At 37.9% G+C, this 56055-nt stretch carries 48 protein-coding genes; 43 read left to right on the top strand and 5 right to left on the bottom strand.

Annotated features, from left to right (window positions below; translation table 11 throughout):
• The gene (locus tag AB3H93_RS12885) at positions 1 to 873 is read right to left on the bottom strand and encodes a GIY-YIG nuclease family protein (protein ID WP_088766128.1); all 873 of its coding nucleotides are present in this window, start codon (positions 871 to 873) and stop codon (positions 1 to 3) included.
• Positions 874 to 1218: 345 nt separating this feature from the next.
• Between AB3H93_RS12885 and AB3H93_RS12880 the strand changes: the two genes are divergently transcribed.
• The 27 genes from AB3H93_RS12880 to AB3H93_RS12750 all read left to right on the top strand — a co-directional run bounded on the left by AB3H93_RS12880 (position 1219) and on the right by AB3H93_RS12750 (position 26156).
• Positions 1219 to 1659, top strand: coding sequence for a MarR family winged helix-turn-helix transcriptional regulator (locus tag AB3H93_RS12880; protein ID WP_010719678.1), 441 nt, complete (start codon positions 1219 to 1221; stop codon positions 1657 to 1659).
• 9 nt (positions 1660 to 1668) lie between these two features.
• Positions 1669 to 2631 (top strand): beta-ketoacyl-ACP synthase III, encoded by a 963-nt coding sequence (locus AB3H93_RS12875; protein ID WP_010738138.1) that lies wholly within the window; start codon positions 1669 to 1671, stop codon positions 2629 to 2631.
• Positions 2632 to 2677: 46 nt separating this feature from the next.
• Entirely contained in the window at positions 2678 to 2902 is a 225-nt protein-coding gene (locus tag AB3H93_RS12870) for an acyl carrier protein (RefSeq protein ID WP_005876288.1), read from the top strand.
• Positions 2903 to 3012: 110 nt separating this feature from the next.
• Positions 3013 to 3948, top strand: coding sequence for an ACP S-malonyltransferase (gene fabD / locus AB3H93_RS12865; protein ID WP_368020665.1), 936 nt, complete (start codon positions 3013 to 3015; stop codon positions 3946 to 3948).
• A complete protein-coding gene (gene fabG, locus AB3H93_RS12860; RefSeq protein ID WP_368020664.1) occupies positions 3939 to 4676 on the top strand; it encodes a 3-oxoacyl-[acyl-carrier-protein] reductase in 738 nt (245 codons plus the stop codon). Before fabD ends, fabG begins: the two co-directional genes overlap by 10 nt.
• A gap of 17 nt (positions 4677 to 4693) precedes the next feature.
• Positions 4694 to 5929, top strand: a complete 1236-nt coding sequence (gene fabF / locus AB3H93_RS12855; protein ID WP_010719674.1) for a beta-ketoacyl-ACP synthase II — start codon at positions 4694 to 4696, stop codon at positions 5927 to 5929.
• Positions 5930 to 5931: 2 nt separating this feature from the next.
• Positions 5932 to 6426: an acetyl-CoA carboxylase biotin carboxyl carrier protein gene (gene accB / locus AB3H93_RS12850; protein WP_010738136.1), complete on the top strand. Its 495-nt coding sequence runs from the start codon at positions 5932 to 5934 to the stop codon at positions 6424 to 6426.
• Positions 6427 to 6449: 23 nt separating this feature from the next.
• A complete protein-coding gene (gene fabZ / locus AB3H93_RS12845; protein ID WP_010719672.1) occupies positions 6450 to 6869 on the top strand; it encodes a 3-hydroxyacyl-ACP dehydratase FabZ in 420 nt (139 codons plus the stop codon).
• Positions 6870 to 6876: 7 nt separating this feature from the next.
• Positions 6877 to 8256, top strand: a complete 1380-nt coding sequence (locus AB3H93_RS12840) for an acetyl-CoA carboxylase biotin carboxylase subunit (protein ID WP_010738135.1) — start codon at positions 6877 to 6879, stop codon at positions 8254 to 8256.
• Entirely contained in the window at positions 8257 to 9126 is an 870-nt protein-coding gene (gene accD / locus AB3H93_RS12835; protein WP_368020663.1) for an acetyl-CoA carboxylase, carboxyltransferase subunit beta, read from the top strand.
• Positions 9119 to 9904, top strand: a complete 786-nt coding sequence (locus AB3H93_RS12830; protein ID WP_010738133.1) for an acetyl-CoA carboxylase carboxyl transferase subunit alpha — start codon at positions 9119 to 9121, stop codon at positions 9902 to 9904. The genes accD and AB3H93_RS12830 overlap by 8 nt, the downstream gene beginning before the upstream one ends.
• A gap of 752 nt (positions 9905 to 10656) precedes the next feature.
• Positions 10657 to 10854: a hypothetical protein gene (locus tag AB3H93_RS12825; protein ID WP_014834757.1), complete on the top strand. Its 198-nt coding sequence runs from the start codon at positions 10657 to 10659 to the stop codon at positions 10852 to 10854.
• Positions 10855 to 10936: 82 nt separating this feature from the next.
• Positions 10937 to 11911 carry a BspA family leucine-rich repeat surface protein gene (locus AB3H93_RS12820; protein WP_368020662.1) on the top strand — a complete coding sequence of 325 codons (975 nt, stop codon included), beginning with the start codon at positions 10937 to 10939 and terminating at the stop codon, positions 11909 to 11911.
• 40 nt (positions 11912 to 11951) lie between these two features.
• The gene (locus AB3H93_RS12815; protein WP_368020661.1) at positions 11952 to 14837 is read left to right on the top strand and encodes an immunoglobulin-like domain-containing protein; all 2886 of its coding nucleotides are present in this window, start codon (positions 11952 to 11954) and stop codon (positions 14835 to 14837) included.
• A 980-nt stretch (positions 14838 to 15817) separates the two neighbouring features.
• A complete protein-coding gene (locus AB3H93_RS12810) occupies positions 15818 to 16645 on the top strand; it encodes a transporter substrate-binding domain-containing protein (RefSeq protein ID WP_368020660.1) in 828 nt (275 codons plus the stop codon).
• A 12-nt stretch (positions 16646 to 16657) separates the two neighbouring features.
• Positions 16658 to 17347 carry an amino acid ABC transporter permease gene (locus AB3H93_RS12805; RefSeq protein WP_094940885.1) on the top strand — a complete coding sequence of 230 codons (690 nt, stop codon included), beginning with the start codon at positions 16658 to 16660 and terminating at the stop codon, positions 17345 to 17347.
• A 13-nt stretch (positions 17348 to 17360) separates the two neighbouring features.
• Complete coding sequence (locus AB3H93_RS12800) at positions 17361 to 18095, top strand: amino acid ABC transporter ATP-binding protein (RefSeq protein WP_368020659.1); 735 nt, start codon at positions 17361 to 17363, stop codon at positions 18093 to 18095.
• A gap of 276 nt (positions 18096 to 18371) precedes the next feature.
• The gene (locus tag AB3H93_RS12795; protein ID WP_010719662.1) at positions 18372 to 18899 is read left to right on the top strand and encodes a YqeG family HAD IIIA-type phosphatase; all 528 of its coding nucleotides are present in this window, start codon (positions 18372 to 18374) and stop codon (positions 18897 to 18899) included.
• Positions 18896 to 20005: a ribosome biogenesis GTPase YqeH gene (yqeH, locus tag AB3H93_RS12790; protein ID WP_010738128.1), complete on the top strand. Its 1110-nt coding sequence runs from the start codon at positions 18896 to 18898 to the stop codon at positions 20003 to 20005. The genes AB3H93_RS12795 and yqeH overlap by 4 nt, the downstream gene beginning before the upstream one ends.
• Before the next feature lie 15 nt (positions 20006 to 20020).
• Positions 20021 to 20332: a ribosome assembly RNA-binding protein YhbY gene (yhbY, locus tag AB3H93_RS12785; RefSeq protein WP_010719660.1), complete on the top strand. Its 312-nt coding sequence runs from the start codon at positions 20021 to 20023 to the stop codon at positions 20330 to 20332.
• A 12-nt stretch (positions 20333 to 20344) separates the two neighbouring features.
• Positions 20345 to 20992: a nicotinate-nucleotide adenylyltransferase gene (locus AB3H93_RS12780; RefSeq protein ID WP_053765624.1), complete on the top strand. Its 648-nt coding sequence runs from the start codon at positions 20345 to 20347 to the stop codon at positions 20990 to 20992.
• The gene (gene yqeK / locus AB3H93_RS12775) at positions 20982 to 21569 is read left to right on the top strand and encodes a bis(5'-nucleosyl)-tetraphosphatase (symmetrical) YqeK (RefSeq protein WP_096709466.1); all 588 of its coding nucleotides are present in this window, start codon (positions 20982 to 20984) and stop codon (positions 21567 to 21569) included. Before AB3H93_RS12780 ends, yqeK begins: the two co-directional genes overlap by 11 nt.
• 56 nt (positions 21570 to 21625) lie before the next feature.
• Positions 21626 to 21949 (top strand): ribosome silencing factor, encoded by a 324-nt coding sequence (gene rsfS, locus AB3H93_RS12770; RefSeq protein WP_010719657.1) that lies wholly within the window; start codon positions 21626 to 21628, stop codon positions 21947 to 21949.
• A gap of 1 nt (position 21950) precedes the next feature.
• Positions 21951 to 22691 carry a class I SAM-dependent methyltransferase gene (locus AB3H93_RS12765; RefSeq protein ID WP_368020658.1) on the top strand — a complete coding sequence of 247 codons (741 nt, stop codon included), beginning with the start codon at positions 21951 to 21953 and terminating at the stop codon, positions 22689 to 22691.
• 374 nt (positions 22692 to 23065) lie between these two features.
• A complete protein-coding gene (locus AB3H93_RS12760) occupies positions 23066 to 24220 on the top strand; it encodes a nucleotidyltransferase (protein ID WP_342082141.1) in 1155 nt (384 codons plus the stop codon).
• 282 nt (positions 24221 to 24502) lie between these two features.
• Positions 24503 to 25222, top strand: a complete 720-nt coding sequence (locus AB3H93_RS12755) for a YebC/PmpR family DNA-binding transcriptional regulator (protein ID WP_010719654.1) — start codon at positions 24503 to 24505, stop codon at positions 25220 to 25222.
• Positions 25223 to 25517: 295 nt separating this feature from the next.
• Positions 25518 to 26156: a hypothetical protein gene (locus tag AB3H93_RS12750; RefSeq protein ID WP_010719653.1), complete on the top strand. Its 639-nt coding sequence runs from the start codon at positions 25518 to 25520 to the stop codon at positions 26154 to 26156.
• A gap of 111 nt (positions 26157 to 26267) precedes the next feature.
• On the opposite strand, the gene helD is transcribed toward AB3H93_RS12750, so the two are convergent.
• Complete coding sequence (gene helD / locus AB3H93_RS12745) at positions 26268 to 28547, bottom strand: RNA polymerase recycling motor HelD (protein WP_368020657.1); 2280 nt, start codon at positions 28545 to 28547, stop codon at positions 26268 to 26270.
• Between the two features lie 198 nt (positions 28548 to 28745).
• Between helD and AB3H93_RS12740 the strand changes: the two genes are divergently transcribed.
• The 6 genes from AB3H93_RS12740 (at position 28746) to AB3H93_RS12715 (ending at position 37851) form a co-directional block, all read left to right on the top strand.
• Entirely contained in the window at positions 28746 to 30539 is a 1794-nt protein-coding gene (locus tag AB3H93_RS12740; protein WP_228197609.1) for a heavy metal translocating P-type ATPase, read from the top strand.
• Positions 30540 to 30652: 113 nt separating this feature from the next.
• Entirely contained in the window at positions 30653 to 30832 is a 180-nt protein-coding gene (locus tag AB3H93_RS12735; protein WP_002287649.1) for a 2-hydroxymuconate tautomerase, read from the top strand.
• Positions 30833 to 31158: 326 nt separating this feature from the next.
• Complete coding sequence (gene thrS, locus AB3H93_RS12730) at positions 31159 to 33099, top strand: threonine--tRNA ligase (RefSeq protein ID WP_368020656.1); 1941 nt, start codon at positions 31159 to 31161, stop codon at positions 33097 to 33099.
• A 274-nt stretch (positions 33100 to 33373) separates the two neighbouring features.
• A complete protein-coding gene (locus AB3H93_RS12725) occupies positions 33374 to 34228 on the top strand; it encodes a hypothetical protein (RefSeq protein ID WP_368020655.1) in 855 nt (284 codons plus the stop codon).
• Positions 34229 to 34589: 361 nt separating this feature from the next.
• Positions 34590 to 35438: a MurR/RpiR family transcriptional regulator gene (locus AB3H93_RS12720; RefSeq protein ID WP_034700537.1), complete on the top strand. Its 849-nt coding sequence runs from the start codon at positions 34590 to 34592 to the stop codon at positions 35436 to 35438.
• A 259-nt stretch (positions 35439 to 35697) separates the two neighbouring features.
• Entirely contained in the window at positions 35698 to 37851 is a 2154-nt protein-coding gene (locus tag AB3H93_RS12715) for a penicillin-binding protein 2 (protein ID WP_010738122.1), read from the top strand.
• 71 nt (positions 37852 to 37922) lie between these two features.
• Here AB3H93_RS12715 and AB3H93_RS12710 read toward each other — a convergent pair whose 3' ends face one another.
• Entirely contained in the window at positions 37923 to 38732 is an 810-nt protein-coding gene (locus AB3H93_RS12710) for a Cof-type HAD-IIB family hydrolase (RefSeq protein WP_301554821.1), read from the bottom strand.
• A 305-nt stretch (positions 38733 to 39037) separates the two neighbouring features.
• Here AB3H93_RS12710 and AB3H93_RS12705 point away from each other — a divergent pair, with 305 nt between their 5' ends.
• The gene (locus AB3H93_RS12705) at positions 39038 to 40474 is read left to right on the top strand and encodes an NCS2 family permease (RefSeq protein ID WP_368020654.1); all 1437 of its coding nucleotides are present in this window, start codon (positions 39038 to 39040) and stop codon (positions 40472 to 40474) included.
• 352 nt (positions 40475 to 40826) lie between these two features.
• Positions 40827 to 42023 carry a multidrug efflux MFS transporter gene (locus tag AB3H93_RS12700; protein WP_010738119.1) on the top strand — a complete coding sequence of 399 codons (1197 nt, stop codon included), beginning with the start codon at positions 40827 to 40829 and terminating at the stop codon, positions 42021 to 42023.
• Positions 42024 to 42295: 272 nt separating this feature from the next.
• On the opposite strand, the gene AB3H93_RS12695 is transcribed toward AB3H93_RS12700, so the two are convergent.
• Entirely contained in the window at positions 42296 to 42484 is a 189-nt protein-coding gene (locus AB3H93_RS12695) for a YjzD family protein (protein ID WP_010719643.1), read from the bottom strand.
• 224 nt (positions 42485 to 42708) lie between these two features.
• Between AB3H93_RS12695 and dnaE the strand changes: the two genes are divergently transcribed.
• The 3 genes from dnaE (at position 42709) to pyk (ending at position 49058) form a co-directional block, all read left to right on the top strand.
• Positions 42709 to 46023: a DNA polymerase III subunit alpha gene (dnaE, locus tag AB3H93_RS12690; RefSeq protein ID WP_368020653.1), complete on the top strand. Its 3315-nt coding sequence runs from the start codon at positions 42709 to 42711 to the stop codon at positions 46021 to 46023.
• Positions 46024 to 46190: 167 nt separating this feature from the next.
• Complete coding sequence (pfkA, locus tag AB3H93_RS12685) at positions 46191 to 47153, top strand: 6-phosphofructokinase (protein WP_010719641.1); 963 nt, start codon at positions 46191 to 46193, stop codon at positions 47151 to 47153.
• A gap of 120 nt (positions 47154 to 47273) precedes the next feature.
• Positions 47274 to 49058, top strand: a complete 1785-nt coding sequence (gene pyk, locus AB3H93_RS12680) for a pyruvate kinase (protein ID WP_010719640.1) — start codon at positions 47274 to 47276, stop codon at positions 49056 to 49058.
• A 257-nt stretch (positions 49059 to 49315) separates the two neighbouring features.
• On the opposite strand, the gene AB3H93_RS12675 is transcribed toward pyk, so the two are convergent.
• A complete protein-coding gene (locus AB3H93_RS12675; protein ID WP_010719639.1) occupies positions 49316 to 50218 on the bottom strand; it encodes a LysR family transcriptional regulator in 903 nt (300 codons plus the stop codon).
• A gap of 504 nt (positions 50219 to 50722) precedes the next feature.
• Between AB3H93_RS12675 and AB3H93_RS12670 the strand changes: the two genes are divergently transcribed.
• From AB3H93_RS12670 to AB3H93_RS12650, 5 genes are all read left to right on the top strand, one after another.
• Positions 50723 to 51292 carry a DUF177 domain-containing protein gene (locus AB3H93_RS12670; protein ID WP_010719638.1) on the top strand — a complete coding sequence of 190 codons (570 nt, stop codon included), beginning with the start codon at positions 50723 to 50725 and terminating at the stop codon, positions 51290 to 51292.
• 56 nt (positions 51293 to 51348) lie between these two features.
• Positions 51349 to 51528: a 50S ribosomal protein L32 gene (gene rpmF / locus AB3H93_RS12665; RefSeq protein WP_010719637.1), complete on the top strand. Its 180-nt coding sequence runs from the start codon at positions 51349 to 51351 to the stop codon at positions 51526 to 51528.
• 209 nt (positions 51529 to 51737) lie between these two features.
• A complete protein-coding gene (gene gndA, locus AB3H93_RS12660) occupies positions 51738 to 53159 on the top strand; it encodes an NADP-dependent phosphogluconate dehydrogenase (RefSeq protein ID WP_010738115.1) in 1422 nt (473 codons plus the stop codon).
• Between the two features lie 187 nt (positions 53160 to 53346).
• Positions 53347 to 54033 (top strand): response regulator transcription factor, encoded by a 687-nt coding sequence (locus tag AB3H93_RS12655; RefSeq protein ID WP_005875038.1) that lies wholly within the window; start codon positions 53347 to 53349, stop codon positions 54031 to 54033.
• Positions 54030 to 55529 carry an ATP-binding protein gene (locus AB3H93_RS12650; RefSeq protein WP_368020652.1) on the top strand — a complete coding sequence of 500 codons (1500 nt, stop codon included), beginning with the start codon at positions 54030 to 54032 and terminating at the stop codon, positions 55527 to 55529. The genes AB3H93_RS12655 and AB3H93_RS12650 overlap by 4 nt, the downstream gene beginning before the upstream one ends.
• Positions 55530 to 56055 lie beyond the last annotated feature (526 nt).

The following is a 56055-nucleotide window of genomic DNA, read 5'->3' as shown; positions in this document are numbered from 1 at the left end:
TTACAATTCATTTTGGGCGAGAATTTTTTTATGGTAACTCATTAGTATAAGGACGGGGTCAATTTCTTCTTTTTGCAACTGTCGCTTCAAGGACAAACCAGCTTTTGCATTTTCATAATAAAAATAAGGAGATTCATCATTAGACGTAATGGCCGTTTCAGCCAGTTGACCGTAACAAATCAAATAATGTTTTTGTTTCGTTTCGTCCGCTGCCAGAGGTAAATGGAAAGTGATTTTAGGCGTCCTTAGAAATAGTTTCTGCGCCTGTATTCTTTTAATGAAAGCTGTGGATAACTCAATATCTTGTTGAATTTGGGCAGCTTTTTCAAAATTCAATTGTTCGATAAAATGATTTTGCCTTTTCTTCAAGTAAGTGATTAGTTTTTTATTGCGCCCTTGCAACAGATTTTGAATCTCTTTTTTCTTTTGTTCAAATGACAACTGATTCATTTCCGGTAATTGTGTATTTAAAGCTAAAAGGCTGATTTCAGATAGCCACGGCATCTGATAGGTTTCTTCAATGATGCGTAAAATAGCCGGCATTTTTTTGTAAAGTCGAAAGGGACCGTAAGTACGGGCAAGTGGCATATCCGAAAGGGAAAAACCATTATTTGTAATATGTAAATAATTATAGTTACTAAAATAGTTCATTTGACGGTTGTAAAAAGGGCGGTAGTACTGGATTAATTGACATTCTAACAATAGTGCATCTAATTCAGTATCCACGACGACAAAATCAAAGTCAGCGATATGATGAATCAATCGGCGAACTTTTTTTGAATGTTGTTTACTATGACGAAAATAACTACTTACACGATTTTTTAATTGTTTCGCTTTTCCAACGTAAATCACAGTTCCGGTATGATCTTTCATCAAGTATACCCCAGGAAGCAAGGGGAGTTTTTTTACTTTTTCTTTCAACGTTCTTTCTCCTTTTTTATCAAAAAATACTATATCAAATTTACGGCAAAGGAACAACCTTTTCGTTTGCTGAGTCTTAAGTAAAAATAGTTTGATAATCAAAATATTTATTTGAGAAATATTTTTAATGTTTAAATGGGTGATTGCTGATTTAATAGGATTTTAAAATGAATTTTTTCTTAGAAAAAGTTCATAATCGAAAAAAATGAGCTTTTTAGGTTGCATTTTGAAAAAAGTTAAGATATAGTTTGAACATCAAATGATTTGATAATCAAACTAATTAGTGGATGGTGGAACATGGAACCAGATTTGAAAACAGTAAATGATTATCTTGTTAGTGTCTTCAATGATATTTTGACAATCGAAGAATCTGAATTAAAAAAATCTCAGTTCAAAGATTTGTCAATTACAGAGATGCATACGATCGAGGCAATCGGTATGTACAAGAAAAAAACGACTTCAGAAGTAGCCAAAGAACTGTCGATTACTGTTGGGACCTTGACCACTGCTATCAATAAGTTAGTAAAGAAAGACTATGTTGAACGCATTCGAAGTGAAGATGATCGACGAGTGGTGAAATTAGGACTGACAAAAAAAGGCAAACTTTTATATCGTGTCCATCAGCACTTTCATCGTGAAATGGTCAAAAATATCTTGGATGGCATGGCTACCGACGAACAGCAAGCTTTACTGGCTGCATTGAAAAACTTGCATGATTTTTTGCGAGATTACAAGTGAGGATTTTTAATGGAACAATTTGGAACGATCACAGCAACAGCTAGTGTCCTTCCCGAAAAAATCATTACCAATGATGATCTTTCCAAAATGATGGACACTTCAGATGAATGGATTTCATCGCGAACAGGTATCAAACAAAGGCGTTGCGTCACAGATCAAGAAACTTCTGATCTTTGCTATTTAGTAGCAGAAAAGCTCATCAAAAAAAAGAACATCGATCCGACAGAACTTGACTTCATTCTTGTAGCAACCATGTCTCCTGATTTTACGACACCCTCTGTGGCTGTCCAGGTTCAAGGTAAACTTGGTGCAACAAATGCAATTGCATTTGATCTTAGTGCAGCATGTTCAGGCTTTGTTTATGCTTTAAGCATGGCAGAGAAAATGATTCGGTGCGGTTCAAATAAAGGATTAGTGATTGGTGGCGAGACATTATCCAAATTAATCGATTGGTCTGATCGTTCAACGGCTGTCCTGTTTGGTGATGGTGCTGGTGGTGTGTTACTTGAAGCTGGTACTGAGCAGAAAATAATTGCAGAACATCTGGAAGCAGATGGCACTCGAGGATCGTCACTCACAGCTGGCTATCATTCGAACGGATCACCGGTGTATGTAAAGGATGCAAAAGGCTCTTTTTATTTATCAATGATAGGAAGAGATATCTTTGATTTTGCTGTAAGAGACGTTGCAAAAAACATTAAAGACATCACTCAAAATGTGTCAGTTGATTATCTGCTTTTACATCAAGCAAATCTTAGAATCATTGAGAAAATTGCACGCAAGGTAAAAATACCGCAAGAAAAATTCTTAACCAATATGGATAAATACGGAAATACCTCTGCTGCAAGTATTCCAATCCTATTAGATGAAGCGGTAGCTAGTGGGCAAATCACTTTAGGAAAAAAACAAAAAGTAGTATTTACAGGTTACGGTGGAGGTTTAACATGGGGAAGTATCCTCATGGAACTGTAAGCTGATAAAACATAAAATTGTAAACAATATCGGAGGAATATATAGTATGGTATTCGAAAAAATTCAAGAAATTATTGCAGAAGAGTTAGGAAAAGAAACAGAAGAAATCAAATTAACAACAAACATCCAAGAAGACTTAGAAGCTGATAGCTTGGATTTATTCCAAATCATTAATGAAATCGAAGACGAATTTGACGTGAAAATCGAAACAGAAGACGGCATCAAAACAGTTCAAGATTTAGTAACTTATGTTGAAAAACAAACTGCATAATCATTAAGATTAGGTTGGGGGCTGGGACATTTTCCTTAAATAGGAGTGTCTTGGTCCTTTTTAATAAATCAAGACATGAGCATATATCCTAAAAATATTGGAGAAAATACATGAAGACAGCATTTATATTTAGCGGACAAGGCGCTCAGTATCCAGGCATGGGACAAGATCTCTATCAAGAAACTATCGTCAAAGAAACGTTTAATGAAGCAAGTGATATTCTAGGCTATGATATGGCGGAATTGTGTTTTTCAGAAAATGAACGACTCAATCAAACCGCTTATACGCAACCAGCAATCTTAACGGTCAGCATTGCTTTTTATCGTTTGTTGAAAGAAAGAGGGATTACACCTCAAGCTGCTCTAGGATTAAGTTTAGGCGAATATTCCGCTTTAGTAGCTAGTGGAGCTTTGTCATTTAGTGAAGCAGTCGCTTTAGTGGCAAAACGAGGGGCTTTTATGACTGAGGCTGCACCACTTGGTAGTGGGAAAATGGTAGCTGTTATGAATGCACCTGTAGAAGTGATTGAAGAAAGCTGTTTGGAAGCTCAACGATTAGGAATTGTTTCTCCTGCAAATTATAATACACCCCAACAAATCGTAATTGGCGGTGAAGAACAAGCAGTGGATGAAGCAGTAAGAATTATGCAAGAAAAAGGCATCAAACGAATGATTCCACTTAATGTGAGTGGTCCGTTTCATACAGCAATCTTAGCGCCAGCAGCAAAAAAATTAGCCGTTGAGCTAAAAACGATCACTTTTAATGAGCCAGCAATCCCTGTCATCAGTAATACGACAACTGAAATCATGAACAAAGATCGGATACCGACTCTGCTTGAACAACAAGTGATGAAGCCGGTACATTTTTATGAAAGCATCCATCAATTAAAAGAACTTGGTGTGGAACGTGTGATCGAAGTTGGTCCAGGTAAAGTATTAAGTGGCTTTATGAAGAAAATCGATAAAACGATTCCGGTTTTAAGAGTAGAAAATCAACAAACTTTAGAAGAAACAATGACAAGTATCGGAGGCATGTTATGGAGCTAACAGGAAAAAACGTATTTATTACAGGTAGCACAAGAGGAATTGGTGCCGCTGTGGCGCTAGCTTTTGCAAAAGCAGGCGCAAACATCGTTTTAAATGGACGAAAAGCAATTCCAGAAGAAAAAATCAATGAGATCAAAGATCAAGGTGTGAACTGCATCGGTGTTTCTGGCGATATCTCAGATTATGAAAAAGCTGGTTTGATGGTAGAAGAAGCAGAAAAACAATTAGGATCAATCGATATTCTAATCAATAATGCAGGGATTACGAACGATAAATTATTGATGCGCATGTCAGCAGAAGATTTTAAAGCTTGTTTAGATATCAACCTAACAGGAACATTCAATATGACACAACACGTTTTAAAGAAAATGATGAAAAAACGTGAAGGTGCAATTATCAACTTGTCAAGTGTTTCAGGCTTGATTGGTAACGTCGGACAAGCAAATTACGCAGCAAGCAAAGCTGGTGTCGTTGGTTTTACAAAATCTGTTGCTCGTGAGGCAGCTGCACGCGGTGTTACATGTAATGCCATTGCTCCTGGTTTTATCGCTACGGATATGACCGAAGTGTTATCTGATAAAGTCAAAGAGCAAGTAGTAAAACAAATTCCAATGCAACGTTTTGGCAGCGTGGAAGATGTTGCGAATGCTGCGATTTTCTTAGCAGAGAGTCCTTATATCACAGGACAGGTCATCAATGTTGATGGCGGTCTCGTGATGCACGGATAAAAAGGAGGAAAACAATAATGAATCGAGTAGTAATTACAGGCTATGGTGTCACTTCACCAATCGGTAATGATGCTGAAAGCTTTTTAGATAGTTTGCAAAAAGGAACGAATGGGATTGCCCCTATTACTAAATTTGATGCCACGGAAACTGGGATTACACTAGCAGGTGAAGTCAAGGATTTTCCATACGATAAATATTTTGTGAAAAAAGACAGCAAACGGATGGACATGTTCTCGATTTATGGGATCTATGCAGCACTAGAAGCATTAGGGATGAGCGGTCTAGATAAAGAGAAAATCGATCAAGATCGTTTTGGTGTCATTGTTGGTTCCGGTATCGGCGGACTGCCAACGATCGAAAACCAAGTGATCCGATTACACGAAAAAGGCGCGCAACGTGTCTCACCAATGTTTGTTCCAATGGCTATTGCAAATATGGCTGCCGGCAACATTGCACTACGTGTAGGTGCTAAAGGGATTTGTACAGCAATCGTTACTGCTTGTGCGAGTGGAACGAATGCTATTGGTGAAGCTTACCGCAATATCAAACATGGTTATTCAGATGTCATTCTAGCTGGTGGGGCAGAAGCAACAATTTGTGAAATGGGAATTGCCGGCTTTGCTGCACTAACAGCTCTATCGAATGCTGAAGACCCTACTCGTGGTTCGATTCCTTTTGATGAAGAACGTAACGGTTTTGTGATGGGCGAAGGAGCGGGTATCTTAGTGATCGAATCTTTAGAACATGCTCAAGCTCGTGGTGCAAAAATCTATGGAGAAATCGTTGGTTACGGCGCTAACTGTGATGCGTTCCATATGACTGCTCCTACACCAGATGGTTCAGGCGCTGCCAAAGCAATGAAATTAGCCATGGATGAAGCGGGTATTAAGCCAGAAGATGTTGGCTATATCAATGCCCATGGGACAAGTACACCCGCTAATGATCAAGCAGAAGCAAAAGCGATCCAACTGGCATTAGGTGATTCATTCAAAGAAACATATGTCAGCAGTACGAAATCCATGACTGGACACTTATTAGGTGCAGCTGGAGGGATTGAAGCGTTAGCTACTTTAATGGCGCTGGAACATCAATTTATTCCACCAAACATCAATGTCCAAAAACAAGATCCGGAAATTGACTTGAATGTTGTCATCAATGAAAGCAAACCAGCGCAATTGACTTATGCAATGAGCAATTCGTTAGGCTTTGGTGGTCACAATGCGGTCTTGTGTATGAAACGCTGGGAGGAATAATCTTGAATATCAATGAGATCAAGGAATTAGTCAGTCAATTCGATCAATCTACTTTAACTGAATTTGATTTAAGAGAAGGTCAATTTGAATTATATATGAATAAAAATGAATCTAGTCGTGGAATGGGAACAATGGCTCCAATGCCAGTAGCTACAGAAGCGCCTAGAGATACGGTAGTACCTCAAACACCAATCCAACAAACGCCAGTTAGTGAAGCACCTCAAGCATCTGTCGAAGCATCACAAGAAAGTTTCGAAGGTGTCGAGGTAAAATCACCGATTGTTGGAATCGTCTACTTACAACCTGCCCCTGATAAACCACAATTTAAGTCAGTGGGAGATAGTGTCAAAAAAGGTGAAGTGATTTGTATCATTGAAGCAATGAAATTGATGAATGAAATCACAAGCGAAGTCGATGGGAAAATCGTTGAGATTCTTGTTGAAAATGAAGCGGTTGTTGAATACGATCAACCACTATTTAGAATTCAACCAAATTAAGCAAAAGAGGAAAGAGGAGCAATATGAACATTCAAGAAATTAAAGAAATCATACCACATCGTTATCCGCTATTGCTGATTGATCGTGTCGAAGAAATGGTGGAAGGCGAACGAATCATTGCAAAGAAAAATGTGACGATCAACGAACCATTTTTCCAAGGTCACTTTCCAGAAGAACCTGTGATGCCAGGTGTCTTGATCGTTGAAGCGATGGCACAAGCAGGAGCAGTTGCGTTATTATCCTTGGAACAATTTAAAGGAAAGACTGCTTATTTTGGTGGTTTAGACAAAGCAAAATTCCGTCGAAAAGTCACTCCAGGGGATACACTGTATCTTGAAGTAGAAATTACGAAAATCAAATCTTCTGCTGGTATTGGTAAAGGAATTGCAAAAGTGGATGGCAAAAAAGTTGCTGAAGCTGAATTAACTTTTATGATTGGATAGGTGAGTTATGTTTTCAAAAGTTTTGATAGCTAATCGTGGCGAAATCGCCGTACGAATTATTCGCGCTTGTCGTGAGCTTGGTATTCAGACTGTTGCTGTTTACTCACAAGCAGATGCTGACGCATTGCATACTCAATTGGCAGATGAAGCAATTTGTATTGGTCCTGCAAAAGCGACGGACTCCTATTTGAATGTCCAAGCAGTTTTGAGTGCAGCCATCGTGACCAAAGCAGAAGCGATTCACCCAGGTTTTGGGTTCTTATCTGAAAATAGCCGTTTTGCTTCTATGTGTGAAGAATGTAATATTGCTTTTATTGGTCCAAAGAGTCGAACGATCGATGCGATGGGGAATAAAATCAATGCACGTCGCTTGATGCAAGAAGCCAATGTACCTGTTATTCCAGGAAGTGATGGCGTATTATCAACAGTTGAAGAAGCACTAACAGTAGCGGATAAGATTGGTTATCCGGTCATGCTTAAAGCTGCCGCTGGCGGTGGCGGAAAAGGGATTCGTAAAGTTTTATCAAAAGAAGAATTACCGCAACATTTTTCTTCTGCGCAGCAAGAAGCAGCAGCGGCTTTTGGAAATGATGAAATGTATTTAGAAAAAATCATTTATCCAGCAAGACATATTGAAGTACAGATCCTTGGTGATCATTATGGGCATGTCCTTCATTTAGGCGAACGAGATTGTTCTCTTCAACGAAATAATCAAAAAGTATTAGAAGAATCCCCTTCAGTGGTCATCTCTCAGAATAAAAGAGAAGAATTAGGAGCTGCGGCAGTTCGTGCAGCCAAAGCGGTTAATTATGAAAATGCTGGAACGATTGAATTTTTAATGGATGAAGCGGGAGAATTTTATTTCATGGAAATGAATACGCGGATCCAAGTCGAACATCCGGTAACTGAGATGGTTACAAACATTGACTTGGTAAAAAAACAAATTGAAATTGCTGCGGGGCAACCGTTGGAAATCAAACAAGAAGATGTGCGATTCTCTGGTCACGCCATTGAGTGTCGGATCAATGCAGAAAATCCAGCTTTTCATTTTGCACCATCACCTGGAACAATCAAAAACCTTTTGTTGCCAGCAGGAGGCATGGGTGTTCGAGTTGATAGTGCCGTTTATTCCGGCTATACGATTCCACCTTATTATGATTCAATGATCGCTAAGGTGATCGTTCATGCAGACACTCGCTTTGAGGCATTGATGAAAATGCAACGAGCGTTAAGCGAAGTGGTTACCGATGGAGTGATCACGAACGCGGAGTTCCAAATGGATTTAATCAGTCATCCAGCAGTCATCGCAGGGGACTATAGTACCGCCTTTTTACAAGAAGATTTTTTACCGAACTGGACACCTGAAACAGAGATAGGAGAAGAGTAGATGGCTTTATTCAAAAAGAAAAAATACATTCGAATTAATCCTAATCGAGCAGAACAACCAACGAATGCGCCGTCTATTCCAGATAATATGTGGGCTAAATGCCCTAATTGTAAACACATCATTTATACAAAAGATATTGGTGATGAGAAGGTTTGCCCTCATTGTAGTTATAACTTTCGTATTGGTGCTTGGCAACGATTAGCATTGATCATCGATGAAAAAAGTTTAGAAGAATGGGACACGGATTTAGTAACAAAAGATCCCTTGAACTTCCCTGATTATCAAGAAAAGATCCAAACTATGCAAGAAAAAACAGGATTGCATGAAGCGGTATTGACAGGAAAAGCAGCGATTCACGGTCTGCCATTTGCGATTGGTGTCATGGATTCTAATTTCATCATGGGCAGTATGGGAACCGTTGTAGGTGAGAAAATCACCTGTTTGTTTGAACGGGCTGAAAAAACTGGCTTACCCGTTGTCTTGTTCACTGCTTCTGGAGGAGCCAGAATGCAAGAAGGTATTTTTTCTTTGATGCAGATGGCAAAAATCTCAGCAGCTGTCAAACGTCATAGCAATGCCGGTTTGTTTTATCTAACAGTATTGACCGATCCAACTACAGGCGGCGTAACAGCGAGTTTTGCAATGGAAGGCGACGTGATCCTGGCTGAACCCCAAAGCTTGATTGGTTTTGCCGGTAGACGAGTGATCGAACAAACGATCAAACAAGAATTACCGGAAGATTTCCAAAAAGCAGAATTTCTACTTACCCATGGATTTGTTGATCAAATCGTTCCTAGAAAAGAACTAAAAGAAACGATCCATCATTTGTTGGAAATGCATACGCAGAAAGGTTGGATAAATCATGGATAAAACAGCACATGAGATCGTTCAACTGGCGCGTGAAAAGGATCGTTGGACGAGTCTTGATTTTTTTGAAGATATCTTTGAGGGGTTTCAAGAATTTCATGGCGATCGTTTATTTGGAGACGACGAAGCAGTCGTTGGTGGGGTTGCCAAATTAGATGGAAAACCTGTCACAGTTATTGGGATCCAAAAAGGACGAGACCTTCAAGAAAATATTCGCAGAAATTTTGGTTCGCCTCATCCAGAAGGCTATCGTAAAGCACTTCGTCTGATGAAACAGGCAGAAAAATTCCATCGTCCTATTATCACACTGATTAATACTGCTGGTGCCTATTGTGGTGTCGGTGCAGAAGAACGTGGTGAAGGAGAAGCGATTGCCAGAAACCTATTAGAGATGTCTGATCTAAAAGTACCGATCATTGCAATCATCATCGGTGAAGGTGGAAGCGGAGGAGCATTGGCTCTTGGCTTAGCTGATGAAGTTTGGATGCTTGAACAGACGATTTATGCTGTCTTATCTCCTGAAGGTTTTGCATCGATTTTGTGGAAAGATGGTAGTCGAGCAGCTGAAGCGGCTGAATTAATGAAAGTTGCGGCAGCTGAATTATTAGAATTAGATGTCATCGATCGTGTGATACCGGAAACAGTAAATGGGCAAGCTTTAAGTAAAGAAAAAGTCAGTCGAATGTTACAAAAATCATTGATTGAAAAATTGACCGAACTATGTCAAACTTCCACTGAAGAGTTGCTTGAACGACGTTATCAAAGATTCCGTAAATTTTAAACAGTTATAAAGAATAAAACAAACAGTTATGCACCAAATTGAATGAATAAAGCAATCGACCTACCCACCGTTTCCTGTTAGATGACAGGAGTAGCTTTGGAGGTCGATTGCTTTTTGAGTTTTTCGACTCTTTGTCATTAAGGACTGATGAATGGTGTGAAATCAAATCTGGGTCAGAATGAATCTCATTCTGTCTCAGATTTTTTTGTTAGTTCACGTTGATAGTTTTTTTATTAACCTGTCTGCTTTTTTAAAAAACATTGGAATACAAGGATTGGAGATTATCCTCTATCATTCATCAGAGATTTTATAAATGGGAATGCGATAATCGCTCTGTTGAATATAATCATGTGTCTACCATTTGGTTGGCATGAATATGGGCTCTATAATTTTTCAAGGAGACTGGGACAGAACTTGTCTCAGTCTCATCTAGTATCTCTAAAAAACAAATAAACATGAGACAAAAGCAGCGTCTTCGGAAAATCTGCTGAAATTTACCAAAAATTTGAGAAGCACCAAGTAGGTAACAATCAACAGCAAAAAACTAGTTTTTGTGTTTCTTGTCCATTTTTGGGAATCTCTTCTTATTTCTTGATGCTAACTACTTTTGTCTCCACTTCCTTTTTTGATATATTTAAATCTTTCTCCTGTCTAAAAGGTTGCAGGTTATTCTGCCACGTATGAACCTTTACATAAATCGTAACATGTAGATGAAAAATTTTTTCAGATGATAAGTAGTAGAGAAAGCTTGATTGATTTCCTCAATCAATGAAAAAAATACATACAACAAAACAGTTATGGTAAACGATCAAGATTCAAGAATATTAATTAGTTATATTGAGCGTTTACTCTTGATTAGAACAAGTAAAATAAAAGCTACAGGGGAGATGATCCATACGATTTTGTCAGCTTCGGTAACAAAATGGACATTGGAAAGAGATATCAATTGAAAACAGAGAAAACACCTAAAGCTGATGAAGTGGTATTGACGAGAAAGTAATGATCAAAAATAAGAGAAAAAAAGGAGTAAATATGAGTAAGAAAAAATTAACAGCAAAACGTAAAAAACAGCTATTAACGATGTTTGCGGTGGCTGGTGTGATGGGAAATGCTGGGATCGCACCAACGATGGCATTAGCGGATACTTTGTCACCAACAGCTGAAACTGCTACTGAACAAACACAGGCGAATGAAGCAAAAGAAGTCATCGATCAAACGATACAAAACGTCACAGAGCCGTTAGTAAACCCAACGGATTCAACCACTACAACTAGTGATTCATTAGCAACAACTGATGAAGCAACGGATGAAACAACGGATGACATCCAAGACCAAGCAACAGAACAAGAACAAGCAACAGCAGCGACTGCCGAAAGTGAAGGGGATGCAACTAATCCAACAGCTGAAGCGCCAAAAGTAGCGCAAAAAGCGAACGTGGCAGCAGCTTCTAAGATAACAGGCACGTGGGGTACCAGTCCGTATACTTTTGATGAAAATACAGGGGTATTGACGATCGGAGCAGGTGAGTTAAGTGGCTATAAAGAATCACCATGGAACAGTAAAAAAGTAGATGCTAAAGCAATCAAGAAAATTGTCTTGTCTGGAAAAGTAGTTGCTCCGGAAGATTCTAGACGCCTATTTTCTTATTCGTACCTTATAAATGTAACTGAAATCGAAGGATTGAGTCAACTGGATACCAGTAACGTAACAAATATGGAGTATATGTTTCACGGTATGCGCAGCGTAACAAGTCTAGATGTAAGTGGTTTTGATACCAGTAACGTAACAAATATGGATGCTATGTTTTACAGTATGAGCAACGTAACAAGTCTAGATGTAAGTGGCTTCGATACCAGTAAAGTAACAGAAATGGCGTTTATGTTTGACAGTATGAGTAGATTAACAAGTCTAGATTTAAATAGCTTTGATACCAGTAAAGTAACAGTTATGGATTCTATGTTTTTCGGTATGCAAAGTTTAACCAGTCTAGATATAAAGTGGCTTTGATACCAGTAACGTAGCATATATGGGTGATATGTTTCGCCGTATGAGCAGTTTAACAAGTCTAGATTTAAGCAACTTTGACACTAGCAAAGTGACAGATATGGGTGGTATGTTTGCTGATACTCCACTTAAGAAATTAATTCTAGGAGATACCTTTAAATTTGTAGAATCAGACTCCGAAAATGCAAAACTTACTTCTGCCTGGAAGCGAGCAGATGGTAAAGGGAAGGTTTATACAGCAGCAGATTTCATGAATAACTATGGCACCGGTGACTTGACTGCTGGCACGTACGTTTCTGCTACAGGTTGGTGGGGTACCAGTCCGTATAATTTTGATGAAAACACAGGGACATTGACGATCGAAGCAGGTGAGTTAAGTGGCTATGAAAAATCACCATGGAACAGCGGAACAGTGGATTATGAAGCAATCAAAAAAATTGTCTTGTCTGGGAAAGTAGTGGCTCCAAAATATTCTGGCTATTTGTTTAGTTCAACTTACACTGGTAAGCAACTTAAGAATGTAACTGAAATCGAAGGGTTGAGTCAACTAGATACCAGTAACGTAACAGATATGCGTTGTATGTTTTCCGATATGCGTAGCGTAATAAATCTAGATGTAAGTGGGTTTGATACCAGTAATGTAACAGGTATGTATACGATGTTTCAAGGTTTAAGTCGCGTAACAAGTCTAGATTTAAGCAACTTTGACACCCACAAAGTGACAGATATGCGTGATATGTTTGTTGATACTCCACTTAAGAAATTAATTCTAGGAGATACCTTTAAATTTGTAGAATCAGGCTCCGAAAATGCAAAACTTACTTCTGCCTGGAAGCGAGAAGATGGCACAGGGAAGGTTTATACAGCAGAAGATTTCATGAAAAACTATGGCACCGGTGATCTGACTGCTGGCACGTATGTTTCCGTTGAAACAGGCACGTGGGGCACTAGTCCGTATATGTTTGATGAAAATACAGGGGTATTGACGATCGAAGCAGGTGAATTAAGTAGCTCTGCAGAATCACCTTGGAACAGCGACAAAGTAGATAGTGAAGCCATCAAGAAAATTGTCTTGGCTGGAAAAGTAGTTGCTCCGGAAGATTCTGCCTACTTATTTAGTAGTGATCTTACCGGATCCAAGTATCTTAATAATTTAACTGAAATTGAAGGGTTAAATCAACTGGATACTAGTAACGTAACAAACATGAGCTATATGTTTAAAGAGATGAGTAACTTAACAAGTTTAGATGTAAGTAGCTTTGACACCAGCAAAGTAACAGATATGTCTTATATGTTTTATAGGAACGGCGTAACAAGTTTAGATGTAAGTGGCTTTGATACCAGTAAAGTCACAGTTATGAGTTATATGTTTCTGGGTATGAAAAACATAACAAATTTGGATGTAAATGGTTGGAATACTAGTAACGTGACAAGTATGCATGGTATGTTTTCCGGTATGAGTAGCGTAACAAGTCTAGATTTAAGTGGTTTTGATACTTGTAACGTAACAACTATGCGCGAGATGTTTAGAGAGATGGGGAACTTAACAAGCCTAGATCTAAGTGGCTTTGATACTAGTAATGTAACAGATATGAGTACAATGTTTTACGATATGGATAACTTAACAAGTCTAGATGTAAGTAGCTTTGACACTAGCAAAGTAACAACGATGGGAAGTATGTTTAAGAATACACCTCTTGCTAAATTAACACTAGGCGATCACTTTAAGGCGGTTGGAGACACTGGTTTATCAGCACCGAAAGCACTGAACGATGGAGATCAGCTGACAGGAAATTGGATTCGTGAAGATGGTCAGTCCAAAGGCTATTCACCTGCTGACTTTATGGCAAATTACGGCACTGGTGATTTAACGGCAGGAACTTATGTGGCAGAACTAGTGAAAAGTGAGTTGAAACCACAAGAATATCATGTAGGAGATGTCAATATTACTGGAACCTACACAGGGGATATGTCTCTCGGACGATTAACCGTTAATGGCAAAGTTGTCAGCTGGGGCGGTAGCTTCAAAGATGGTCAATTCAGTTATTATGTCGGTGTTGGAAAATTAAAAGTCGGCGACAAAGTCGTATTAGATGGCTACAACAAAGAGAAGGAACTGATAGATTCCAAAGAGATTGAAGTGATTTCCGAATCTTCAGGATCAATTGATCAGGTGGACATTTATAAGCTAGGTGATTCAACCATTACTGGAACTTACACGGGGGATATCCATAAAGGAAAACTAGTAGTGAATGGAGAAGTCGTTAGTTGGGGCGGAACCTATAAAGATGGCAAGTTTAGCTATTATGTGAACTCTCAAATCATCAAAGCAGGGGATCAAGCAACGATTCAAGGCTATGATAAATTCGATACACCACTAGGTGATCCACAACCGGTAACTATAGGAGAACAACTGGGTCAATTAACAGAAGCCCATCGTGTGGGAATCAGTACAGTGATCGAAGGAAGCTACACCGGCGATGTTTACCAAGGAATCTTATTGGTCAATGGCGAAAAAGTTAGTCAAGGCGGTAGCTTCAAAGATGGCAAGTTCAGTTATTATGTAGGAAACCTTAAAGTATCAGAAGACGATCAGGTAGTCTTGATGGGTGCCAACAATCGAGGACAACAAATTCCAGGATCAGAGATTGGGGTCACTATTCAAACACCAACAGCTGAAATCAACGAATTGACTTATAAAATCGGCACACAAACGATCAAAGGAGCCTATGGTTCTGATACCCAAGTCCACCAAGGACACTTGTTTGTCAATGGTAAACTGATCAGTAAAGGTGGGAGCTTTAAGGATGGGGCAATCAGTTATTATGTGAAGCCAGATCTAATCAAAGCTGATGATCAAGTGACAATGAATTTCTATGATGGAAGTGGCAACTTATTGGCTGAAAACCAAACAGTTTCTGTTAATTAAGGAAAAAACAAATTAATGTAAGTCTAAAAACTGGGGCATTGATTAGAAAAAATCTGATCAATGTCTCAGTTTTCTTGATTTAAGATACGCTCAAAATTCAAACAGGTTGAGCTAAATGATGAATACCGGAATGTGTACAGAGGTTTATATTTAGTAAAATAAGATCTGTTTAGAGACCATACGATGATTCTAAGATTATTTAGAATTAATCAGTTGCATAATTAGTTGGTCAAACAAGCTGATTGAGAATTACTTAGAATAGGAAACTTAGTTGAGCACAGAAGGGGTTGAAACAAACATGTTTAGTATCAAGTAATTCCGACTAATTTTCCGAAGATGCTGCTTTTGTCTCCGTTTCTTTTCTTTGGATAAGTGCAAGGTTCTACTAGCATTCCTATAGTGTGAATGAATTTTGCGCAAACAATCCAACTGCAGACTAGAATACACTCAGAGTGAACGGCGGTTAAAATGGACTAGATTCCCGCTGTTTTTGTTATCAAAATAAGGATTCTAATGTGAGTGTAGATAGGATCTAGAAGACAATAATCTAACTGATTTTAATCCTATTATCAGTAGAACAATGAAAAATACTAGTAATCAGACATGGAATTTGATTCCCAGATCTAATTGAACTCTGATAAATATTATTTGCACATAAAGAGTGTTTCGCATCAAGAAGTAGAATTTCCAAAATTTCCTTCTTGAATGTTTGATGACTTTTATCTTCTTGCGGGAGATTAACTAACCTTATCTGTGGTTACACCTGTAAAAGAGCTAAGATGACTTTTTCGTTCTTAGCTCTTTTTCATTTTATTGAAAACCATTCTAAAATAATTATTCTTTTATTTGTTTTATATACAGTATATTCGCCTTAAAATACATTTTTTTAAATAAATATACAAAAAATGCTTTTTTTTTGAAAGTTTCATGCTATAATTACTTCACTTAATACAAAAGTTTTATCGTAGGAGGAAAATGACATGAAAAAATTCTTTGGGATGTTAACGGTACTGTTTGCACTAGCGACTTTAGGTGCATGTGGCAGCAGCAATACGACTGCTCAAGGTCAGGAAAAGGATCAGTTAGCAGCGATTAAAAAAAGCGGGGTACTAAAAGTAGCTACGTCGGCTGATTACGCGCCGTTTGAGTTTCATACGATGGTTGACGGGAAAGATAAAATCGTAGGATCTGATATTGACTTAGCTAAAGCAATCGCGAAAGAAATAGGAGTAAAAGCTGAAGTATCAGATATGAATTTCAATACCGTTTTAGCTTCCTTAAAAGAAGGGAAAGCAGATCTCGCTATTTCTGCGATTTCTGCCACAGATGAAAGAAAACAACAATTTGACTTCACAGACAATTATTACAACCCACCACAAGTTGTGATCATCAACAAAAAAAATAAAGAAATCTATCGCAATGCGAATGACCTAAAAGATAAAAATGTGGGTGCTCAAAAGGGATCAATTCAAGAGGAATTAGTCAAGACGCAACTGAAAGGTGCGAAGCTTGTGACAATCGACAAAGTTCCCAACATGATCGTTGAAGTTAACCAAGGCTCATTAGCTGCGACAGTCGTTGAAAAAACGATCGCCGAATCATATATCGCCCAAAATCCTGATCTGATGATCGCTGATATTTCACTTGAGCCAGCTCCTGATGAAGCCTTTGCTATTGCGTTACCTAAAGAAAGCAGTCAACTACAAAAAGAATTAAACCAAATTATCAAAAAGTTGAATGATGAAGGGAAAATTGAAGAATTTATTCAACAAAATAACGAATTAGCTGAAAAAACAGCGGCAGAATAGAGGTCAGGCAGAGTGGATTTTTCTTTTTTAGATAAATATTTCCCTTATTTTTTATCAGGTACAGGAATAACAATCATGATTTCGATCGTCACAGTGATCTTGGGAACGGGTATCGGTTTACTTATGGCGTTACTAAAATTGTCCAAAAAGAAACCGTTGAATGTTTTAGCTAATGTCTATATCGAAGTGTTACGAGGAACACCGATGCTTCTACAAATCATGATCGGCTTTTTATTGCTTCAAGGATTTTTTCCTTCAAAAGATCTAGAAGTAGGTGTTTTAACTGTTGATCTTGGCCGCCTGCTTCCAGGAATGATCGTGTTATCATTAAATTCCGGTGCCTATGTGGCAGAGATCATCCGTGGGGGGATCCTGGCAGTGAACAACGGTCAAACAGAAGCCTCCTATTCATTAGGGTTGCGTCCAGCTCAAACGATGCGTTACGTGATTTTACCACAAGCATTAAGAAATATTTTGCCTCCTTTAGGCAATGAATTTATTACGTTGATCAAAGATTCTTCCCTGTTGACTGCGATCGGAATCAATGAACTGATGGGAGCGGCGCAAATCGTCATATCCAATTCGTATGTTCCATTAGAGCCTTATTTTATAGCAGCAGCCGTTTATTTCATCATGACGTTTGCTACTTCTCGGTTACTAAATCGCTGGGAGAAAAGATTAGGTAAAGGATACCAAGGATGAAGGGTGAAAATAAATGGCCAAATCATTGATCAAAATTACACATTTAAATAAAAAATTCGGTGAACAGGAAGTACTGAAAGACGTTTCCGCTGAAATTTATCCAGGAGAAGTCGTGGTACTTTTAGGACCATCAGGCTCGGGAAAAAGCACTTTACTAAGATGCATCAACTTATTAGAGATACCAACTTCTGGTGAAATCAAGTTTGAAGGAATGACAATTACCGACAAGCAAAATGATATTTTTAAAACAAGAGAAAAAATGGGAATGGTTTTCCAACAGTTTAATCTATTCCCTAATATGACGGTTTTAGAAAACATCACTTTGTCACCAATCAAAGTCAAAAAGCAATCAAAAGAAGAAGAAACAAAGATTGCTAGAGATCTGCTAAAGAAAGTAGGTCTGCTAGAAAAAGCCGATACTTATCCTCAGTCTTTATCTGGGGGACAACAACAACGGGTCGCCATTGCGAGAGCTTTAGCCATGCAACCCGACGTCATGCTATTTGATGAGCCGACTTCAGCTCTTGATCCGGAAATGGTCGGAGAAGTGTTAGAAATCATGTTGCAATTAGCTCGTGAAGGGATGACTATGATCATTGTGACTCACGAAATAGGCTTTGCAAAAGAAGTCAGTGATCGAGTTCTATTTATGGATGGAGGAACCATTCTTGAAGAAGGTACACCGACGGCTATTTTTGAACAAACCAGTCATCCACGAACAGTCGCATTTTTATCCAAAATATTATAAAAGTCAGTAACATCCAAAGAATAAAAAATCGAATGAAAACTCTCGAAACAGTTTCTCGTGTTTGGAGAGTTTTTATTTTATCAGTGTAGTCAGACGGATGATTTCTTCTCTTTTAAAAGTGTTTGGTGACTTCGGTCTGTTCATCATTTCAGGTTAATAGTTGTTTATTCAGAAGGATTCAGGTGTAGAGGTAGTTTTTTTGGAAAGAATGAAGTATAATATAGGGCTGAGGAGTACATTTCGTGCTCCTTCATTTTTTGCAGATGAGGAGACAAAATGTTTTCAAAATATAAACCAACATGGATGGTCGATGCCATCTACAAGATAACCCCTGCACAATTAAAAAACTTAGGGATTAAAGCAGTTTTGACTGACTTGGACAATACGTTGATCGCTTGGAACAATCCTGATGGGACAGAGGAATTACTCGACTGGATCTTAGAAATGAGAAATGCTGGTATTCCAGTAGTGGTTGTTTCAAACAATAGCTCTGAACGAGTAGCACGAGCGATCGATAAATTTGAATTGACGTATGTTGCTCGGGCATTAAAACCTTTAGCCGTAGGAATGAATCGAGCAAAAAAAATGTTGAATCTTTCAGATGATGAAATTGTGATGATCGGTGACCAAATCATGACAGATATCCGAGCAGCTAATCGTTCGGGTATCAGAAGTATCTTGGTTAAACCAATTATTGAAACGGATAGTTGGAAAACACGATTCAATCGTTTTTGGGAACGCAAAATCATGGCCTATTTATTAGCACACAATCCTGATATGGGCTGGCGAGGTGGAATTGAATGAACGAAGAACTACAGTGTATTGGGTGTGGAGCAACGATCCAAACCGACCATCCTAATGAATTAGGGTATACACCAAAAGCAGCATTAGAAAAAGGACTAGAATCAGGTGAGGTCTATTGCCAACGTTGTTTCCGGTTAAGACATTATAATGAGATCCAAGATGTTTCACTGACAGATGATGATTTTTTGCGCCTGCTGAATGAACTAGGACAAGAAGATGCCTTGATCGTCAATGTTGTCGATATCTTTGATTTTAATGGTTCTTTGATCCCTGGACTACATCGCTTTGTAGGTAATAACCCGGTGCTCTTGGTCGGAAACAAAGTGGATATTTTACCTAAATCACTGAAGAAACCAAAAATGATCCAATGGATGAAAGAGCGTGCACATGAAGCTGGATTGCGTCCGGTTGAAGTATTATTGACAAGCGCAAAAAAAGCGAATGAAATGGAAAATCTACTCAAAAAAATCGAAGAGTATCGTGAAGGTCGTGACGTCTATATCGTTGGTGTGACAAATGTTGGTAAATCGACATTGATCAATCAAATCATCAAGAACACAGCAGGTGTCAAAGATGTTATTACGACTTCTCAATTTCCAGGGACAACTTTAGATAAGATCGAGATTCCTTTAGATGATGGTCACTTCTTGATTGATACTCCTGGGATTATCCATCGACATCAAATGGCGCATTATCTTGGAAAAAAAGATTTAAGGATCATTGCACCAACGAAAGAAATCAAGCCTAAAGGATACCAATTGAATGAAGGACAGACACTCTTTCTCGGTGGTTTAGCAAGGTTTGATTTTATCAGTGGGCAACGCGGTTCATTTATTGCTTATGTTTCAAATGATGTCACTATTCATCGAACGAAATTAGCAAAAGCCGATGAATTTTATGTGAAACACGTCGGTGGATTATTACAACCACCTCGTCCCGATGAAGTAAATGAATTTCCCGAATTGGTTCGTTTTGAATTTTCGGTAAAAGAAAAAACAGATATCGTATTTGCTGGCTTAGGATGGATCACAGTGACACAACCGGCAGTCGTAGCAGGTTGGGCGCCAAAAGGTGTGAATGTGATGAAACGAAAGGCCTTGATTTAAGGAAGAAGGAAGAATATGACTTTAAGAGGAAAACAAAAAAGATTTTTACGAAGCCAGGCACACCACTTACAACCGATTTTTCAAATTGGTAAAGGTGGAATCAATTCTGCCATGATGGTTCAGATTGAAGAAGCGCTGGAAAAACGTGAGTTAATCAAAGTAACGTTATTACAAAATACCGATGAGATTCCTGAAGAGGTAGCTGGTATTTTAGAAGAAACAGTCAGATGTCAAGTTGTTCAAATCATTGGACGAGTTCTTGTATTATATAAACCCTCTTCAAAGGAAAAATATCAACGTATCTCTAAAGAAGTAAACGCAATTTAAGGAGTGGTTAATATGAAATCGCAAGCGGAAGCTTTTGTCGAATCTCAAGTATTTCCTCAAGAGATGCCTCAAATTTTTGAAAAACGCAAACAGGTGGGGATTTTAGGTGGTACTTTTAATCCAGTTCACCTGGCACACTTAGTTATGGCAGAACAGGCAGGGAAAAATTTAGGGTTGGATGAGGTCTATCTAATGCCCTCTTATCAACCACCACATGTGGATGAAAAAACGACAATCGCTGCCAAACATCGCTTAAACATGCTTGAACTTGCGATAGCAGATAATCCTTTTTTAGCTATTGAACCGATCGAGTTATCTCGAAAAGGCAAAAGCTATACTTATGATACGATGAAAGCTCTGACACAAAACAACCCTAATACCGATTACTATTTTATTATCGGTGGCGACATGGTAGAATATCTACCAAAATGGTATAAAATCGATGAACTAATGACAATGGTCAATTTTGTTGGTATTCGTCGAGCAGGTTACTCAACTGAAACGCCTTACCCAGTGATTTGGGTCGATGTGCCAACCATTGATATCAGCTCAACTAAAATACGGCAGAAGATCCAGCAAGGCTGTTCCGTTCGTTATCTAGTACCTGATAAGGTCATTGAGTATATCGAGAAAGAAGGGCTATATCAAGATGGACTATAGTAATAAATACACAACTTACTCAAGAGAAGAGTTGATGCAAAAAGTCCAAATGCGAATGAGTGAACGACGTTTCAAGCATGTTCTTGGGGTGGAAGAGACGGCGATTGCCCTTGCCGGCAAATACGGCTGTTCATTAGAAAAAGCTAGTATTGCTGCTTTGACACATGATTATGCGAAAGAACGGCCTGATGATGAATTTATTTTAGTTATCAAGCGAGATGGCTATGACCCAGCGCTTCTTCATTATGGAAATGCGATTTGGCATGGTTTAGTTGGCGCCTCTTTTGTTGAAAGAGAGCTTGGTATCACAGATGAAGAGATCCTTCATGCCATTCGAGTTCATACCACTGGTGCGGCTGAAATGTCTTTATTAGATAAAATCATCTATGTAGCAGATTATATTGAACCTGGTCGCTCGTTTCCTGGAGTCCAAGATGCGCGTGAAATAGCGTTGATCGATTTAGACGAAGCGGTAGCTTTTGAGACAAAGCACACATTAGCTCACTTGATTGAACAAGAACAACAGATTTATCCAAAAACAATTGAAACATATAATCATTGGGTAGCTAAAAAATAATCTCTACCCATTAGGAGGAAATTACTATAAATAGCAAAGAACAACTACAAATTGCAGTGCAAGCTGCCGATTCAAAACGTGCAGAAGATATCGTTGCTTTAGATGTGAGAGAAGTATCTTTACTAGCAGATTACTTCATGATTTGTTCGGCAAACAGTGAACGACAACTAAATGCAATTACAGAAGAAATCATTGAAAAAGAAGAAGAAAACAATTACGAAGTAAAACGTATCGAAGGAAAAGAAGGCGGAAAATGGATCCTGATCGACTTAGGAGATCTGATCATCCATGTTTTCCATGCGCCAGAAAGAAGTTTCTATAATTTAGAAAAATTATGGTCAGATGCACCACTTGTTGACCTAAATGAATGGATCGATTAATATGGCTTACGAAACATTTGCTTTCGTTTATGATGAGGTAATGGATGAAACCTTATATCAAGAATGGTTAGATTTCTCAAAACGACACTTACCAAGTGAAACATGTAATATTTTAGAATTAGCTTGCGGAACAGGTGCTCTAGCTGTTGCCTTTGCTAAAGCTGGGTACCATGTTACAGGGTTAGATCTTTCAGAAGAGATGTTGATGATTGCTAGCCAACGTGCGTTTGAAGAGGAAACACCGATCCAATTTGTTGAAGGAAACATGCTTGATCTGTCAGAAATTGGTCAATACCAAGCAATCACTTGTTTCTCAGATTCTTTGTGCTATATGAAGAATGAGCAAGAAGTGCAGCAAGTATTTGACGAAGTGTATCAAGCGTTGGAAGAAAATGGACGTTTTATATTCGATGTTCATTCTATCTATCAAATCGACACGGTGTTTCCTGAATACAGTTACCATTATCAAAATGATCAGTTTGCCTTTTTATGGGATAGCTACCCAGGTAAGGAAAAGCACAGTATTGAACATTTCTTGACTTTCTTTGTGGAAGATCCCGAAGAAGCAGGTAAGTTTATTCGAGAAGACGAACTGCATCAAGAACAAACTTATTCTTTGGATAATTATTTAAGAATGTTAGAAAACAGTGGTTTTTCTAAGGTAGAAGCGTTTGGTGATTTCACCGATGAACAACCAAAAGAAGATACAAAACGTCTCTTTTTTGTGGCATATAAGGAATAGGACACGAAAAAAGTCTTTTGTTGAATACGAAATATTACCTTATCGCAAGGTGTAATCGCAAAAAAACTGCCGTGAATCGCGTTGTTTCAGATAGTATTATAATAGTATAAAAGTAACGAATAATGGCCAAGACGAGTAAATCATCAACAAAGTCTGCGCCAAATAGTGACGTTTTTCTGCTAAAAAACGAAAAAAAACACTTTAGAAATATCTTGATTAAAAATAAGCTGAAGCGTCATTTGAAAAGCAGGAGAAACGATTTTTCGATTTCTCCTGCTTATTTTTTTACAGTTAAAAACCAAATTGATCATTTTAGGATTGACCGAAAGAATGAACTGTTTGTTTTATTCCTATTAAGAAACGGAGGAAATGCGATGAAAATTTGTGGCATTATTGTTGAATATAATCCTTTCCATAATGGGCATCGCTATCATGCGGAAATGGCTCGTGAACAAACGGGCGCAGATATCGTGATAGCAGTGATGAGTGGAAATTTTTTACAGCGTGGTGAGCCTGCAATTATCGACAAATGGTCCAGAGCAACTGCTGCCCTCCAAAACGGAGTGGATTTGGTCATTGAACTACCGATAGAATGGTCTGTGCAATCAGCAGATTACTTTGCCAAAGGAGCTGTGCGATTATTACAGATGCTCGGCTGTACACATCTTTGTTTTGGTACAGAAGAAGAGTCGACATTTAATTACGAAGCTTTTGGGAAATTTGTACAGCAAAACCAATTAAGGATTGACCGTGAATTTCAACGTTTATCTGATCAAGGAATGAGCTATCCGCAGAAGATGACAGCAGTGTTCAACACACTTTATCCAGAAATCGCTCTCGATTTTTCTTCTCCTAATCACATTTTAGGGTTAAGCTATGCGAAAGAAAATGCCCAGTATGCCCAGCCAATGAAATTAGTACCGATTACCAGAAAAAGTGCTGGTTATCACGATGAAGAATGGAGCAGTTCCTCCATCGCAAGTGCGACCGCTATTCGCAAAGCGCTCAGTGAACAACGCTCCGTAACGGATTTTATACCTGCTGCCACCGCAGCGATGATCGAAGCAGGTTCGCAACAAACATGGGCGAATTACTGGCCCTTGTTACGTTATCGTTTGCTTTCTACGGAGCTAGCCAATTTGAAAACTATCTATCAGATGACGGAAGGACTTGAAGTGAGAATGCAATCGGCTGCGAAAAAAGCCACTTCTTTCGAGGAATTTGTCACTTTAGTCAAGACGAAAAGATATACTTGGACGAGAATCCAACGTTTAGCTTGTTACGTATTATTGAACATCCATCATGAGGAAATCCATGACCAACAAGCCAAATGTTACTTGAATATTTTAGGATTCACCAAGGCAGGACAACAGTTTTTAAAAGAAAAGAAAGAGATACCCTTAATCTCAAAAATCGGCAAAAAAGAAGCAGAATTGGCACACCTTTTGGTTCGGAGTGATCAAATCTATCAACTCGGTGGGGCGATACCTGAACAAAATTTTGGAAGAAGACCTTATGTTTCGAAATAAACCTGGTTGGTGGGAACAAAGTGAAATGACTAATCTGAATGAAAGTTTAGTTCAATATTTTGAATATGTCGCTTTGTAAAAAATTCTTTGTCTAGCTTGTTGAGTAGCTATTCCAAGAGACGACTATAATCGATCATACAAGGAAACACCTCCCTAAAAAATGACTAGATTTAGAAAAAATACTTCACAGAATCCAGATTCACAAGTATAATGGAACAGGACGTTTTTGTGCTTAACCACTATCAGAAATGAACGATCAAAATTAGAAAGCGAAGTGAGAATATGGGACGTAAATGGGCAAACATCGTAGCGAAAAAAACCGCAAAAGATGCAAATAATAGCCGAGTTTATGCAAAATTCGGGATTGAAATCTATGCAGCAGCAAAATCAGGTGATCCAGACCCACACGCTAACCAAAAATTACGTTTCGTCATTGAACGCGCGAAAACTTATAATGTACCTAAACATATTATTGACCGTGCAATTGAAAAAGCAAAAGGTGCGGGAGATGAAACTTATTCTGAATTACGTTATGAGGGATTCGGACCAAATGGCTCAATGGTCATCGTTGATACCTTAACAAACAACGTGAACCGTACAGCTGCTGATGTACGTGCTGCTTTTGGTAAAAACGGCGGAAATATGGGTGTTTCTGGAGCTGTTTCTTACATGTTCGACAATACAGCGATTTTTGGTTTTGCCGGCGATGATGCAGATGAGATCCTTGAATATTTGATGGATAAAGAGATTGATGTACGTGATGTCATGGAAGAAGATGGACAAATCATCGTTTATGGTGAAGTTGCTGATTTCCACAGTATCCAAGAAGCATTGAAAGAAAAAGGAATCACTGATTTTTCAATTGCTGAGATCCAAATGATTCCTCAAAATGAAGTGACACTTTCACCAGAAGACCAAGAAACATTTGAAAAAATGATTGATGCGTTGGAAGAGTTGGAAGATGTTCAACATGTTTTCCATAATGTAGCATTGGAAGACTAAACGATAAAAACGAATGAAGGTTGTGAAAGCATCGGATAGCTTTCGACTTGCGATTTATCCTTTTTTCGTTTTTACACCTGCTAATAGTCTGGGACGATTCGTCTCTCAGACTATTTTTTTACGCTTAAAAGAAGATCATTCGTTCTGAAAAAACAGTAGTTTATGACGAATCAATGATTTTATCTTTTTTTCGTATGTTTTATTTTTTATTCTGTTTCGTCCTGTGTTATTATTGATATAGACGTATTATTGGAAAAATGATACATAGGAATGTGGATGTAGGCGGGGAAATTTTATGGAAGCAAAAATTAGTTTAGAGCCTTTTGAACGTATTTTAAGCGGTTACCAAAAGATCGAAGAGTTAGCTGTGAATATCACAGACTGTTCAAAATTAGCAAAAAAATATGCCCATTATGGTGTAGAAGGTTATCGTTTAGGAAATTACGTAGGTACTGGTTACCTTAATCGCTATCTGGAATGTATGGTTGATCGCGTCCCCATGTTGATTTACAAAAGAAATTATTTAATCCCTTTACTTTTTAGACGTTCAGATTCAACCTTTCGATTATTTGAAGAAAATTATCGTATGGAAGCTTTCTTTCGTTTGTTAGAATGGAGCTTAAAACATCAACCAACAAAAATCTTAATTGAAAAAAATGAAAAATATGATTCTAAAAAAGTAAAAGTGATCGACAGTGCTTATCTAGCTTTTCGTTTATCAGAAATCCTTGATAGTGGAGGCTATCCGATCAGTAACTTCCGATCAATCGAACAGTTTATTGATTGGAATCGAATTTATCGGCTGATAGATAACGGGGGGATTGGGCGTCATAGTAAAGTCTTTGATCCTGAGTATCCTGAAAATATAGAAGAATTGCGAATGATTATTTCATTAGTTAAATTAAAGTATCCAGATACTGAATCATTTGTTTAAAAGGCGAGGTTGTGACTAAGTGGTTAGCTTCTTATTCTTGAAGCTACTTCTTTAACACCGTTTATTAAGAATAAAGGGCTGTGACAAAAATTTTGTCACAACCCTTTATTTTTATATATTGATAGTGGTATATAATGCTGGGTCCATGGATTCAATCAAAGGACTTTCAGATTCAGAAGTAACTAAAACGAGTTCGTGCATGGCTCTTGTACACATGGTGTAAAGAACTAATTGATCTTGGTTAGTGGCAAAGTTTGTATCATCGATTCCCCATAAGAAAACGCGATCAAACTCGAGCCCTTTTGCCAAGAATGCTGGTAGTAGGACGATTTGTCGTTTCATAAAATCTGTTTCATCAGAAATCAATTGGACACGATCTTTTAAGTATACGGGCAACTGTTCATAGAGTTGTTCACACTCAGTCTGTGTTTTACCAATGATTGCGGTACGCCAGTAACGGGTATTTTCTTGAGTCGTTTCAAGCGTAGTTTTTAACCAATTTAATCGTTCTCCTAAGGAGGAACCTTTCACGATAGAAGGAAGCGTACCTTTGCGAGCCGTCGTTTCTACTTGATTTTCCTCAGTAAGAAAATGATTCGCAAAATCCGTGATCTCTTTTGTTGAACGATAGCTGGTCGTTAACTGGAAGTGTGTGATTTCTTGGTCTTTAAATAGTTGATCCAAAGAGCCAGTAATCGTTTCATTGCCGAAAACATTTTGATTTAGATCACCACAAAAAGTGAGATTAGCTTTTGGATAGATCGCTTGTAAAAGTGCTACCTGAGCGGGAGCGAAATCTTGCATTTCATCGATAAAGATATAGCGAGCTTTTTGCATCACAGACACTGGATGGATGCGACGCATCAGCAAGAAGAATAATACTGCATCTTCTTGTCGTAGTTCTCGTTGACGAAGCTTCTCTTTTAATAAGGCTGAATGATCGTTCCACATCGTTGCGCTAATGTCATTTTTAGCCAACAGCGCCTGAGGTACGGTTTGTAAAAAGTGAAGATATTGTTTGGTCAAATTGACAAATTGAAACTGATTGATTCCGCGGTAGATTCGACGGAATCTTTTCTTCACGATTTGATTCGCTAGTTTTTTCCGTAAAGACTGTTCTTTTTGCTCCGTATACTCAAGGTTCGGATCATTCGCATATAAGTCTTGCAATTGTTCTTCTGCTAATTCTTTGACCCATTTTTGACGCATCTCATCTTTTTGGAGTCCACCCAATTTTTTTAATAATTTTGTTTGCAACAAGGAGAGACGTTGATGTAACGGTAAGAGTTCATTGGTTTCTTGATACCATTTGCGGATCGATTCTTTTGCTAAAATCGTCCGACCGTTAATTTTCATATCTCTAAACAAGGGACCAAAACCAGTAATATGATCGATATAACGATCAATCTGATGGATTAGTTGAAGACCGCTTTTGAAGGTTTGGATCGGGTCCTTGTCTCCAGATAAAAAACCAACTTCTTGTTGCTCTTCTTCTAACAATGAAAATTCAGGTAATAACTGTTCCAAATAAGACTTGAAGGTTTGCGTAGGTACACCACTTTCACCTAAAGAAGGCAAAACAGTCGAAATATAGTCAGAGAAAAGATGATTAGGAGAAAAAAGTAAAACGTTCTCGGCATCTAACCATTTTCGATTGTGATAAAGTAAAAAGGCGATCCGTTGTAATAAAGCGGATGTTTTTCCACTACCAGCGATTCCTTCGATCAACATCACTTGACTTGTTGTATCACGAATAATGGCATTTTGGGCTTTTTGGATCGTAGAGACGATATTTTTCATATGCGCACTTGAGGCATCGTCTAGGATCTCTAGTAAGAAATCATCGTTGATCACTTCAGAAGTATCCACCATCGAAATAATTTTTCCATCTAAGATTTTAAACTGACGTTTCAGCAGTAATTCAACATTGATTTTTTCAGTATCTGTTTCATAGAAGGCTGGTCCAATTTCCCCTTCGTAATAAAGGTTAGCAATTGGGGCACGCCAGTCGATTACGATTGTTTCTTCAGAGAGATCTCTTAAAGAAGCGATTCCTAGATAAAGTGTCTCTGCATCTGTTTCTTCTTTAAAATCGATTCGGGCAAAGTAAGGGTTGTCTTCCATAACTGTTAACGTTTGGAGCCTTTTTTGCTGCGATTCAAGCGTATGGTATTTTAAAAGCAATTCTTGCTCATGTTGGCGGTATTCGACAGCTGATTCATAAAAGGATTCATTAGACCCACCTCTGATTTTATGGCTGGCGGTGTCTTTCGTAGAATCTTGCATCTCTTGGGTAAGAGATTGTTGTTTAGTGTTTAATAGCTTTTGCTCAAGCTGGATCAACTGAATGGTTTCATCCACGTGTTGTTGTTCTAGTTGTCTTTCATTCATTGCGTATATTACTCCTTCCGCCGTAAATAACGAATTAAAAGTATAGCACAAAAAGTGAGAAAAAGGTATCTTTGACTATTTGTTCGAAAGAAAGTGAAAGAAGAAAATCAATGAGAGTGAGAGTTGTTTTCAGTTAAGTGTAAATAGTTTTCATTCTAGTTCTAAGTCAGTATCCTAAAATTGTAGGGAGTGAACAATATGACACATTTTAAAAAATTTTCAATCACCGTTTTGATTGGAATGACGGCACTTATTTGCGAATTTATTTTTAAACGACCCACACTTGCATTTCTGATTATCGCGATCACGGGTGGCATTTTGGCTTTCTTTATGTTTATTGAGATGATTAAAACATTACGTTCAGGTAAATATGGTGTGGACATTCTTGCTATCACAGCGATTGTTGCGACATTAGTGGTAGGAGAGTACTGGGCCAGTTTGATGATCCTGATCATGTTGACTGGCGGAGACAGTTTGGAAGACTATGCCAATAAAAAAGCTAGTCGAGAATTGCAAACGTTATTGGACAATACACCACGCACAGCGCATCAATTGATGAATGACCAATTGAAAGATATTCCAGTAGAAGCTGTTGAGATTAATGATTTATTAGTGGTGAAACCAGGAGAATTAGTGCCCGTTGACGGAAAAGTAGTAAAAGGTGAGTCGCAATTTGATGAGTCTTCATTAACGGGTGAAGCCAAACTTGTATTAAAAAAAGCAGGCGATGAACTGATGTCTGGCTCAGTCAATGGGGACGGTTCCGTTCAAATGATCGTTGAAAGAAGAGCAGCTGATAGTCAATACCAACAAATTATTAAATTGGTCGAAGAATCAAAAGAAAAACCAGCTCATTTTGTACGCTTAGCGGATCGTTATGCGGTGCCTTTTACATTGATCGCTTATTTGATCGGAGGTATTTCCTGGTGGGTCACGAAGAATCCTGTTCGTTTCGCAGAAGTTCTCGTTGTTGCTTCACCTTGTCCTTTGATTTTAGCTGCACCGATTGCCTTAGTGGCAGGAATGAGTCGTTCAAGTAAAAACGGAATCGTCATCAAAACAGGAACTGCCTTGGAAAAATTAGCACGAACCAAGACAGTTGCATTTGATAAAACGGGTACCATCACTAAAGGGGTCCTCGAAGTAGCAAGTATTCACCCAGAAGCTGGTGTAACATCAGAAACGCTCTTGGTCTATGCGGCAAGTGCCGAACAAGAATCAAGTCATATCTTAGCCCGATCACTAGTCCATGAAGTCGATAGCGAAAAATTATTGCCAGTGAATGAATTAAAAGAGATCACGGGGCAAGGAATACAAGCTAGAGTAGATGGGCATTTCGTTAAAGTTGGCAGAGCTTCATTTGTCGGTGCCAAAGAAAGCCAATCTACTAAAACAGCTATCTATGTTGCGATTGATGACCATTTTTCGGGTACGATCTTATTTTCAGACGTGCTGCGTCCAGAAGCACAAGCAACGATTGAACAATTGAAAAAAATGGGTGTAGCGGATTTGATGATGATTACAGGGGATGGACCGGCTATCGCTGAATCAATTGCAAAGGAGGTTGGGCTCACGGCTGTTCATGCTCGTTGTTTGCCACAGGACAAATTGAATATCCTTGAGAGTATTCCCGAAAGTGAACGTCCCGTAACGATGGTGGGCGATGGGGTCAACGATGCTCCAGCTTTGACGATCGCAGATGTTGGAATAGCCATGGGCGCACACGGATCAACGGCAGCTAGCGAAAGTGCTGATGCGGTGATACTAAAAGATGATTTGACAAAAGTTGCTACTGCTATAACGATTTCCAGAGATACGATGAAAGTAGCGAAACAATCTGTTTTAATCGGTATTTTTATTTGTGTTTTTTTAATGCTGGTTGCTAGTACGGGTGTAATCCCCGCTTTGTTTGGAGCGGTTCTCCAAGAAGTGGTAGACACTGTTTCGATTTTAAGTGCGTTGCGGGCTAAAAATGAGCGATCCCACACGTAACATCAGAAAAGACCTTTTCTCTTTGCTTTTTTTGCGGTATGATCATAGCATAGAAGAAGGTTTGAAAAGACCACTTACATTTAAGATAGCAATTATTAAAAGGAGACGAGACAATGCCATTTGTACACGTAGAACTAGTTGAAGGACGTAGTCCAGAACAATTAGAAAATATGATGAAAGATATTACAGAAGCTGTTCATAAAAATACCCAAGCACCAAAAGAACATATCCATGTGATTATCAATGAAATGAAAAAAGGCACTTATGGTGTAAATGGTGAATGGAAAAAATAAGTCACACCCACACTTGATTTTTCTTTTTATTAGTGGTTAAATAAACACATAGTTGATTGATGAGAAAGACAACTGAATTTGAGAGTCTTCGATAAGAGAGGAAAAGCCAGGCTGAAACTTTTCCAGAAGAAAACCAAAGGATGACCACTTTCGAAACCTTTGTTGAAACAAAGGCGGTCGTACCGTTATAACGCTCAAGGAACGTGTAAACGTTCGAAATTAGGTGGAACCACGAATCTTTCGTCCTAGTATCTCTTTTATGAGGTGCTGGGACTTTTTTATTGGTGTCAACTCATTCAATCAAAAAATCAAAGGAGGCTATTTTAATGATAAAAATTACTTTTCCAGATGGCGCAGTGAAAGAGTTTGATGCGGGAATCACGACTGCTGAGATTGCTGCAGGTATTTCTAAAAGTTTAGCTAAAAAAGCATTAGCCGGTAAAGTGAACGGTCAATTGATTGACTTGAATCGTGGCATCGAAGAAGATGCATCAATCGAGATCGTTACACCTGACCACGAAGATGCATTAGCATTGGTACGTCACTCAACCGCACACTTGATGGCACAAGCTATGAGACGCTTGTACCCAAATATCCATTTCGGTGTCGGACCAGCAATCGATTCAGGATTTTACTATGACACAGACAACGGTGAAAACCAAATCAGTGCCGAAGATCTTCCAGCAATCGAAGCAGGAATGATGAAAATCGTGAAAGAAAACTTACCGATCGAACGTAAAGTTCTTTCTAAAGAAGAAGCTCTGGAAATCTTTGCAAGTGATCCTTATAAAGTAGAATTGATCAGTGAATTACCAGATGAGGAAGTAATCACTGCTTATCAACAAGGGGAATTTATCGATTTATGCCGTGGACCACATGTCCCATCAACCGGTCGTATCCAAGTCTTCAAACTATTATCTGTAGCTGGAGCTTACTGGCGTGGAAATTCAAACAATCAAATGATGCAACGTGTCTATGGGACAGCATTCTTTGATAAAAAAGACTTAAAAGAATTTATTCGTCTACGTGAAGAAGCAAAAGAAAGAGACCACCGTAAATTAGGAAAAGAACTAGATCTATTTATGGTATCACCACAAGTTGGCTCAGGCTTACCATTCTGGTTACCTAAAGGTGCAACGATTCGTCGAACAATTGAACGTTATATCGTTGATAAAGAAATCAGCTTAGGTTACCAACATGTCTACACACCAATCATGGGAGATGTAGAATTGTATAAAACATCAGGTCACTGGGATCATTACCAAGAAGACATGTTCCCACCAATGGATATGGGTGATGGTGAAATGTTAGTTCTTCGTCCGATGAACTGTCCGCATCATATGATGGTCTATAAAAATGCGATCCATTCCTACCGCGAATTACCAATCCGTATCGCTGAACTAGGCATGATGCACCGTTACGAAAAATCAGGTGCGCTATCAGGTTTACAGCGTGTTCGTGAAATGACATTGAACGATGGGCATACCTTTGTACGTCCTGATCAAATCAAAGATGAGTTCAAACGTACGTTGGAATTGATGGTCGCAGTTTATGCTGACTTCAATATTACAGACTATCGTTTCCGTTTGAGCTATCGCGATCCGAACAACACGGATAAATATTTTGATGATGATGCTATGTGGGAAAAAGCGCAAGTGATGTTAAAAGCCGCAATGGATGAATTGGAATTGGATTACTTCGAAGCAGAAGGAGAAGCTGCTTTCTATGGTCCAAAATTGGATGTTCAGGTCAAAACAGCTTTAGGAACAGAAGAAACATTATCAACGATCCAATTAGACTTCTTGCTTCCAGAACGCTTTGATTTAACTTATGTTGGTGAAGATGGCGAAAATACACATCGTCCAGTAGTTATCCACCGTGGGATCGTTTCAACGATGGAACGTTTTGTTGCTTATTTAACTGAAGTTTACAAAGGAGCTTTCCCAACTTGGTTAGCACCGATCCAAGCAACGATCATTCCTGTTTCAGTTGAAGCGCATAGTGACTATGCTTATGAAATCAAGGAACGTCTACAAATGAAAGGTCTACGTGTCGAAGTAGATGACCGCAATGAAAAAATGGGTTATAAGATTCGTGCATCACAAACACAAAAAATACCATATCAACTAGTCGTTGGTGATAAAGAAGTGGCTGATGCAACGGTCAATATTCGCCGATATGGAAGCAAAGAAACTTCAGTAGAAGATCTCAACATGTTCGTTGATGCGATGGTTGCTGAAGTCCAAAATTATAGTAGACAAGGTTAATTTCAATAGTTGGAAAAGTGACCTGACTACCCTAGAATGTAAGATCAAACCGATGGTGTCGAAAATCGAAAACGATTTTTGATACCATCGGTTTTTTACTAAGCGGATTGTTACGCTTCTCCCATATCTTTTTAAGAGTTAAAGCTAAAGCATGCAATTTGAAACAACAAAGCGATAATGAGAATCTTTTTTTCTGAAATTACGAAAAGATGAATAAGCAAGCCTTTCATCTTATGCTATTATTAGGTTGAAAAGGAAAAAAGGAGGGCTGAAAATGGGAACTTTTTTTACAAATAAAAGGCTAAATAAAAAAGGAAATAACGTAGCTCAAAATGAGTTAAGCGAGCAAACAAACGAAATGCAGTCAAAACAAGCCAATCATAAAAAAAAGAACTTAGCAGTAAATTTAATCGTAAAAATTGAACATGCGATTAAACAAAGGAGTCAACATAAATCCACGAATCAAAAAAATTCGAAGTCCGTTGGTCCCGCTAAACGAATGTTGGAATTGATTAGGCGAGATTTTTCTATGCTTGAGAAAGTACTAAATAATACTTACCAGGAAATCCATAAGCTTGACCGCTCTTTCAGAACAAAAATGATCAGTTACATAAGAAACGATCGGAAACGAATGGCAACAAAAATTCGTGCGTTCAAAACAACTCTGATTCCTCATAAAAGTAATTTTACGAATCAAATCGAAATAGCTCCTCGCGCTAAGACTGAAATGGAGAATATTTTACCTGTAACGAAAATCAAAATGAAACAAAGAAATGAAGAGCAGACTAAACTTGGTCTCAGAAAAAATTTGTTTAAGCAGTTTTTCAACCGACTGTTATATTCCAATAGCCAAAAAATGAGGAATCAAGACCTAAACAAAATAGTAGTAGAAAAAATACAGCAAGAAAAATATGAAGAAAAACAAGTGTTGTTAACAATGGAACAAATATTAGCAAGATCGTCAAATAGAAATAATATGCCAGAACAACTTTTCAGTCGATCAATACAACCATTCGAGAATACTAAGGAAGAAAGACTAGCACAAATAAGTGAGAAAATCCAACATGCTATGAACTTCTCAACTTCTAGGAATCAATTAGGAGCAGCACATGCGGAACACCAACTCTAAAAGTTCTGTCATGACATCATTTATAAATTGGAGCTAAATACTCGTGACTTCTATCAAAAGTATTCAACGTGAGACAACAAAATTTTCATGATAAAGAGTGCAACTATCATATGAATGATAGGATAACCAGGAGCTGCAATCGCCCATTCTTCTTGAAAAATTAATCTTTTATCTAAGAGTCCAAGGCTTGCCTTGGGCTTTATTGCTGTAGCCGAACCTCATCAATTATTTTTTAGCCTCATACTTTTTCTCCAACATTTATTTACAGATGATGACAAAATTTTCTTGTCAGACGTCACGATCTTATTAGTGGGATATGGTATACTTAGCTAGACTGGAAGAGAAAAAGGAAGTGAGACAAATGAGCGTTATTAGCCGTATTGAGAGCATGATGGAGGAGTATTCTTCAACTGAAAAAAAGCTCGCTGATTATATCATCAAAAATGTAGAAAAAATTCCCACGATGACTGCGAACGAGTTAGCAGAAGCTGCTGGGTTAAGTGCGCCCACAGTTGTCCGATTTTCTAAAAAAATTGGGTTTCAAAGTTTGACTGACTTCAAAATAAATATTTCGACCGAGTTACAAACCGGTATCGTTGAAGGCTTCAGTGATATTCATCCAAACGAATCATTTTATTCGATCAAACACATTTTGGGAAATAATGCGCAAGTGGCAATCAAAGAAACGGTGGACATTTTAAATGAAGAAAAAATTCAAGAAGTGGTTGAGACCCTGGAAAGTGCTGAAACAGTCTTTCTATATGGCGTGGGCGCTTCATCTTTAGTGGTGGAAGACATTTTGCAAAAATGGTCTAGAGTAGGCAAACCCATTATTTTTGAAAAAGATATCCATGTTTTACTTCCTCAATTAGTAAGCAATGAAACCAAAAAAGTATTATGGTTAGTCTCCAATTCTGGTAGTAGCGCGGATGTCGTAGCAGTTGGAGAAATCGCAAAAGATTTAGGCATTGAGGTAATTGCTTTAACGCAATTTGGAAATAATCCTTTAAGTAAGTTGGCGGATGTTGTTGTACAAACCTCACGTCCAAAGGAAATAACCAATCGAAGCGCTGCTACAAATTCTTTGCTGGCTCAGTTTGTTACTATCGATATTATTTTTTATTTATATATGACAAAGAATGAACAGTTGGGGGAAAAAGTTCGTGAAACCAGACAAGTAATTAAAGGATACTTTGGTTCAAAACGGTAAGAGCATTATAAAAAGTTTTCCACAGTAAAAATATCATTTGTTGTGTTTCACGATAAGAAAATGATAAATTAAATAAAAAACTTTATTTTTTAAAGGTTTGAATTGTTTGAAAACTTGACACGATTTTATCCTGTGAAACAAAAAAAGAATATCAACTTGAAATAAGTTAAAGAATTTATTAGTGATTTTCGTTTCTTCTTTTTTATTTCAAGAAATTTAGGTACAATGAAACATAACAGTAAGTAGGAAAAAGATAGGAATGATGAGAGAGTTTATGAAAAAACTATTAAACAATTCATGGATGGATAAATTGAAAAAAGGTGCACAAGAGCCGAAAAACAAAACATTTCGACGTTCCCATGTCCCTTTTCGGTTGAATTTTCTTTTTTTCATCATATTTACATTATTCGTCGCATTGATTGCACGATTAGGTTATCTACAAATCGTTAATGGCGAAGCAATGGAAGCCAAAGTGAAATCATCATCGACACTAACGATCCAAACCAGTTCTCCGAGGGGGATGATTTACGATTCGACAGGTAAACCATTGGTGACGAACCAAGCGAATCAAGCAATTACTTTCACCAGAGGAACAAAAATGACGGCAGAGGATCTGCTTAAAGTAGCGACAAGACTAAATCAATTAATCAATGTGCCAGTTGATGAAAATTTAACTGAACGAGATAAAAAAGACTTTTGGTTAGCTGATCCTAAGCATTTGAAAGAAGCAACGGAACGCTTAACAGCAAAGGAAAAACAACTTGATTCCAGCGATCAATACAAAGCGTTAGTTGATAAAGTAACCGATAGTGAAATCAACTTCAATGAAGAACAATTAAAAATCGCGACAATTTTTAAACGCATGAATAGTGCGTATGAATTGAACACGGTATTTATCAAAAATTCAGGTGTGACTGATCAAGAATTAGCGGTTGTTTCCGAACATGCTTCAGAACTACCTGGAGTATCCACAGGAACCGACTGGACACGTCAATACACGGCTGCTGACTCAATCAAAAGTATTTTAGGTAGTGTGACAACAGAAAAACAAGGTTTACCAGCTGATGAAGTAGATGAATACTTAGCTAAAGGCTATTCTCGTAATGATCGTGTGGGACAAAGTTACCTTGAAAAGCAATATGAAGATGTTTTACAAGGAACAAAAACCCAATATGAAGTAACCCTCGATAGTAATGGGAATGTAACGAATCAAAAAGAAATCTTTGCTGGTGAAAAAGGGTCCAACCTCATGTTGTCTCTTAACGCTGATTTCCAAGCCAAAGTCGAAAATATCTTAAAGACAAACTACCAAAAATTAGTGGATAGTGGAAAAGCAACTTATTCGCCAGGGGCGTATGCAGTAGCGATGAATCCACAAACCGGTGAGATATTGGCTATGACAGGATTTAGCCACCAAGAAGGGTCCAAAGAGTTGACAGAAAATGCTTTGGGGAATATTACTAGCGCCTTTACTCCAGGGTCAGTAGTCAAAGCAGGTACGTTAACTGCTGGTTGGCAAACGAATGTGATCTCAGGTAACCAAGTGTTAGTCGATGAGCCAATCAAATTACAAGGCTCTTCTGAAAAGAGTTCGGTCTTTAATCGAAGCGGGCGTATTGCAATCAATGCAGTCAAAGCACTTGAACTATCATCGAATACGTATATGATCAAAGTTGCGTTGAAAATGCTGGGATTGGAATATACACCAAATATGGGACTTCCTTCACTAAATGAAGAGTCAAAAGCCTATGAAGAATTACGTAAAGCGTTCAAACAGTTTGGTTTAGGAACAAAAACTGGGATTGATCTACCAAATGAATCACCAGGGATTTCTCGTTCTGTTGATTTTATGAAGAAATTTAATGCAGATAATGGCGCTCAATGGTACACACCAGGTAACTTTACTGACTTAGCTTTTGGTCAGTTTGATACCTATACACCGATCCAATTAGCGCAATATGCTTCAACTGTAGCCAATGGTGGTAAGAGAATCCAACCTCGTTTAGTCAAGGGAATCTATGGAAATGATGAAAATGGGAACCTTGGTCCGGTGAAAAAAGAGCTGGAAACAAAAGTCGAAGATACCGTTGATATTTCTCCAGCTGATATGTCGATCCTTCGTGAAGGATTCCATCAAGTTGTTCATGGAACAGATGCGTATACGACAGCTAAACCTTTAGCTAGTGCAAAAATGGATTTGTCTGCTAAGACTGGTACAGCCGAAACTGTAGCTGAAGGTCATCCAGATATTACCACAGTAAATAGTAATATCGTGGCCTATGGTCCGAGTGATAACCCACAAATTGCAATTAGTGTCGTTCTACCGAACTTATTAGATGAAAAAGATCATATGAATCTAGTCATTGCAAAAGAAATCATGGACACTTACTACGATATGTTCATGGCAAAATAAAAAGACCAACAACTAAAAAGACCGTTCCAGAGAAATACAATTTGTTTTCTCTGGAACGGTCTTTTTTGATTTTAAAGGGCTAATAAGTCTTCTAAATACGTAGCTAAGCCATCTTCTTGGTTGGTGTGTTCAGTGACATCGTTAGCAACGCCTTTTAATTGATCGGTACCATTTTTCATTGCAACTCCCCAGCCAGCATATTCTAATAGTTCCAAATCGTTATGTTCGTCACCAAAAGCAATGACATCTTTTTGATCGATATCAAGGTAATTGGCAATGCGATGAACGCCTTTGGCTTTTTCAATTCCTTTAGAAACGATTTCTAAAATAGCCATTGGTCCTCCCCAAGTACGAACATCAACAAAATGACCGAATTGACGGGTTAATTCAGCTGAAACTTGTTCAGCATAGCATTTTTCTGTTCGAACCAGTAAAGAGGTTGGATCAGTTGTCAGATTTTTAGGCGATAATAAATTTTGAGGGCTAGGATTTGATGCAGCAAAAATTTTTTCATCAAAAAAATCAAAGCTGTCAATAAAATAAGTTTCACGATTTTCTGCAGCAATGAAATCTAAATTCAATTGGCGTTTTTGAGCTAAAATCTCGAATACGATGCGTTTATCGATCGAGGTTTCTTTTTCATGAGCCCAATATTGATTAGGGATATGTACTAAAGCACCGTTAAAGTTGACCATCGGTGTAGACAATCCTAATTGCTGATAATAATGATAACTCATTCGGAAGGGGCGCCCAGTAGCAATACTGACATGGTGACCAGCGTTAATCGCTTTTTTTAATGTTTCTTCAGTTTTTGAAGTAATGATTGAATCCGGATTTAAAGTTGTTCCGTCTAAATCAATGGCAATGAGCTTTCTATTCAAAAATGTCATTCCTTTCAATGCTAGTATGTGTTTCAGTCTAGCACATATATTTTTTTTAACAAGGTGCAAATGTAAGGGAAAAAGAAGTCTTTTTTAAATTAAAGAGAACGGATACATTTTGTTCAATAACCATTTATAAGGCAAAACACGAACATTAAGCATTTTTTTATTGCTTTTTTTAATGATTTTATTGAAAAGCGAACGAATTATAATTATAATCAATAATTGTTCGACGTAAACGGAATAGTTGACTTATTTTATTATTTGATTTTACGTCAAAAAAATTCAGGGAGTGGAAATTTTTTATGGAAAAGTTTTTCCAATTAAAGAAAAATAAGACAAATGTACCAACAGAAATCATGGCTGGGGTTACGACATTCTTTGCAATGAGTTATATCTTATTTGTAAATCCAACCATTTTGTCAGCATCAGGGATGCCTTTTCAGGCAGTGTTCTTAGCAACAATCATCGCTTCGATCATTGGTACTTTGGTAATGGGGTTGTTTGCAAATGTACCGTATGCGCAAGCACCTGGAATGGGATTAAATGCCTTTTTTACTTTTACAGTAGTTTTTGGATTAGGTTATTCTTGGCAACAAGCTTTAGCGATGGTCTTTATTTGTGGGATGGTCAACATTTTTATTACTGTGACCAAAATACGAAAATTGATCATTCATTCCATTCCTGAAAGTCTACAACATGCGATTGGAGGCGGGATCGGGATCTTTGTCGCTTATGTTGGGATTAAAAATGCAGGATTTCTCTCTTTTTCAGCTGATCAGGCAGCAATCACTAGTTCGGTGGTTGACGGAGGCAAGGCAACGAATGTCACAATCAATGGTGGGATCGTTCCAGCTTTAGCCAACTTCAATAATGCACCGATTTTATTAGCTGTGATCGGTTTGATTTTAACAGCGATCCTGGTGGTAAAAAATGTTCGTGGTGCGATGTTGATCGGGATCGTGGCAACCACTATCTTAGGGATTATGATGGGGGTTGTTGATTTAAGTACGATTGATTGGCAAGCCAATTCATTAGGAAGTTCATTCAAAGAATTAGGCACGACTTTTGGTGCTGCTTTTGGATCAGAGGGGATGCAATCATTATTTAGTGATTCTTCAAAGATTCCACAAGTAACCATGACGATCATTGCGTTTAGTTTATCGGATACATTTGATACGATTGGGACGTTCATTGGAACAGGTCGCCGTACGGGGATCTTCTCAAAAGAAGATGAAGAAGCATTAGAAGATGGCAAAGGTTTCAAGACAAAAATGGATAAAGCGCTCTTTGCCGATGCCATTGCGACATCTGTAGGAGCAATCTTTGGAACATCAAATACGACGACTTATGTAGAATCTGCTGCAGGTATCGGTGCTGGTGGACGAACAGGTTTGACCTCAGTAGTGGTTGCAGTCTTATTTGCATTAAGTAGTTTCTTTTCACCATTGATTTCTATCGTTCCAACTCAAGCAACTGCACCTGCATTGATTTTAGTTGGTGTGATGATGATGGCTTCATTCACAGATATCAATTGGCTTGACTTGGAAGAAGCACTACCAGCATTCTTTGCTTCAATCTTTATGGGATTATGCTATAGCATCTCTTATGGGATTGCTGTCGGCTTCATTTTTTACACGATCGTCAAAGTAATCAAAGGGAAATTCAAAGAAATTTCAATCCCATTATGGATCGTTGTGGTCTTGTTTATCCTTAACTTTATTATTTTAGCAACGATGTAAACCAGCCTAACTAGCAGCTGAACTATTTTCTTAAAGAACCAGCTAAAAAGTCAGGAAACAGCAACATGAGTAAGTTTACAATAAAAAGTAGCACAAATTTAATAAGAAAAAACGCTTTTTGCCATCACCATTTGAATGATTCGAAAAAAGCAGTATTTGCACTCTTAACGATTTTATATAGTTGTTAAGAGTGTTTTTTTGTAACATAAGATTTTCACTGTTAAGATAGTAAATAAGTAGAAGATAGTACTGCTCGGAACAAAACCTTTCGTCTATATAGTAACAATACATAATTTATGCTGTTTCAAAAAGAAATTTTTTGCAAAGAAACATAAAGAAATGAGGATGATCAATGAAGATACAATGGAAGAAAAATTTATTCGTGGCTTGGATCGGCTGCTTTTTTACAGGGGCTAGTTTTAGTTTAGTTATGCCATTTATTCCTGTATATGTAGAACAATTGGGTACACCAAGTGATCAAGTTGAGTTGTTTTCCGGTCTAGCGATATCTGTTACTGCCTTTGCTTCAGCTATCGTAGCGCCAATATGGGGGAATTTGGCAGATCGTAAAGGACGAAAGCTCATGATGATCCGAGCTGCCGCAGGGATGACGGTAACGATGGGATCGTTGGCCTTTGTTCCCAATGCGTATTGGTTACTGGTCATGCGTTTTTTAAATGGCATTTTATCAGGTTATATTCCTAACGCGACTGCGATGATTGCTTCACAAGCGCCAAAAGAAAAAAGTGGTTGGGCATTAGGAACTTTATCGACTGGAGCAATTGCCGGCAGTTTGATCGGACCATCAATGGGAGGTGCGTTGGCGCAGTGGTTTGGTATGGAGAATGTTTTCTTGATTACTGGAGTATTATTACTTGTGACAACACTTTTAACCATTTTCTTGGTAAAAGAAGATTTTCAACCAGTAGAAAAAAATGATATGATCAGTACAAAAGAAATCTTTGCCAAAATGGATCATTTATCCATTCTAATCGGATTATTTGTGACCACTTTGATTCTTCAAATTGGTATCACAACTATCAGTCCTATTTTGACCCTATATATTCGTGAGCTAAGCGGGAATTCAGGAAATATTTTATTTGTTAGTGGGTTAATCGTTTCGATTTCAGGTGTGTCTGCAGTTTTTTCCTCTCCTAAACTAGGGAAATTAGGGGATAAAATAGGGAACCAAAAAGTACTGCTTGCAGGGCTAACCTTATCTTTTTGTTGCTACTTGCCCATGGCTATTGTAGCGACCCCTTTACAGTTGGGGATCTTACGGTTTATTCTTGGTTTTTCAACGGGAGCGTTAATGCCATCCATCAATACACTCATCAGTAAGATCACGCCGCCAGAAGGAGTGAGTCGAATCTATAGTTACAATCAAATGTGTAGTAATTTTGGACAAGTCTTTGGACCGATGGTGGGCTCGACGGTTGCGCATGCCTTTAACTATCGCGCAGTGTTCATTGCTACAAGTCTCTTTGTTTTATCTAATATCTTATTATCTTTATTTAACTTCAGAAAAGTTCTTCGACAACGCTTCTGATCAGATGATGAAAAGATCGTGTGTCGCTTTCGTTAAAACCTCGCAACTCCGATGACACTAGGGAAGAATTTGTTGAAATAACCGCTCATGTTTTGAGAAATTCAGGCTTATTTCAAGGAACAACAATTATTCATTTTTGCGCATGATAAAGAGCCCGGGACGACCTTTTGTCCCAGGCTTAACTTTTCCACTCCAAAAATTTAATGGAAAGCGAAATGATTTTATCAAAATACATAAAAAGGATGAGACTGCGTCCCACCCTCATTTGGCTTTTATGAATGTGATGAGGCTTCTTTTCTAGGAGTTGCCAATGCACCAAGTAAAATGACAACAACGCCTGCAACCAATGAAATAATCGTTGTTAAAGTAAAATCATAGCCACCGCTTGTAAGAGCCCCACCAATGTAACCTACGACTTGACCTAAGACAAATGACCAAAATAATGTGACGATATATCGCATAAAGAACACCTCTTTTCTAAGCTTAGTTTACCAGAATTTTGCTGAATGTAAAGAAAGCTAGTTGTAAAAAAACAAGTTTTATGATTTAACCAGTCCATGTGATAAAATAATAAAAATGCAAATCAAAGAGAATGATTACAAATGCGTTGTCGTTTATCCTATATTCATAGTAGATAAATGAACGCATTGATTAATTGTCTAACTATACAAAAGGTGGAATGATCATGTTTTTCCCACAATTATATACAAAAACCTCCTATTCGCTGTTGCAAAGCACGATCAGGATCCAAGATTATGTCCAAAAGGCAAAAGCACTAGGTTATACAGTCCTAGGAATAACTGATCAAGATGTACTGTATGGGATACCTGAGTTTTATCAAACATGTATCAAAGAAGGAATAAAGCCAATTGTCGGCATGCTCCTTACTTATACTTATGAGTCCCAAGCTTTTGATTTATTGGTATATGTTAAAGATGGCGTTGGCTACCAGCAATTGATGAAGCTGTCGAGTAAAAAAATGATTCAAGAAAGTCTCGCATTATCAGAATTTACAGAATCAGATCATTTGATTTTCGTCGTTCCTCCCCAACATTCTGTGGTAGCTGAATTTAATCAAACAGAGACCTTTACTGCCCATTGGCAAGCACTCAAAGAAAAAGTAGGTCGACAAGATTTTTATGTTGGAATCACTGAAAGTTTCTCAGAACTACCAAGTGGTTGGGTAACGTTCCTAGCAGAAAACAATTATTCCTTATGTGCATTACAACCTATTGCCAGCTTAAGACAAGAAGAACTGTTTGCGCTTGAGACGATGAAACATCTTCGAGCTGGGAGCCAACTTTCTATGGAAGCAATCAACCAACAAAAGATAGAAACGAAAACAGGTTTTTTACTTGCTGAAAATGAAATGATCCAACGGTTTAATGAAGCACAGTTGGTTGATGCGCTAGAGGGTGCGCAACGTTTAGCTCAATCGGTTTCCTTTGAATTTCAATTTCATCAAAAGCTGCTACCTCATTACCCAGTACCAGATCAGAAAAGTGCTGGTCAGTACCTTGATGAATTGTGCCACGCAAAATTAGCAGAGCGAGTCGAAGAAATCACTCCTAAATATCAAGAGCGTCTAGCATATGAGTTGTCGATTATCCATCAAATGGGCTTTGATGATTATTTCTTGATCGTGTGGGACGTCATGGCGTTTGCTCATCGAGAAAAAATCGTGACTGGCGCTGGACGAGGATCAGCGGCTGGTTCATTAGTTGCATATATCTTGGAGATCACCGATGTCGATCCGTTGCAATATGATTTGCTTTTTGAGCGTTTCTTAAACCCAGAACGTTATACGATGCCAGATATCGATTTGGATATCCCTGATAATCGTAGAGAAGAAGTCTTGAATTATGTCAGAGAAAAATATGGACAATACCATATGGCGCAAATTGCAACGTTTGGGACGATGGCGGCTAAGATGGTGTTAAGGGACGTGGCTCGTGTCTTTGGTTTATCACAAAGCGAAGCCAATCGATGGTCAAAGGCGATCCCTAATCAGTTGAAAATTACCTTACCCGAAGCATATCGGACATCGAAACCCTTAGTGGAGTTAGTTCAGTTAAGTGAAAAAAATCAATTACTATTTAAAACAGCTTCGATTTTAGAAGGATTGCCTCGACATGTCTCGACTCACGCAGCGGGTGTTGTGATCAGTGATAAGAATCTATTAGATCTGGTTCCATTACAAAAAGGATCAGATGAAGCATTTTTAACTCAATATACGATGAATGACGTGGAAGCAATCGGACTACTCAAAATGGATTTTTTAGGATTGCGAAATCTTTCGATCATTGATTACGCATTGAAAGCTATTAAAAAAGTAGAAAAGAAAGAAATTCAATTGAAACAAATTCCTTTAAATGATCCTAAGACACTTTTTCTCTTTCAACAAGGAGACACTACAGGGGTTTTCCAATTTGAATCGGCAGGTATTCGCAATGTTTTACGCCGATTAGGACCAGAAACAATTGAAGATATTGCGGCGGTCAATGCGTTATATCGTCCAGGACCAATGCAAAATATCGATACGTTTATTTCCCGCAAAAAAGGAAAAGAAACGATCCATTATCCTGATGATTCCTTAATGCCTATTTTAAAAAACACATATGGTGTCATCGTGTATCAGGAACAGATTATGCAAATCGCTGCAAAGATGGCTGGTTTTTCTTTGGGCCAATCGGATATTTTGCGTCGAGCAATCAGTAAAAAGAAAAAAGAAGTGATTGACAAAGAGCGGGAACACTTTGTCAGTGGGGCAGTAAGTCAGGGCTATTCGAAAGAAAAAGCGGTCGAAGTCTATGACTATATCGAACGTTTTGCCAATTATGGTTTCAATCGCTCGCATGCGTTTGCTTATTCATTTGTTGGGTTTCAAATGGCGTACCTCAAAGCCCACCATCCAGGCGCATTTTTTGTTAGTTTACTAAATTCGGTTCGACACAATACGACCAAATTAAAAGAATACATCGCTGAGGCAAGAAAGAAAAAATTAAAACTAGCAGCACCTTCCATTAATCAGAGCTATTATGGCTTTGAGCTGATTAATCCAGAAGAGATTCGTTTTGGTCTAACTGCGATCAAAGGTGTCCGAAAAGACTTCATTGAGGATATCTTAAAAGATCGAAAAGAAAATGGCGCTTATCAATCAGTAGATCAATTCTTGATTCGCTTAGATAAACGCTGGCTAAAATTAGAGTTGATCCAGTCATTAGTAGCAGTGGGCGTATTTGATGAATTGGCACCGAATCGAAAACAATTGATGCTCGATTTAGAAGGGAAAATACAAAACATTATTTATAGTGGTGGAAGCTTAGATCTCCTAGGGATCATGGCTTTAAAAGAAGAAGAAGTGGCTGACTATTCTTTAGAAGAAAAGCTGCAATTAGAAGAGGAATATTTAGGCGTTTATCTTTCGGGGCACCCAACAGAAGGCTATGAACGCTTGAAATTAGCTAAAAAAATCCGGTTAATTACTGAAGTTATTCCGAAACAAACAGTCAGTGTATTAGTGATGATTAAAAATATCCGTGAAATCAGAACTAAAAAAGGGGAATTGATGGCTTTTGTTGAAGGAACAGATATCAGTGGAGAAATCACGATCACTGTATTCCCCAAATCCTATCGACAATTTCGTTCATTGTTTGAGTTGAATAAAGTGATCTTTGTTCAAGGACGAACAGAAACGAGTAAATACAACCAAGAGTTGCAATTGATTGGCGAAAATTTTGCTGATCCTGTAGAATTAGAAAAACAATATCAAGATCAGACTTGCTATTTACGAATCAAAGAAGAATTTGACGATCCGCAAACGATGAAACAATTGCAAACTATTTTTCAGAAACATTCTGGGTACATTCCAGTCGTGATGTACCATGAAAAGAATCAACGGAAAGTAGTGCTGGCAGAAGCTTATTGGGTCGATGGAAGTAAGAGCTTGAAGAGTCAATTAGCATACTTACTCCAACCAGAAAATGTTGTTTTCAAATAACTTACGGTAAAATATACTATTTGCTTTCATTTTTTTTCATTTTTTTATCAGTAAATCAAGACAATTGCTAAAAATAATGTTAGAATGTTAGTCGTGGTTAACGCAAAGAAGGTTATTAACCTAAGCATTGCTTAGGATAAAGTATTTTAATGAGGTGAATGATTATTATGAAACGCATTGGAATTTTGACCAGTGGCGGAGACGCACCTGGAATGAATGCTGCTATTCGTGCCGTTGTTCGTAAAGGGATTTATGAAGGGCTCGAAGTATATGGAATCAACTATGGATTTGCTGGATTAGTTGCAGGAGATATTCGTCGTCTAGATGTTGCAGATGTGGGTGATAAAATCCAACGTGGTGGGACATTCTTGTACTCTGCACGTTACCCTGAATTTGCGACTGAAGAAGGTCAATTAAAAGGGATCGAACAATTGAAAAAATTCGGTATCGAAGGTTTAGTTGTTATCGGTGGAGATGGCTCTTACCATGGAGCAATGGCATTGACAAGACGTGGATTTCCAGCTGTTGGTGTTCCAGGAACGATTGACAACGATATTCCAGGAACTGATTTCACAATCGGTTTTGATACAGCAATCAACACAGTTTTAGAATCAATCGACCGTATTCGCGATACAGCAACTTCACACGTTCGTACGTTTGTTATTGAAGTAATGGGACGTAACGCTGGCGATATCGCATTATGGTCGGGTGTTGCCGGTGGCGCAGATGAAATTATCATTCCTGAACATGATTTTGATATGGCATCTGTGGCTAAAAAAATCCAAGAAGGCCGCGATCGTGGTAAAAAACATTGCTTGATCATCTTAGCAGAAGGCGTAATGGGCGGAAATGAATTTGCCGAAAAACTTTCTGAATATGGTGATTACCATACACGTGTATCCATCTTAGGACACGTAGTACGTGGTGGCTCACCTAGCGCACGTGACCGTGTGTTAGCAAGCAAATTTGGTGCTTATGCTGTTGACTTGCTTCGTGCAGGTAAAGGTGGACTATGTGTGGGTATCCGCGACAATGAAATGGTCGCTGCAGATATCATCGAAACACTAGAAAGCAACAAACACAAACCAGACTTATCACTTTATGACTTAAATAACTCACTTTCATTCTAAGATTGAAAGCCTGTTATTTTAAATTTAAGCTATAGTTAAAAATAGGTATAGCTTGTTATCTTTGTATTTAGGCTTTAACCAGCTTTAAATAAACAAAATTGAATGGGAGAGTTTTGTAAAATGAAAAAAACCAAAATCGTTAGTACATTAGGACCAGCAAGTAATTCAGTAGAAACTATTTCTAAATTGATTGAATCTGGGGCAAATGTCTTCCGCTTTAACTTTTCACATGGTGATCATGAAGAACAATTATCACGTATGACAATGGTCCGTGAAGCAGTTAAAAAAACAGGTAAAGATGTAGGTATCCTTTTAGATACAAAAGGTGCTGAAATTCGTACAACTGTTCAAGGCACAACTGAAGCTGATTTTGGTCGTGCAGGATACATCAAATTTGAAGTAGGAGATAAAACTCGTATCTCAATGGATCCTGAACATGTAGGTTCAAAAGAAAAAATCGCTGTTACTTACCCTGGACTATTTGAAGACGTTCATGTAGGTGGACACATTTTATTCGATGATGGCTTGATCGATATGGAAATCATTGAAAAAGACGAAGCAACTCGTGAATTAGTTGTAGAAGTGAAAAATGCTGGAATGCTAGGATCTCGTAAAGGGGTTAATGCACCAGGCGTTTCAATCAGCTTACCAGGGATTACTCCTAAAGATGCAGATGATATTCGTTTTGGTCTAGATAACGATATCGACTTTATCGCTGCAAGTTTTGTACGTAAAGCGCAAGACGTTTTAGATATTCGTGAAATTTTAGAAGAAAAAGATATGACACACGTTCAAATCTTCCCTAAAATCGAATCACAAGAAGGAATCGACAACATCGACGAAATCATCAAAGTTTCTGATGGTGTAATGATCGCTCGTGGTGACATGGGTGTTGAAATTCCTGCCGAATTAGTTCCAATGGTTCAAAAACGTATTATCAAAAAATGTAATGCAGCTGGTATCCCAGTAATCACAGCAACACAAATGTTGGAATCAATGCAAGAAAACCCACGTCCAACACGTGCAGAAGCTTCTGACGTTGCCAATGCCGTATTTGACGGAACTGATGCAACAATGTTATCAGGAGAATCAGCAAACGGTGACTACCCTGTAGAAGCTGTTGCAACAATGGCTCGTATTGACCAACAAGCTGAAAATGCATTATCAGAATTAGGTACTTTCCAATTAAACGAATTTGATAAAACTGATGTGACTGAAACAATCGGTCTATCTGTAGCACGCGCTGCTAAAAACTTAGGCGTTAAAACAATCGTAGCTGCAACTGAATCTGGTTATACAGCTAAAATGATCTCAAAATACCGTCCAGATGCTGACATCTTGGCTGTTACTTTTGACGAACGTACAAAACGTGGTTTGATGCTTAACTGGGGTGTTTACCCAACAGTTGCTGAAAAACCAACAACAACTGACGAAATGTTTGAATTAGCTGCTCAAAAAGCAGTTGACTTAGGATTTGCTTCAGAAGGCGATTTGATCTTGATCACTGCTGGTGTACCAGTTGGTGAACGTGGAACAACTAACGTAATGAAAATTCAAATGATTGGTTCAAAATTATTAGAAGCTCAAGGCGTTGGTCAAAAATCAGTCGTTGCAAATGCAGTTGTTGCTTCATCAGCTGAAGAAGCAATCAAAAAAGCAAAAGACGGCATGGTTTTAGTTGTTCCAACAACTGATAAAGAATATATGCCTGCAATTGAAAAAGCAGCAGCAGTTATCGTTGAAGAAGGCGGATTGACTTCACACGCAGCAGTTGTAGGAATTGCACAAGACATTCCTGTAATCGTTGGTGCACAAGATGCAACTTCAACAATCACTGATGGCGAGTTAGTAACTGTAGACTCACGTCGTGGTATCGTATACCGTGGCGAAACAACAGCAATCTAATTGACTCCGCTGATCATCAAAAAAGGATAAGACTAGGTCTTATCCTTTTTTTTCGTTGTTTTTTAGATGAATCATGCGTCAACCTTCATTTTAACAGAATGATCGTCGGGGTGTTTAAGCTACGTTTTTAAAACGACCTTTTTCTAATGTTACTTAAAGTGTCAATTAGAGAGGAACAAGCAGACTGCCGTACAATCATTATTTATTGTTTATTCAAAAGTGTTAATTATTATTCATTCCTATTAATAGCCATTCAATTAAGATTTGTTCTTCTTTTGAGTTTTCATAAATTGTTGGATGACCTCAACCACATTTTCTTGTAAAGGAGTCGGAATTTGCTGAGTACGCTTAGCAAGTGAAATCAGAAAGTGCGGCTGGAGCTGATCGGAAAGTGGGATCGATACGAGATGATCTTCAGGGTGAATAGCAATTTCAGTTAAAAAACCAATCCCGATATTTTCTCGAATCATGCTTTTCAATATGGCTAAGTCATTGCTTTGGTAAACAACTTTAGGTTCAATATGTGCCTGTTTAGCTAACTTTTTAAAAGCTGCAGGATGAACGTAATGCTCGTTCAATAAAACGAATTGTTCAGCTGTTAGGTCGCTAAAAGAAATCATTTGTCGGTCAGCGAAAGGATGAGTAGGAGCAACAACAATCATGAAACGCTTGTCTAAAAGTAATTCGATCTCTAATTTTTGATCGATAATTGGTTGGGTGGAGCCTAGGATCGCTAAATCGATTCTTCCTTGGTGGATCATGCCATACAAATCTCTAGAGCCACCATCTGTAATCTCAATTTGGTCCATTAGCTGAGATTTAATAAAATAACTGGATAATTTCGGAAAATATTCATTGCCAATGATTGGTGGCATTCCAAATCGTAATTTCTTTTTCTGTAATTGCGTAATCTCTGCTTTTGCCATCTTGATCTCTTGCAAGATAGATTGTGCATGGATAAATAACTGTTTGCCAGCAGGGGTAATCACTAATTCGTGGTGTGAACGATCTCTCGTGATAAGAACTGCGTCAAGTTCTTTTTCCAGGCGCTTAAGTGCGTAAGTGATCGTCGGTTGACTAACTTGAAAGTACTTGGCTACCTTGGTAAAATTCTTTTGCTTGACGATTTGAACATAATATTCGATATCTCGTGTGTTCATAACAAGCGTCTGCTCCTTTTTCTTATAAATATTGTTTATTGTAGTTCATCTTGAATACTTGAGCAAATAGAAACCATCAAGTATGTACGCCACAGAACAACTTGTAGAAGAATTTAGCCGGATAAACGATCAAAACTACTGTTTTTATATCGTTAGTTATCATTCTTGGTTAGTAAAAATCGTTCTTCTGTAAGAATGATCGAATGTTATTCTAAAAATCATCAGTTAATTTTGGGGTAAACATATAGTTTACGAAACAATAAGGAGAAAAAGTCAAAATTTACAGAGAGTCTTTCACGTAATAGAGAAAAATTTAAGTTAAAAAAATGGATTCTCTATTTGTTACGAGTTGCCATGGAAATTTGTTCGTAAATAAAAATAAGACAACATAACGAATAAATAAAAAAAATGTTTTTTAATGAAGTGTAAGGTGTCAAGAAAATTTCATTGACAAGGACCTTTTTGCCCTGTATAATTGCTTTTGTTGCTTAGGAGTGATGAAAAATGAAATGGTCCTTACTCGAATTGAGAAAATACCAAGAGACACCGTTAACATTTCATGAGACCCTTGATCTTAAAGCGGAACTCATGGAGCGAGACAATTTAATACTAGATGTTGCGCCTGTTGCAGTCCAAGGGTTAGTCTCAGTTGATAAAAAAGGCTATCTGGTTCATTACACTGTGCAGACGACTCTGACTGTTCCATCTACGCGTTCTTTAGAACCGGTTGAATTACCGATGGACTTTGCTGTTGACGAATTGTTTATGACAAAAGAACAATATCAACTCAGAGATGACCAATTGTCTGCAGAAGAGATTTTGTTAATCGAAGATGCAAAACTTGACCTGACAGAATCAATTGAAGACAACATTTTATTGGCAATTCCGATGCGCGTATTAACTGAGGAAGAAGAACTCGCAACTGACCTACCGAAAGGAACAGATTGGGAAGTCGTTTCCGAAGAAGAATATGAGCGTAGAAAATCAGAAGATGCCAAGACAAAAGTAGATCCTCGTCTTGCAAAATTATCGGAACTTTTTGATGAACCATCAAATGAAGATGATAAAGCGTAAGATTGGAATATATTGCATCAATTAAGGTGCAAGACTTTACAAGGAGGTGTAGCAAAATGGCAGTACCAGCTAGAAGAACATCAAAAGCTAAAAAAGCAAAACGTCGTACACACTACAAATTGACAATCAAAGGTTTAAACGAATGTGCAAACTGTGGTGAAATGAAAAAAAGCCATCACGTATGTGCAAATTGTGGTTACTACGATGGTAAGGACGTAATGTCTAAAGAAGCTTAATACATTTTAATTAGAAAATGTAAAAACCTCAAGGCTAACCATGGAGCCTTGAGGTTTATTTTTTTGTGATACTTTAAAACTTTCCTAGCTCGTCCATTAATATTAAAACAACGTCATAAAAATATATGCTTCTTTGGTTTGCAATAGTGCCATGTTAAGCTATAATGATAGAGATTAGGGAGAACATCCCATATGTAGGAGGAGTTCATATGTCAAAACAACAAATCGGCGTTGTCGGTATGGCCGTAATGGGTAAAAACTTAGCCCTTAATATTGAAAGTCGTGGGTATTCAGTTGCCCTCTTTAACCGTACTGGATCAAAGACAACTGCTGTGGTGGAAGAACACCCAGACAAAAAATTTAAAGCAACTTATTCAATCGAAGAATTTGTCGATTCGATCGAAAAACCACGTCGAATCCTTCTAATGGTAAAGGCTGGTCCGGCAACGGATGCAACCATCCAAGAATTACTTCCGCATTTAGATAAAGGAGATATTTTAATCGATGGAGGAAATACTTTCTTCAAAGACACGATTCGTCGGAATGAAGAACTAGCTAACTCTGGTATCAACTTTATCGGCACAGGTGTATCAGGTGGGGAAGAAGGAGCCTTAAAAGGACCTTCAATCATGCCTGGAGGGCAAAAAGAAGCCTATGAATTGGTTGCACCAATCTTAGAGCAAATCTCTGCTAAAGCAGAAGACGGGGCCCCTTGTGTGACTTACATCGGTCCTAATGGTGCTGGTCATTATGTCAAAATGGTTCATAACGGCATCGAATATGGCGATATGCAATTGATTGCAGAATCTTATGACTTGATGAAAAACATTTTAGGCTTATCAGTTGAAGAGATGGCTGACATCTTTAAAGAATGGAATCAAGGTGAATTAGACAGTTACTTGATTGAGATCACTGCAGATATCCTAACAAGAAAAGATGATGAAGGAACTGGGAAACCAATCGTTGATGTCATCATGGACGCTGCTGGTAACAAAGGAACAGGAAAATGGACGAGCCAAAGTGCGTTAGACCTAGGTGTTCCTTTACCATTGATCACAGAATCAGTTTTTGCCCGCTACATTTCAGCATACAAAGATGAACGTGTCCGAGCAAGCAAAGTGCTAACCCGCACGAATGAGTTTTCATTTACTGGAGATAAAAAAGAGTTAATCGAAAAAATCCGTGAAGCATTGTACTTCAGCAAAATTATGAGTTATGCACAAGGTTTTGCTCAATTACGTGTTGCTTCTAAAGAATATGGTTGGGATCTGCCATTTGGTGAAATTGCTAAGATCTGGCGCGCTGGGTGTATCATTCGTGCTCGTTTCTTACAAAAAATCACTGATGCGTATGACAAGGATTCTGATATCGAAAATCTTTTATTAGATGATTATTTTGTCGACATCACCAATAAATACCAACAAGCAGTAAGAGATGTAGTCGCACTAGCTGTCCAAGCAGGCGTTCCAGTACCAACTTTTTCTTCTGCGATTGCTTATTTCGATTCTTATAGAGCAGAACGCTTACCGGCAAATATTATCCAAGCGCAACGTGATTATTTTGGTGCGCACACCTATGAACGGGTAGATAAAGAAGGAATCTTCCATTATTCATGGTATCATGAAGAGTAATCTTTTCGCTTCTTGAAGATGAAGAAAAATAAAAGATGACATGAGAGCTGGAGTCAACTGAAAAGAGAAGACTTCAGCTCTTTTTAAAAATTATTATCCATGATAAAATGGTTATAGATTTTTAAGTAGATTATCGGTATAATAATAGAGTTTTGAAAAGCCCGTAGAATAGAAAGGAAAAAAATTGATGAGTAATATTCTAATCATTGAAGATGAGAAAAACTTAGCTCGGTTTGTCGAGTTAGAATTAAAGCATGAAGGCTACAATGCAGAAGTACATTACAATGGCCGTACAGGATTAGATGCAGCGTTAAACAATGAATGGGATGCTATTTTATTAGACTTGATGTTACCAGAATTAAATGGACTAGAAGTATGCCGTCGTGTCCGTCAAGTTAAAAATACACCAATCATTATGATGACTGCTAGAGACTCAGTAATCGATCGTGTCTCAGGATTAGATCATGGTGCAGATGACTATATCGTTAAACCTTTTGCGATTGAAGAATTATTAGCTCGTTTACGTGCCTTATTACGTCGTATCGACATTGAAGGAGACAAGAATGTAGCGAAACAAACAACGATCACCTATCGTGACCTAACGATCGAAAAAGAAAATCGTGTCGTACGACGCGGCAGTGAAGTCATTGAGTTAACAAAACGTGAATATGAATTGTTACTTACTTTGATGGAAAATGTAAATGTTGTATTAGCCCGTGATGTTTTACTAAACAAAGTATGGGGATACGAAACAGAAGTCGAAACGAATGTTGTGGATGTCTATATTCGTTATCTTCGTAATAAAATTGATGTTCCTGGAGAAGAAAGTTATATCCAAACTGTCCGTGGAACAGGCTATGTGATGCGCTCGTGATAAAACCGAAAAATTCTGAAAAAAGAGAACTTAAAGGTCCCTCCTTGACAATCAAGTGGGCCTTTGCAAGTTCTTTCTTTATATTCGTTGTTTTTACCATTTTTGCGGTCATTACGTATAAGTCTTCAATCAATCTAATCGTGGCAAAAGAGCGAAACAATGACGAACGAACGATCTCAGAAGTCGCTTCACGATTAGCCAATGCAAATGAAGAGCTGACATTAGTCAACACCTACCGCAACTTAACAAATGCAGAAAATAATACGAGCATCAGTGACACATCAATCATTGAAGGGAATTTGATGAAAATCGATTCGTTCATTTCCGAATTAGGACAATCTTCAATGGATCTATATGTCTATAACTTAGATGAAAAATTAATTTTTAAAACGCATGAAAAAGATCGTTCATTGATCCAAACAACTAGAAAAGTGCCAACGATCGTCACGTTAGATGGCAAAACTGGTTTTCTTTCTGTCCAGCCGATCTATTCTAAAGAAACGAGAGAAAAGATTGGTTATGCTCAAAGTTTTTATGAACTTTCATCTTTTTATGATATTCGGAACAAATTATTATTGACACTCATCGTATTAGAAGTTGTTTCCTTGATTTTAAGTAGTATACTCGGGTTTTTCTTATCCTCTTATTTCTTAAAACCATTAAAGGTCTTACGAGACACGATGGATACGATTCGTAAAGACCCACAATCAGATATTCATATGCCGGAAATCGATACGAATGATGAACTAGCTGATCTTGCTGAAATCTTCAATGAGATGCTTGATCGCGTGCGTCTTTATATTGAACAGCAAGAACAATTTGTGGAAGACGTTTCTCATGAATTAAGAACTCCAGTAGCAATCATTGAGGGACACTTGAGTTTATTGAATCGTTGGGGGAAAGATGATCCTGAAATCTTAGAAGAATCACTAGCTGCAAGCATGCAGGAAATTAGCCGAATGAAGAGTTTGGTTCAGGAAATGCTTGATCTTTCCAGAGCAGAACAAGTGGATATGCATTATGCGAATGAAACGACATTAGCGAAAGAAGTCACTTACCAGGTTTACAATAACTTCAAAATACTATATCCAGATTATGTCATTACTTTAGATGACGATTTAGCAAAAGAAGTGACTCTGCAAATTTATCGTAACCACTTTGAACAGCTAATCATTATTATTTTGGATAATGCAGTGAAGTATTCAACCAATCGAAAAGAAGTGCATATTTCGATTTCTTCTACATTGAGCGAATTTGAAATTGCGATTCAAGACTTTGGAGAAGGTATACCACAAGAAGATCTTAATAAGATTTTCAATCGCTTTTATCGTGTCGACAAAGCCAGAGCACGAACAAAAGGTGGTAATGGGTTAGGGTTATCCATTGCCAAGCAATTGGTTGAAAATTATAAAGGAAGAATCAATGCAGAAAGTGTCGTTGGGCAGGGTACCATTTTTAGGATCTTTATTCCGATTGTAAAAGAAGAAAACAAGTAAAGGGGGGTCAACTTTACTTGTTTTTTTTATTCAAAAAACAAACAATATAGGGAAGTGCTCGAATTTATAAAAAACGTAAATATGCGGAACCGAACTTTTGTATCTGAATTGGTGTTAAACGCGCTGAAAAAACTATAAAAAAACGTCAAAATACTAATTATCGAGAGGAATATTCGCTTTTAAAAATTATAGTGAAAAATATGTTTTTTTCTATTGCATTTTTCGACAGTCCTTGATATATTATTATTTGTTCTGATAAAGCGTGATGAATTTCACTTTAAAATTTGTTGAAAAAACATATTGACGATGAAAAATCACCATGTTATAATAACGAAGTCGCTTGATTAAGAAGTGACGAAAAGATTGAAATATCAATGAAAAAAGTTATTGACAAATAACAATTTAAATGATATGATAATCAAGTCGTTAAGAACACGGCAAACAACTCAGTCAAAAAAACTTGAAAAAAGTTGTTGACAAAACCTTAAGAAAATGTTAAGATATAAGAGTTGTTGAAATAAAAAAT

Source organism: Enterococcus sp. C74 (genome assembly GCF_040887125.1).
Taxonomy (GTDB): domain Bacteria; phylum Bacillota; class Bacilli; order Lactobacillales; family Enterococcaceae; genus Enterococcus_B; species Enterococcus_B hirae.
The sequence above is the reverse complement of the archived record's forward strand: the minus strand, read 5'-3'. Positions and strand labels throughout refer to the sequence as shown.

What these genes read in the sequence shown, in the direction of transcription:
- AB3H93_RS12885 (WP_088766128.1), bottom strand. Translation starts at nt 873, where the DNA reads ATGAAAGATCATACCGGAACTGTGATTTACGTTGGAAAAGCGAAACAA.
- AB3H93_RS12880 (WP_010719678.1), top strand. Translation starts at nt 1,219, where the DNA reads ATGGAACCAGATTTGAAAACAGTAAATGATTATCTTGTTAGTGTCTTC.
- AB3H93_RS12875 (WP_010738138.1), top strand. Translation starts at nt 1,669, where the DNA reads ATGGAACAATTTGGAACGATCACAGCAACAGCTAGTGTCCTTCCCGAA.
- AB3H93_RS12870 (WP_005876288.1), top strand. Translation starts at nt 2,678, where the DNA reads ATGGTATTCGAAAAAATTCAAGAAATTATTGCAGAAGAGTTAGGAAAA.
- fabD (WP_368020665.1), top strand. Translation starts at nt 3,013, where the DNA reads ATGAAGACAGCATTTATATTTAGCGGACAAGGCGCTCAGTATCCAGGC.
- fabG (WP_368020664.1), top strand. Translation starts at nt 3,939, where the DNA reads ATGGAGCTAACAGGAAAAAACGTATTTATTACAGGTAGCACAAGAGGA.
- fabF (WP_010719674.1), top strand. Translation starts at nt 4,694, where the DNA reads ATGAATCGAGTAGTAATTACAGGCTATGGTGTCACTTCACCAATCGGT.
- fabZ (WP_010719672.1), top strand. Translation starts at nt 6,450, where the DNA reads ATGAACATTCAAGAAATTAAAGAAATCATACCACATCGTTATCCGCTA.
- AB3H93_RS12840 (WP_010738135.1), top strand. Translation starts at nt 6,877, where the DNA reads ATGTTTTCAAAAGTTTTGATAGCTAATCGTGGCGAAATCGCCGTACGA.
- accD (WP_368020663.1), top strand. Translation starts at nt 8,257, where the DNA reads ATGGCTTTATTCAAAAAGAAAAAATACATTCGAATTAATCCTAATCGA.
- AB3H93_RS12830 (WP_010738133.1), top strand. Translation starts at nt 9,119, where the DNA reads ATGGATAAAACAGCACATGAGATCGTTCAACTGGCGCGTGAAAAGGAT.
- AB3H93_RS12820 (WP_368020662.1), top strand. Translation starts at nt 10,937, where the DNA reads ATGAGTAAGAAAAAATTAACAGCAAAACGTAAAAAACAGCTATTAACG.
- AB3H93_RS12815 (WP_368020661.1), top strand. Translation starts at nt 11,952, where the DNA reads ATGAGCAGTTTAACAAGTCTAGATTTAAGCAACTTTGACACTAGCAAA.
- AB3H93_RS12810 (WP_368020660.1), top strand. Translation starts at nt 15,818, where the DNA reads ATGAAAAAATTCTTTGGGATGTTAACGGTACTGTTTGCACTAGCGACT.
- AB3H93_RS12800 (WP_368020659.1), top strand. Translation starts at nt 17,361, where the DNA reads ATGGCCAAATCATTGATCAAAATTACACATTTAAATAAAAAATTCGGT.
- AB3H93_RS12795 (WP_010719662.1), top strand. Translation starts at nt 18,372, where the DNA reads ATGTTTTCAAAATATAAACCAACATGGATGGTCGATGCCATCTACAAG.
- yqeH (WP_010738128.1), top strand. Translation starts at nt 18,896, where the DNA reads ATGAACGAAGAACTACAGTGTATTGGGTGTGGAGCAACGATCCAAACC.
- yhbY (WP_010719660.1), top strand. Translation starts at nt 20,021, where the DNA reads ATGACTTTAAGAGGAAAACAAAAAAGATTTTTACGAAGCCAGGCACAC.
- AB3H93_RS12780 (WP_053765624.1), top strand. Translation starts at nt 20,345, where the DNA reads ATGAAATCGCAAGCGGAAGCTTTTGTCGAATCTCAAGTATTTCCTCAA.
- yqeK (WP_096709466.1), top strand. Translation starts at nt 20,982, where the DNA reads ATGGACTATAGTAATAAATACACAACTTACTCAAGAGAAGAGTTGATG.
- AB3H93_RS12765 (WP_368020658.1), top strand. Translation starts at nt 21,951, where the DNA reads ATGGCTTACGAAACATTTGCTTTCGTTTATGATGAGGTAATGGATGAA.
- AB3H93_RS12760 (WP_342082141.1), top strand. Translation starts at nt 23,066, where the DNA reads ATGAAAATTTGTGGCATTATTGTTGAATATAATCCTTTCCATAATGGG.
- AB3H93_RS12755 (WP_010719654.1), top strand. Translation starts at nt 24,503, where the DNA reads ATGGGACGTAAATGGGCAAACATCGTAGCGAAAAAAACCGCAAAAGAT.
- AB3H93_RS12750 (WP_010719653.1), top strand. Translation starts at nt 25,518, where the DNA reads ATGGAAGCAAAAATTAGTTTAGAGCCTTTTGAACGTATTTTAAGCGGT.
- helD (WP_368020657.1), bottom strand. Translation starts at nt 28,547, where the DNA reads ATGAATGAAAGACAACTAGAACAACAACACGTGGATGAAACCATTCAG.
- AB3H93_RS12740 (WP_228197609.1), top strand. Translation starts at nt 28,746, where the DNA reads ATGACACATTTTAAAAAATTTTCAATCACCGTTTTGATTGGAATGACG.
- AB3H93_RS12735 (WP_002287649.1), top strand. Translation starts at nt 30,653, where the DNA reads ATGCCATTTGTACACGTAGAACTAGTTGAAGGACGTAGTCCAGAACAA.
- thrS (WP_368020656.1), top strand. Translation starts at nt 31,159, where the DNA reads ATGATAAAAATTACTTTTCCAGATGGCGCAGTGAAAGAGTTTGATGCG.
- AB3H93_RS12725 (WP_368020655.1), top strand. Translation starts at nt 33,374, where the DNA reads ATGGGAACTTTTTTTACAAATAAAAGGCTAAATAAAAAAGGAAATAAC.
- AB3H93_RS12720 (WP_034700537.1), top strand. Translation starts at nt 34,590, where the DNA reads ATGAGCGTTATTAGCCGTATTGAGAGCATGATGGAGGAGTATTCTTCA.
- AB3H93_RS12715 (WP_010738122.1), top strand. Translation starts at nt 35,698, where the DNA reads ATGATGAGAGAGTTTATGAAAAAACTATTAAACAATTCATGGATGGAT.
- AB3H93_RS12705 (WP_368020654.1), top strand. Translation starts at nt 39,038, where the DNA reads ATGGAAAAGTTTTTCCAATTAAAGAAAAATAAGACAAATGTACCAACA.
- AB3H93_RS12700 (WP_010738119.1), top strand. Translation starts at nt 40,827, where the DNA reads ATGAAGATACAATGGAAGAAAAATTTATTCGTGGCTTGGATCGGCTGC.
- AB3H93_RS12695 (WP_010719643.1), bottom strand. Translation starts at nt 42,484, where the DNA reads ATGCGATATATCGTCACATTATTTTGGTCATTTGTCTTAGGTCAAGTC.
- dnaE (WP_368020653.1), top strand. Translation starts at nt 42,709, where the DNA reads ATGTTTTTCCCACAATTATATACAAAAACCTCCTATTCGCTGTTGCAA.
- pfkA (WP_010719641.1), top strand. Translation starts at nt 46,191, where the DNA reads ATGAAACGCATTGGAATTTTGACCAGTGGCGGAGACGCACCTGGAATG.
- pyk (WP_010719640.1), top strand. Translation starts at nt 47,274, where the DNA reads ATGAAAAAAACCAAAATCGTTAGTACATTAGGACCAGCAAGTAATTCA.
- AB3H93_RS12675 (WP_010719639.1), bottom strand. Translation starts at nt 50,218, where the DNA reads ATGAACACACGAGATATCGAATATTATGTTCAAATCGTCAAGCAAAAG.
- AB3H93_RS12670 (WP_010719638.1), top strand. Translation starts at nt 50,723, where the DNA reads ATGAAATGGTCCTTACTCGAATTGAGAAAATACCAAGAGACACCGTTA.
- rpmF (WP_010719637.1), top strand. Translation starts at nt 51,349, where the DNA reads ATGGCAGTACCAGCTAGAAGAACATCAAAAGCTAAAAAAGCAAAACGT.
- gndA (WP_010738115.1), top strand. Translation starts at nt 51,738, where the DNA reads ATGTCAAAACAACAAATCGGCGTTGTCGGTATGGCCGTAATGGGTAAA.
- AB3H93_RS12655 (WP_005875038.1), top strand. Translation starts at nt 53,347, where the DNA reads ATGAGTAATATTCTAATCATTGAAGATGAGAAAAACTTAGCTCGGTTT.